This window comes from Halioxenophilus sp. WMMB6, from assembly GCF_033283405.1.
GTDB lineage: Bacteria > Pseudomonadota > Gammaproteobacteria > Pseudomonadales > Cellvibrionaceae > Halioxenophilus.
Genome location: NZ_JAWMQR010000010.1, coordinates 173,014 through 214,109 on the forward strand (window position 1 = coordinate 173,014; position 41,096 = coordinate 214,109).

Here is a 41,096-nt window from a genome sequence, read left to right on the forward strand (position 1 = left end):
CTGATCGATATCGACCACTTTAAATCGTTTAACGACAACTACGGCCACGCCGTGGGTGATAAGGTGTTGAAAATTTTAAGTGAAATATTGCGTAAAAATATTCGCAAACAGGATTTCGCTTTTCGCGCGGGAGGTGAGGAGTTTGCCCTGCTGTTAAATACCGATACCCTGGTCGATGCCGAAAAAATTGCCGAGCGCATTCGCGAGAATTTTTGCGCGGCGGTGGTGGAGCACAGTGGTGAGCGTTTGCGTTGTACCTTGAGTGCCGGTATTACCCAGCTGTTGCCGAGCGACAGCACAGAGAGTTTTATCGGCCGCGCCGACAGCGCCCTCTACAGTGCCAAAAACAGCGGCCGCAATCGCATCGCCGTTCACTGATGAGCGCAACATTCAGCGGGCTAAATCATTCTTCGCGGCGATTGGCCCGCTGCCGGCTACCCAACACCACGAAGGCCAGGGCCGACATCACCAGCACCACTCCCAGCCACTGCAGCGGTGAGACGCTCTCACCCAGAATCAAAATACCCCCCAACAGGCCCACCACCGGAACTCCCAGCGAAAAGGGGGCAATCTGGCTGGCGGGGTACTTGGTGAGCAGATGCGCCCACACCCAATAGCCAAGCGCATTGGCGGCCCAGGCCAGGTAGAGCATCGACAACCAGCCCCGGGAGGAGGCTTGCAACCATTGGCTGTGGCTGGTGGGGGCATCCAGCAACAGGGTCAGCAGTGCGTAGATACAGCCGGAGAGCAAGCTGCTCCACACCACCAGGGCAAACGGATTGACGGCACTACCCAGAGCGTGAATTTTCTTGGTGACAACATTGGAGCCCGACCACATGGCAGCGGCGCCCAGGGTCAGGCCAAAGCCGATGGCGCTGACCGCCGCCGGATTGTGTTCACTGAGGATACTGACAATAAAACAGCCGAGTCCGGCAGCGGCCACCGTTAACCCCACCTTCAACGCCTGGGAGATGGTCTCATGCAGCAGCAGCGCGCCCAACAGTGCGGTAAAGAAGATCTGCACCTGCATCAGCAGCGAGGCGAGGCCAGCCGACATGCCGACGTTTAACGCCCAAAAGAGCATCACAAACTGGCCCACCCCCTGGGTAAGTGAGTAGAGCAGCAGCCAGCGCCAGGGCAACTGGGGACGGGCGGCAAAAGCGAGAAACGGCAGGCTGGCCAGCAGAAAACGGCCGGCGCCCAACTGCAGGGGGGTGAAGTCGGCCAGTGCAAATTTCATGGGCACAAAATTCAAACCCCAGATAACAATCACAGCCAGCAGTGCCAGCAGATCTTTTACAGCGAGTGAGAGGGATGCGGGCATGGTAGGACTCTGAGTTGTCCGGTGGCGGTTCTACCGGCTTGGGGGGCGGGCAGGAATTTAACCCCACTCTCCTAACAAAGACAACCAGGAACACAAACTCCACCAGGATAACAGGGGCAACCCGCGTCGGTGGTTGCTCCTGGCCTTTAGCCGGCGCGCGGCGGTAAGCGCGGTGGTGAGTAGTGCTAGTGAAAAAACTGGCTGGTATTGCAGGCTTCACCCTGCTCCAGGCACCAGCTGTCGGGCTCAAACACCGGCGCACGGTTCTGGCTGTGGCGGTACTGGGAAACGGCGTGGTAGACCAGCCGTCGGGCGCGGTTGAGGCTGCCCAGCGGCTGCCACTCACCGACCCCGTGCCAGGGGTTCATGGAGAGGTTTTCGCAAAAAGTCTGCTGCGCGTCGCCGGTGAAGGTTTGCGCAGGAATCTCGATGGTGGCAATGGCAATAAAGGGCGAGACCGACTCCTCCCAGATCACCGTGGCGTCGTCCAGGGGCATATCTTTATCGGCCACCCGCTGCTGCACCATAAATTGAAAACAGGCCGACTGCTTTTGCAGGTGCGCCTGCATCACCGTGGTCAGGTAGTCCGGCTGGCTGTGGTCGGCGGTTTCGGTAAATTGCGCACCCGGGCAGGGTTTGCTGGAGAACTTCAGTTCGGTCTCGCCCAGGGCGTAGGGCAGCATGGAGTAGTACTGGGGCGCCAGCGGTGTATCAATTTTGCTGGAGACCGCCTCAATCGCCCGGTAAAACTGTTTTGCGTGCAGGCGCGGTGGCCACAGGCTGATAAACCAGTGGGTGCGCTTTAGCTGGGCCAGATCTTTCATATCGGCGACGTAATCAAATACGTTGCGATGAAAAAAGGCCGGGGTATTGGCCATAACAAAATCCTGAGTCGCCGGGCCGGCCAGTTCGGGGGCAATTTTGTCGCCACTGACCTGCATCACCTTCACCGCCATGCCGCGGGCATCGGGTTTGTTATCGGCCTGTACCGTCATGTCGCCGTTGGAGAAACGGATCCAGGCCGGGTATTGGTGGCCGGGTTCGGCAAAAACCGTGTGCTGAAATTGCTTGGGGATATCGTCGTTAATGGTGAAGGTGGCGCGCACACACCCGGTCGCCTTGGCGTGGGCATCGCGCCGGTAGGGTTTGCCGTTGATCTTCTCCGCGGCGGCCGAGATCTGCTGGCCGTACTGCATGGCCTGCACGATGGCTGCCTTCTCGGCGTCGGAAATCGTCATGCCCAGGGTGTCGACCTCGGTCATGGTGTCGGTAAAGGGTTGGGCGCACAGTGGTTCGGCGGCGCCGAACAGCAACGCCAGGCCGGCATAAAACAGATGCCTGTGATAAAGCATGGATCATCCCTAATAGATGCTTAAGAAACGGTCGGTGGCGGCGCGTTATTTAATTATAAAATTGCCGGCACTGATCAAAGGGTACCTGCAGAGCGGTACCCAGCTTATTTTTTATATTAAAAATGTAGTTTTTCACAAAATGGGCGGAGACACTTTCGCTTGGCAGATTGCGCCAGAAGGAGCCCACCGATTTGCGTTCGGCGTCGTGCTCTTCCAGGTAGGCGTAAAAATTTTCGCGCAGCAGAATAATCTCCGGGCTCATATGCTCGTAACCGCCGTGCAGTTCGTCGATCAGATCGATGGGCGGTACCAGGGGCACCAGATCGTTTTCATCCACTACCCGGGTCAGCGGCAGCGAGCGATACTTTTGCACACCCTCTTTATTGGTAAATTTGGGCTGGCCAAAATTGTAGGAGTGGCCGATCTGAAAGCCGGCCGCCTGCAGGTAGATCATCAACAGCGCCGAGACCGCCGCCCCCAGGCTGTGGCCGGTGAGCAGCACCGGGTAATGGGGCGGCAACAGATCAATAATTTGGTCGTAAATTTGCGCGGCGTCTTCATCAAAGCCGCGATGCACCCAGATACCCAGCTGCCTGTTTTTGGAGAAGTGAAAGTTGGCGTCTTCCAGCGAGTTGGCAAAGTTGTCGGTGCCGCGCACCACGACAATGGTGCGCCGGTTGTGATGATCCAATTCAAAAAAGTACTGCACGCCGCGGCTGGTGGTGGTGACCTTTTGGGTGTTGGGAAACAGCTCGCGGATATTGGCTTCACTCTGGTAAGCCGCTGCAGCGCGGGTGACAAACCAGGCGACTAAATTAAAATCAGGGGAGTGCACACATTCATCCTCTCTGCCGGGAAGCGCTACCCTGGGGGGGATAAGGGCACTCAAAACACGGCAGGTAGCTAGAGCAGACGGCCAAACAAATTCGGTTAACGGTGGGGTTGCTAACGGCAAACAGGGTGTTGGTAATTGCCCAGGCGGCTGAAAATTATCGCCTGTTATGCCAAGCCTTTGCTTTAGAAAGCCCTAATGATTTATAGACGCTTATGGTGATAATCGCAAATGGTGGCCAGGCTGACGGCTCAATTCCTAGATGGTTGACTAAAGGCCCATAAATTGGCCATTAATCGACCAGCGTCTGGTACAGCAGGTAGCCGAGCGCGGCGAGAAAAATCAGCATCAGCAGCAGATTATTGCCTCGGCTGGGCTGCAGATTGGGCGAGCTGTCAATATGGCGGGCGTTGTAGTCGTCGATCAGCTCCCTGGCCTCTTCCAGGCTGATATGGCGCAGTTCACGCAACTTTTTGATGGCATCGATTTTATGGCCACTGTGTAACAGGGCTACCACTTGGTGTTCCAGCTCCCGGTCCATACCGCCCTCCCCGCTTTGCTTTAAGGCTCACGCCCGTGGCCGTAATTATAGCCTCTGCCCCAACACTTGGGACGCTTGGCTTGGTGGCCGGTGGGTTACTGTTTGCCGGTGGTTTGGCCGGGGATATTTGGCTGCTGCTGGTGGAAGAAGCCGGCGCAGAGTTGCGCCGGCTGGATGGTTACTCGGCTTTAACGTACTGGTCGAGCCGTTGGTGCATATTGAGAATAATCTTCTCTTGGTGGCTGGCCAGCCACACCTGCTTGATGGAGTGTGAGTGCAGCCCCTTCTGAATCCGCTCCAGGTTACCCAGATCCTGGCGGGGAATCAGGTAGACCTGGTCCGGGTCATTGGGGTTGCTTACCAGCTCCACTTCGGCGCGTTGCGGCTTTTCCGCTTTCGGCAGCGAGCGGGTGGAGAAGATCTCGAAGGTGCTGCGGTCGGGGTCTTTGGGGTCGGGCATGGAGCGGTAGATCATGGCGTTGCCCGCCTGCGGGAAGACCATCACATTGGGGAAAATGTAGATCATGCCGCCCCACATATTGAGAATTTCCGGGGTCATTTTCGGCATGGGACGCTCTTTGGCGGCGGCATCTTCGTAGAGAATGCGCACATATTCGGCACCCAGGTTGGAGCCCTCCGGCATCGGCTTGCCTTTCAGGGAGCGCAGCAGGTCAACATCGCCCTGCAGCACCTGGGCATCCATACCATCCACCAGCAGTTGCAGGCGGTCGGCCATGGCATCAACCGGATCTTTATTAACGGCAAAGCGCTTAACATTGCCCTGGTAGTTACTGGCGCGGCCGGCAAAGAAGCGGCCGTGGCCATTGGCGAAGGCCTCGTAGTCGACGTTGTGGTGGTTGTAGTCGGTAAATTCGCTCTCGATCTTTTCACCGTAGATAAAATCGGCAGCGGGCACCTCAAGCTGGGGGTGGGTGGCCGGCACGTGGTAACCCTCAAAGAAGGCCTCCTGGGCCACCTTCCAGTTGGCGGGTACCGGAATCTTTTTCCACCAATAGTGACGCATCTCTTTCACATTGATGTCGTCCAGCAGGTGGCGAACGGGGGCGATGTACTCCTCAAACGGAATGCAGTCGCGATCAAAGTTAATAAAGACAAACCCGGCGTAGACCACACAGTTGAGGCTCTTCAGGGCGACGTCGCTGTCGCACAGCTTGCCGCCGTGAAACTCCTCGCGGGAGAGCACATACTGAATGTCGCCCTCGGTGTTCCAGCGCCAGCCGTGGAATGGGCAGATAATATTGCCGTGGTTAAAGCTGCCGCTGCCTTCGGCCAGGGCGGTACCCCGGTGTGGGCAGACATTGTGGTAGGCCTTAATGGTGTCGGCATCGGTGCGCACCAAAAATACCGACTGGTCGCCGATGTCATAGGTGATGAAATCGTTAACTTCGGGAATGGCATCCACCCGCGCGGCCACCTGCCACACTTTGGACCAGAGCTTAGCAAACTCCAGCTCTAAAAATTCTTTATCGATATAGCGGCCCACGCGTACGCCGTGATCCAAAGTAGTCCAACGGGCTGGCCATTCAGCTTCGGTTTGCGACAAAGGTTTATTCATGATGACTCCTGACAGCACAAGCTACGTGATGGGTGTTATTGATTTTTTATATTGCGGGCAAATGAGCAATTGATGTGCTCCCAAAATATCGCGCAGCAGGGCCACACTGGGGGAGCAGATTATTATTTAGCAACGATGGTACGATTAATCAACAGTGCTGTCTAGCAACGAGATGGCGGCCGAATGGCTATTCAACAACCGGCCAGGATTTGTACGGAAGTGGTTGGCGGTGGCTGCTTTATTGCCGCAAACAACCGCCAGTAAAGCAGCATGAAGCCCTTATAAATTAAAAGCTTATTAGGCTGTCGGACTTGGGCTCGGGCACTACCGAAAGCCAGGAGCCGTAGCTGGGGTTGGCCAACATAAACCACTGCCTGCCCCAGCGTTGGCTCTGCTCGGCGACCCGCTGCCCACGCTCGGCAACGCTGGTCCCCTTTTTCACATCGGCCAGAAAATCCCCCAGATCATCGCCCAGCAGCATCACAATGCGGTACTGCCCGGCGACCACCAGGCGCCGTGAGCGCTTCTCGGAGCCCCACCCCGGCTGCTCGTTTTTCAGCAGAATCTGCTCGGCGCTGATGTGCGTGATGCCCACCTGCTGCAGGTTGGCCAGGGTGTCGGCTTTTTGTGGGCAGGGGTCGCTGTTGCCGGGCCGCGGGGAGCACTCGCGGTTGGAGATTAAAATCACGGTAACGTTGTGCGCCGGCAGATCATTTAAAAAGTCGACCGCACCGGGCACCGCTCTGGCGGCGCGCTGGGCAACCCACGCATCCCAAAGCTCGGGATTCCAGTGGCCACCTTCAAGCACCAATCTTGCCTGAAAGGGGGAGTTATCGAGTACGGTCTCGTCGATATCGAGCACCACCGCCGGCGGCAGTTGGCGGTAGTCACCACTCTGCTCCAGTGCTGCCGTCCACTCTCGGTCGTCGATGGCCGGTTGAATATTTTGCCGGGCGCTGTTGTAGGTTTGGCGGGCATTGGCCCGGTACTCGGCGGCGGTCTGCAGCCACAGGGTGCTGTTGAAATTGGCATCGCTGGTAATTTTGGCGTTGCTGGTGGAAGCATCGCTGGTGGTGGGTGGCAACTGACTGGTGGCGCAGCTGGTCAACAGCGCCAGCGATAACAGCGCGGCAATGAACGGTTTGGTCATGGTAAATGGTCCAACTAAAAATTCTCTGTGCAATTAAAAATGGGCTGAGTAATTTGGCTGCGGTAGCTGTGCGCTCAAAATCTGTGGCAATAATAGGGTGCGCGGCCGGTAGCCATTAACAGGCCAACAACTATTTAATGGCGACGAATTAAAACGCGGCCAAGGAATAGCTGCTCAGCAGCCACTGTTTTACAGCGGGCAAGCTGAAGTGACGCCACCAAAAAACCGTTAGCCACTACACTTTTTTGCCCGCGCTTGGGTAGGCAATGGTACTGATATCCACCAGGTTCATCGGCTGGGGCGAATTGCGAAACAGCCGCTTGCCCTGCAGCGGGTAGTCGACCTCATCGTGGGCCCGGCGCTCGCCCACCACAATACAGCGCAGGGTCGTCGTGCCGCAGTTGCGCATGGTGTGCGGCAGACCATTGGCCGGGTAAGCGATAAAATCGCCAGCACCCACCGCGAAGCTCTGCTCGCCAATGGTTACCTCGGCCTCGCCCTGCAGAATGTAGGTGCACTCATCTTCAAAGCGGTGCACATGGTACTCGGTGGACTCCCGCCCCGGCGCCACCTCAATCAGGTGAAAGCCGAAACCGGTGAGCCCGGTTAAATCCCCTAGGGATTTATTGTTGCGCTGGGCGTTGTCATTCAGGAAGTGGGTTTTGTCGAGCCCGGGCAGTGCCGCTATTTCGGCCCGGGTAATAATGTAATTCACCATAGTCCCTCCGCCATGCAGTTGCGTTAGGCCGTCGCCTTTACGACGGCTTGTTTAATAACGACCTGGTTTATAGCGGCTTGTTGCGGGGCTGGCTTAACCTCGGCCGGCCACTACACCGCCATCCATTAAAATATCGGTGCCGGTTAAATAGGTGGCGTTACCACAGGCGCAAAAGGCGAGTAGCTCGGCCATCTCTTCGCTGGTGCCGGCCCGTTGCAGGGCGGCGGTTTTGAGCATCTCCATGGAGCCGCTCTTGGCCTCCAGCCGGCCCATTTCGGTATCAAAGGTGCCCGGCGATACCGACAAAATGCGCGCGCCCTTTGCGCCAAATTTTGCCGCCTGATTTTGGCTGTACCAGATGACAAAATTTTTACTGACGGAATAAGCCATGCCCAGGCGATAGAACTCTTTCGGCATCAGGTTACAGCGAAACAACAATTTTTTACGGAAGGCGTTCAGGTCGCTGTTGGCCAGGCGATAGGCTTTTTTTGGCAGTAACAGGTTGGGCACCATATGGCCCGCCATGGAGGCGACATTAACCATCACCAAGCCCGGTTTGGCCAGCGCCAAAAAGGCCTCGTTCAGGTAGACGGTGCCGACGGCATTTACTTCAATAATGGTTTTGGCATCGGCCATCTGCGGGCTGATGCCGGCGGTGTGCACCACCGCAAGCACATTGCCTTTAGCGGCAGCGTGCTCGGCCAGCTGCGCTACCGATTGCCGGTCGGCGATATCGGTCACCACCGCGTCGCAATCAATGCCTAAGGCCAGCAGCTCCTCTGCGGCCTGCTGCAGCCGGGTGGGGTTGATATCGCTGATGATAATCGAGTGGTCGCGGCCAAGCCGCTTTGCCGTGGCAAAGCCCATACCGCCGGCACCACCGGTAATAACAACAAGATCCTTCATAGTTGGCTCTACTGATAATTCGTGGGGTGTTGAATCTTAACGGCTTGTGGTGGGCAGAACAAAAAGGGATTTTGACAGTCCCGCCTGGTGTGTGGCTTGACGGAGTATTGATCGAAAGCTGAGTGACGGTGCGGGTGGATGATGGCGGGGGTGTTTTTCAGAGATGGGTTATGGCCGGCAGGCGCCGAGGGCGCCTGCCGCGGTGACCCGATTACTTTTTGTGGCTACCGTCGCACAAGGGGGCATTTTGCGTGGCTTTACAACCACAGAAATAGACCTCTTTACTGTCGGTGGCCTCATATTTTACCGGGGTAAATTCGCTGCCTTTATGGGAGCCATCGCAAAAGGGCTGTTTGGCGCTTAAACCGCAGGCGCACCAGAAGTAGGACTTGCCCTGTTCAACGGTTACCGCATAAGGGGTATCGGACGCGCGTTTGGGGGTACTCATAGCAATCTCCTGTACAGGATTAATCGGAACGGTGGTTGGCAGACGCTGGCTAAATTCTGCTGTTGCTTTGGTGTGGTAATAAAGAGAGTGCCGGCAGATTACGGTGCTCTTCTTGTTAGTTATAGTGACCAATCTCGATCAATCTGTTCAGTAATTTTGTTGCCTGGGTTACAGGTTTAAAACCCCACTGCGTGCCGCTATTTAGGCAACGGGTGGTTGAGAATGCGCACCTCCCGCTGTGGGAAGGGAATCTCAAAGCCGTGTTCCTGAATCGCCTCTAGGATCATCAACAGCAGGTCGCCGCCAACCCGATTTTTACCGTCATCGATACCGATCATCCAGAACTCGACAAACATATTGATGCCGGAGTCGCCAAAGCTGTCGATCTCGCAGTCGGGGCGCTCCTCAAAGGGGACATCCTCGCCGCTGATCACCTGCGGATGGGTGGCCACCACGGTTTTAATAATCTCCACCAGCTTGCGCACGTCGGTGTGGTAGGCCACGGAAAAATCGACCCGGTAGCGCTGCTTCTTATTTTTATGGGTCCAGTTGGTGAAGCTTTCGGTAATAAATTTTTCATTGGGCACCATGATGTCTTTGCCATCGTAGGTCTCCAGGGTGGTCGAGCGCAGGTTCATCTCCCGTACAAAACCGGTGCGGCCATCTTCCAGCTCGATGTAGTCGTCGAGGGAGATGGAGCGGTCCAACAAAATAATAATGCCGGAGATAAAATTGGAGGCGATCGCCTGCAGGCCAAAACCAAGGCCCACACCCAGGGCCCCGCCAAACACCGCCAGAGCCGTTAAGTTGATACCCATCACCTGCAACAGCAGCAGGAAGATCAACAGGAAGATGGCCACCTCCAACAGTTTGGCGGCCACCTCCCGGGTGCGAAAATCGAGCTTCTCCTGGCGCCGGATAATCTCCTGGCCAGTCACGTTGGAGATGCGCCCCAACCAAAACAGCAGCGAGCCGAACAGAATCACCCGCACCACGCCGTAGACCGAAATGCGGATATTGCCCACGTGGGCCGACATAGCATCGAGAATTTGAATCAGCGGCCCAAGTACCCCCACCAGGTGCAAAAAGAGCAGCGGCAGCCCCACCCAGCGAAAGACAAAGGCGATAAAGTCGTTGCGTACATAGTCGCGGATAATGGCGTTAAACATCAGCAGCATGGCGACGGTTAACGCGGTGCGCACCAGCCACGAGGGGCCGATAAACATGTGGCTCAGCTCAACACTGATACTCAACAATAAAATCGCAAACAGCGGAAAAAAGAGGTTGCCGAGCTTGCCAAATATTTTGCGCAGCGGGTTGGCGCCGGTGTCGCTCGTCTCCACCTCGGCAAACAGCGGCAGGTAGCGACGAATGCGGCCGGCAACAAAAAAGGCGAGGCCATAAATAAACAGCACCAGCCCCAATTGGGCATAGGTTTCGGGTTGCACCAGCGTCTGTGTGACGGTGTCGCCGACCTCGGTCAGCAGCTTTTGGTAGTCGTGCAGTTCCACCCCTGGAGTTCTCCGGCAGAGCGCGGCAGTGGCGATAGCCGCTTAGCGTAAAAAGATGTCGGCCAGCAGATCGACTGCTTCCGGTTGGCGTAGTACGCACATCAAGGTGCCCACCTCGTTGGCGGCGGCCGCCTCGCGCCAGCGCTCGGCCCGCTCGCGAATCACCGCCTCCGGCCCGAGCAGGCTGGTCTCGTCCACCAGGGCGTCGGGTACGGCGGCGATGGCCGCCTCCACTTCTCCGGCTAGATAATAATTCTGAATGGTCTCGGCGGCCTCACCGTAACCCATGGCGCGGGTGTAGTTGGCGTAAAAGTTTTTATCCTTGGCGCCCATGCCGCCGATATACAACGCCATCATCTGTTTGATGGGCTGGCGCAGCAGATCGACATCGTCACCAATGGCGACAAACAGGTTGGGGGCAATATCAAAATTGGCCAGGGATTTGTTGCCGCCGGCACGGGCGAAGCCTTTGGCCAGGTGCGGGCCGATGGCGTCAAAGCGATAGGGCGAGAGCCACACCGGCAACACGCCGTCGGCATACTCGGCGGCACTGGCCAGCCCCAAGGGGGTAATTGAGGCGGTGTAGATGGGAATGGTGGTGTCGGCCGCCATAATCGACTTCAGTGGCTTGCCGAGGCCGGTGGCCCCTTCTCCGCGCCAGGGCAGCTGATAGATCTCGCCATCAAAGGCCACCGCCTCTTCGCGCGCCATAATTTTGCGCACTATGGTGATGTACTCCTGCATGCGCGTCAGCGGCTTCTGGTAGGCGACGCCGTGCCAGCCCTCCACCACCTGTGGGCCGGAGGCGCCCAGGCCCAAAATAAACCGGCCCTGGGAGAGTTGGCTGAGGGTCATGGCGGTCATGGCGGTCATCGCCGGGGTACGTGCCGGTACCTGCATAATGCTGGTGCCGACCTTAATGCGTTGGGTCTGCGCCAGTATCCAGGCCGCCGGCGAAACGGCGTCGGAGCCGTAGGCCTCAGAGACCCAAACGGAGTCGAAGCCGGCGGCTTCGGCGTGTTTGATCAGTGGCATGGGCAGCTCGAGATGCTTGCCGGAATAGCCCAGGGCCAAACCCAGTTTTATCATTATTCGATACTCGTAAGGGTTGGAAACACTGCGGCCGATTATGGCACGCCGCCGGCGGTGAAGGAACCGATCACGCCGGCTGGTAAACCAGTACTAACGCCGGCTGCGGGGGCGCGGGCGCTCAGCGTAAAGTGGTGAGGTAATAGACGGTAGCCAGGGTGCTGGCGGGCAGTTGCTGGCGGGCCAGGCTCTGCACGCTGGCCAGCGACTGGCGCAAGCTCTGCTGGCCCGGCGCGCTGTGCAGCCAGGCCAGGGCGGCCAGGTTAAGCACCAGGGTGAGGTAAAAAACCGCGCGGAAGCTGCGCTTTTTGGTTTTGTGGCGCAGCCGCTGCTGGCCAAATATGGCGCCGGGCCAGCCACCCAAGAGTGCCAGCAGGTGCAGAGTGTTTTCCGGTACCCGCCAGTCACCGGCCACGGCGGCGGCCTTATCCTTGGCGTAAAAGCCGTAGGTGATGGCACTCAACAGCAGCAGCGCCAGCGGCAACAACAGCGGCGTAAAGCCGAGCCAGTAAGAGGCACCGAGGCCGGCACTAAAGAGCGCAATAAAAACCAGATAGATCGGCATGGGGTCGGTTCCGGCGGCGTAACGCGTTGGTCGATCAGTGCAGGGTGGCCGTCAGCCAGTTCACCGTGTGGCTGATCACCCGCTCGTCGAAATCGCTGTCGGGCTCCAGGCTGTGAAAAATATGGTCGGCACCACCAATCTGGTAGAAATCCTCAGGCGCGGCATTGGCGTTGGCAAAGAGCTCGGTTTCAATGGGTTCCACATAATCGTCCGAGCCGCGAATGGAGAGCAGCGCCCCTTCGTAGGCCTGCATGGGCGGGAAGATATCGTAGCCCACCATACCCAGCAGATGCTCGCGGGTGATGGTCAGGTCGACCCAGGCGTGCACCACCGCCTGGCCGGTATCGATGGCCCTCTTCACCGCGACCGGGTCGCGCACACCGGTAAGCATATAGGCCGGGTTGCCGGCGCTGGACCAGAGCACCAGGCTGGTGACCGCCTTGGGGTTGTTGCCGGTCAGGCCGATGGCGGTGGCGCCGCCCAAACTGAAACCGACCACGCCAATGGGCAGTTTGGGGTGGGTTTTACGCAGGTAGTCGAGCCCGGTCTGGCCATCCTCCACACGGCTGGCAAAGGTGCTGGTGAGGGTGAAATTGCTCTTCTCCCGTTCACTCTCCCCGCGAATATTAATACGCAGCGAGGCGATGCCCTGGTCGGCCAGCTGCTCGGCCAGGCGGGCGAACATATCACCCACTTCGTTCATCTGGCTCGCCCAACCGTGAATCATCAGCACCGCCCCGGTCACCGGTTTGGAGTCGTCGCCGCTGTTGTAGGTGGCGACCATGCCGTTGGCTAGGGTCAGCTGTTGCTCGCTGGCGGTGGCCGGTGCCGAACTCAGGCAGAGCAGCATCAGGCTCAACAGCGCGGCCGTGAGCAGTTGCCCCAGGGGGTGGGTGGGAAGAACCATCGCACAACTCCTAATCAGAAAATTAGCCCGAACAGCAAACAAGAACCGGGCCAGTGGTGCTGTTAGCAGCAGTCACCGGTTAACAGCACCGCTATGAACGATTGCCCGGCTCGGCAAATTCAATCGCCAAACGCGTGGTGCGGGTGGCCAGTTGCGTCTCTTTTAAAAAGAGCAGTAGCGCCATGATCAACGCCAGCATGGCCAATACAAAAAAGAGCACGATGCCGCCATCGACGCGCACCTGCCAGTAGTTACCGACAAACAGGGTTACCACCAAAATACAGACTTGTAGGCCCGAGATAGTACACAGCCCCACGGCCAGGTTAATCAGACGAATGCGCCGCTTGAGCACCATCAGCTCCTTGTTGGTCTGCTCCAGTATCGCCTCGTCGGAGAGCGCAAAAATGCGCCGTTGCAAAACCCGATGGCGGTCGACAATACGACCCAGGCGGCCAGTCATCACGTTGAGAAAACCGGCAATACCGGTGAGCAGAAATACCGGCGCAACCGCCAGCTGAATCAGCCGCGCCAAGTCGGAGAGGTGGTTGAGGGAATCCATACGAGCAAAAGCCTGTGTGCCGTTGTAATTATCGGCGCAGCATAACAGAGGGGCTGTGCCATCAACAGTGGCGCTCGGCGCAAATTGCGCGCCGGTTACAGGCCGTAATAGGTATCCAGGTAGCGCGCGGCGTATTTGCGAATGTAGGCATCACCGGCGTTCCGGCGTACCTCTGTGAGTGTGGCGGTAAACTCCGGCCAGCGGCTGGCGGCCACGTATTTGCAGATATAGGCCAGTGGTTGTGCCTCCTGCTTGGAGCCATAAATACGGTGGTACTGAGCCAACAGCTCGCGCTCGAACTCCACCAGCAGGCTCTCATCGTAATAACCCAGGTTGATCAAATAGCGGGCGACCTCCATTTTTTTATTGTCGCTGCCGCGGGTGAAATCGTTGAGCAGAGTTTCATGGTTAAGGCTTAACCCGTAGCGCTCGTTGAGTGTCTCCGCCGGCAGCCGGCCGCGCTGGTGCGTGCTCAGCCACTGGCGGTCGAAGCGGGTGATTTTGTGGCTGTCGGTAAGTTTAACCTGCTCCGTGATCTGTAGTTCGCTAGTGATGGTCGGCCCGCTGCTGCTGTTGGGAGTGACTGCGGCGTTATTGAGTAGGACATAGGTGGTGGTGTTAGCCTGCACTGTAACGCTCAGGCTGCTGTTGCCCACCTGCCCCCGCCCCTGCCAATCGGCGGTCAGCTGGTACTCCCCGGGCGCGACTCTGACCAGGGCGTGGTAGCCGTGGGGTAGCGCAAAGGCGTTCACCGCATTGATCGTGAGCATTGGTTTATAGGCCAGTGGTGGCGAGGCCAGCGGCCGTACCACCACTAACAGCCCCTGCTCGCTGGTCGCTTCGGCGGCCTCGGCCAGGCGGGTGGCCAGCGCCGTGCTCAACAATAAAACCAGAGCAATGCCGACAAACAAAAAAAGCGCAGGCCAGCTCTTGCGAACACTTACCATACCCAGCTCCTCTTCTATTTTGGGCGGTTATCACTAATCGCGCGAGGCTTGATCAGTCGCGCACTGAGCGAGTGTCGGTCAGGGGTTGGCCAGCTCGCTCTGCTGCAGTTGGTCGGTGAGGTTCTGCTGCAAATCGGCCACCCCCTGGTTCACCAGCTTGGTCCAGGCGGAACCGCCGGCGTAGGCGGTGCTGAAAAATTCGTTGCCGGTGGCGCTCACCGACAGCGGCCGGCTGTTGTCGGTTGAGGTCAGGCGCAGCTCACCATCAAAATGGAGGTCGATATTAAACTGCGGCTGCATCCAGGCCCAAAACTGCACAACATCCACCGCAATCGGCACCGCTTCGGCATAACCCTCCTCGCCAGCACTGACCACATTCAAGCCCGCCAGGTTGAGGCTGTTGATGACAATTTTGCTGCACACGCTATAAATGGTTTCGTCGCCGGTGAGGGTGTAGTTCCACAGCGCCTTATGCAACAGACCGTGGCGCATGCGGCCGATGGCTTTATCGGTGATGCTTTTATTGTCGATCAGATCGTTTTCAATGGAGGGCGTTGAGGCTGTGGTGGGGGAGCGGGCAAATTGCCGAACATCGTTCACCGCCACAATTTTAACGTAGGCCAGCGGGTGTGGTGCGGGCGGCACTTCCGGTACCGTCACCTGCAAGGTTTTGGTGGCACAGGCGCAGTTGAGCAGTACAACACAAGCGAGCAATAAAGTTCTTATTTTCATTATTTTTATCCTCTAAGGTGTGCAGCAAACGAAGCTTACTCATTTAATGCCCGGCCATTAAACGCCCCATTTTTGCTTGCCGTCAATCACCGGCGGCTGGCGAGCGGATAAGTGTGGGCCGCGCTTGACGTTAATCAGCTGGCCCTAAAAACGGCTAGCGTTGCAAACTGGCAAGCTTTGCACCAAAGCCGATAAAAACCGCCCCGGTAATGGATTTTAACCAGCGGGCAAGGGCCGGCTGCTGGGCCAGCCGTTGGAGGCGGGCGATAAAAAAGATCAGCAGAGTAAACCAGAGAAAATTAATCAGGGCGTGCAACAGCACCAGCAAAAAAGCCTGGCTGGGGTGGGCGCCGGCGGGCAAAAACTGCGGGAAGGCCGCCAGGTAAAAGAGCGAAACCTTGGGGTTAAGCACGTTGGTTAAAAAGCCCTCGCTGACCGCCGCCACCAGTAACCATCGAGAACGATGCCCTCGGCCGGCGGTGGTCTGTTCTACAGCCAGTAGCGGCTGCGCCTCGTCCGGCTTTTCGGCATGTGCCAGTGACCGGCTCTGCCTGGCCGACCAGAGCGACTTGGCACCCAGCCAGCAGAGATAAGCCGCGCCCAACAACTTAAAAATAAAAAACGCCTCGGCCGACTGCACCAGCAGAATGGAGATTCCCAAAATGGATAAACCGCCGTGCACTGCAAACGCCACCATAAAACCGGCGATATTGGCGAAACCGGCGGCCTTGCCGGCGCTGGGCACGGTTTTGGCGATCAACAGCCCGTTGGGGCCGGGCGATACCACCAGTAGAGTGGCGATGGCCATAAAGCTCAGAATATAAACAGCATCCATAGAGTCTCCCCTCCTTCATCGGTTGTTCATTGCACCCCGCTATTATTCCAGCCACTGGCTTCGGGGCCTAGCGATAGCTCTGCTGGCCAGCCCACAGTTGCCGGCGAATCGGCAGTGGTGCTTGGGCCGGGGCGATGGTTTGACGCCTGTAAAATCCCCTCATTTGCGGCACTTCTGCCCGTCCGGTGGGTCAATAAGCGGCGCTGGGACGCGCGGGTTGGGGCCACACGGCAGGCCCCGCTCGGGGTAAAAAGTAGAGAAAAATCTTCAGGGTTTGATCGAAATTTAATTCCCTATTGCCGTCACTCCACTATCATGTGGCCCCCAGCCGGCTAACCAACACCGGCCATAAAAAGTTACGAGCTTTATGACAGACAACTGGATTGAAATAGACGATCTGCACTTCAGCCACGGGCCGCGAGTGATTTTAGAGGGGGTGAGCATCGCCATTCCCAAGGGTAAAACCACCGCCATTATGGGCCCCAGTGGTTGCGGCAAAACCACCCTGCTGCGCCTTATCAGCAGCCAGTTAAAGCCGAGCAAAGGCTCCATTCGGGTCGATAACATCGACATCACCCGCCTCGACCGCAAGCAGTTGATGGCCCAGCGCCGGCGCATGGGCATGATGTTCCAGACCGGCGCCCTCTTTACCGATCTCTCGGTGTTTGAAAATGTCGCCTTCCCCCTGCGTGTGCACACGCAGCTGCCGGAGGAGATGATCCGCGACCTGGTGCTGATGAAACTGCACGCGGTGGGGCTGCGCGGCGCCCGCGACCTGATGCCTTCGGAGCTCTCCGGCGGTATGACCCGGCGGGCGGCCCTGGCCCGGGCCATCGTGCTCGACCCGGAGCTGATCATGTACGACGAGCCCTTCACCGGCCAGGATCCCATCTTCGTCGGCCTCATCCGCCACCTGATCCGGCGCATCAATGAAACCATGGCCAACACCAGCATTATTGTTTCGCACGATATCAGCGAAACCCTCTCCATCTCCGACTATATGGTGGTGCTGGCCGATGGCCGCGTAATTGGCGAGGGCAAGCCCGACGACGTGGTCAACAGCGATAACCCCCACGTGCGCCAATTTCTGCACGGCCTGCCGGATGGCCCGGTACCCTTCCACTACCCGGCGCCCGACTATCGCCAGGATCTGCACCTGGGGAGCGCCGAATAATGACTTTCCTTCAACGCCTGGGCCGCAATGGGCTCAATGTCGCCGCCGGTTTCGGCCGCGCCGGTATTCTCTTTTGGCAAGCGCTGTGGGGCTGGCCCGATCTGCGCGCCGGCCCCGGCCTGCTCATTCGCCAACTCTATTTTGTCGGCGTCTACTCGCTGATCATCATCATCGTCTCCGGCATCTTGATCGGCATGGTGCTGTCGCTGCAGGGCTACACGGTGCTGGTGCGCTTTGGCGCCGAGGCGGCCCTGGGCCAACTGGTGTCACTCACCCTGCTGCGCGAACTGGGGCCGGTGGTGGCGGCGCTGCTCTTTGTCGGCCGGGCCGGTTCGGCCATTACCGCTGAAATCGGCCTGATGAAAGCCACCGATCAGCTGGCCGCCATGGAGATGATTGGTATCGATCCGCTCAAACGGGTGGTGCGGCCGCGGCTGCTGGCCGGGATTATCTCCATGCCGATTCTGGCCCAGGTGTTTAACTCTGTCGCCATCTGGGGGGCGGTGGCCATTGGCGTCAGCTGGCTGGGGGTGGATGCCGGCTCCTTCTGGTCGAATATGCAAAACTCCGTGCAATTTGGCGATGACATTTTAAATGGCATCGTGAAGGCCTTCGCTTTTGGCGTGGTCGTTACCTGGATTGCGGTGTTTCAGGGTTACGATGCGGTGCCCACCTCCGAGGGCATCAGCACCGCCACCACCCGCACCGTGGTCTATTCGTCGCTGGCTGTGCTGGCAATGGATTTTCTGTTAACCGCTGTCATGTTTGGCGTTTAGGAGCCAGTAGCCATGTACTCTCGCAAAGTTGAAATTATCGTCGGCGCATTTATTTTACTGGGCGTCATCGCCCTCGCCTTTTTAGCCATTCAGGTGAGCGGCCTGTCGGTGAGCAGCAGCGCCCGCGAAACCTACCACATCAGTGCCCGCTTCAATAATGTCTCCGGCCTGGCGCCGCGCGCCAAGGTGAGCATCGCTGGCGTTACCGTCGGCCAGGTCACCGCCATTCATCTCGACCCGGTCAGCGTGCGCGCGGTGGTCGATATGTCGATTCGCAAAGAGGTCGACTACATCTCCAGCGACAGTATCGCCGCCATTAAAACCGCCGGTGTTTTGGGTGAGCAGTACGTCAGTATCTCGGTCGGTGGCGCCGACGAAATATTGTCCGATGGCGGTGTCATAACCGATACCCAATCGGCCCTGGTGCTGGAAGATCTGATCGGCAAAATTGTCACCAGTATGAGCGCCAGTGAATAAGTGTCGCGCCCATTTTTGAGTTAAGAGTAGCTAGTCATGCCATTAAATATTTCTGTTGTTGTCCGCGGCTGTGTCGCCGCCGCCCTCTCCCTGCTGCTGGCCCTGCCGGCGGCCGCGGTTACCATCGATCGCTCCTCCCCCCAAGTACTCATCCAACAGACCACCGATGAACTGCTGGCCATTATCCAGCGGGCGGCGGGTACCCCAGCCGAAGAGCGTGAGCCCTACTACACTGAAATCGAAGCCGTGCTCAACCAGGTGATCGACCGCGACTACTTTGCCCGCGGCGTGATGGCCACCTACGGCAGCGCCCGCCTCTACCGCAGCCTGGCCACCGACGCCGAGCGCGACGCCTTTAAAGCGCGCGTACAAAAATTTAGTGGCGAGTTGGAAGCGGTGTTGCTGGCCAAATACGCCGACGCCCTGTTTGCCTTTAATGCCGAAAAGATCGAGATCGACAGCCTGCCCGGCTCTGCAGCCACCGAGGGTAAGGCCAACATGCAGCAGACCATCTACGATAAAAAAGGCACCGCCTACAAATTGCAGTACAACTTAAGCCGCGAAAAAGATGGCAGTTGGATGATTACCAATGTGGTGGTCGAGGGGGTTAACCTGGGGGTGAGCTATCGCAACCAGTTTGCCGAAGCGGTGGAGAAAAATCGCGGCGATGTCGACTACGTGGTCGACAACTGGCAAACCCTGATGAGCCCCAAGCGCGAGGTCAAAGAGTAATGGCCAACCATAAGGCCCATATCACTATCGCCGATGGCCGCCTGAGCGTGCACGGCGTGGTCGACTTCGCCAGCGTGGTGGCACTCCGTAATGCGGGCGAGGCGTGGTTGAAAAACGAGGCCCCCAACCAATGCTGTATCGATCTGAGTCAGGTAAGCCAGTGCAACAGCGCCGCCACCACCCTCCTGCTTTGCTGGCTGCGCAGCGCCGAACAGCTCAGCAAAACCGTCACCATCGAATCCATGCCCACCGCCCTGCGCTCGCTGTTGGATCTGGCCGGGCTCGATACCCTGCTTACCGCCTAAACATTCACCACTTGTTTTCAGGGTTGGCTTGTTAAAAAGCCAACCCGCCATGCCTGCCAGCCAAATGTCGTCCCCGTTGAACTGCGCATTGATGTATTGATCAAAAGCTTCGGCGCCCGGATCAAATCGACCTCTGCCTCTGCTCCCTACCAAGGCGCCGTTGACGCTGCGGCCTGCCCTTCAATACCCGCAGTCTCCGACCAGCTAACCCGCTCAAGGAGCACAATAAAATGACGACGGATTTGCAAGGTAACTCACTCACCGGCGCCAGTGCCGACTCGGCCAGTGCCTATCAAAATGCCCTCCACAAACTCAACCTCTACAGTGCCGACCCATTGCCCGATATCGATAGCGCCCTCGCGCAACAACCGGAGTGCGCCAGCCTGCACATCATTCGCGGCTTGATACTGGCCATCGCCACCGAACCGGCCGCCATGCATGACGCGCAAGCCACCCTGGCCGGCCTGCAGCGGTTGCCGGTCAATGACCGCGAACAGTCGCTGGTAGAGGCGCTCGCGTTTATGGTGACCGGCCACTGGCGTGCCGCCGGCCACCACTTGGACCGCCACTCCATGCGCTACCCGCTGGATCTGTTGGCACTGCAGACGGGCCACTTGATCGACTTTTACTGTGCCAACTCCCGCAACCTGCGCGAGCGTATCGCCCGCGCCCTGCCCCACTGGCAGGCGAGTGTTGCCGGTTACCCGGTGGTGCTCGGCATGTACGCTTTTGGTCTGGAAGAGACAGGGGACTATGCCCGCGCGGAGGATTACGGCCGCCAGGCGGTCTACCTGCAGCCGCTGGACTGCTGGGCCCACCACGCCGTGGCGCACGTTATGGAGATGCAGGGCCGACCGGAGGATGGTATCGGCTGGATGATTGCGCGCGAACCCCACTGGAGTGCTGAGAGCAACTTCTTCAAGGTCCACAACTGGTGGCACCGGGCGCTATTTCATCTGGACCTCGGCCAGAACGACGACGCCCTGGCACTCTACGACCGGCAAATCCGCGCCCAACCAAGCCCGGCCGTGCTCGATTTAATCGACGCTTCGGCCCTGTTGTGGCGGCTGCAGCTGGCGGAGGTGGAGGTCGGTGGGCGCTGGCGCGAACTGGCCGAGTGCTGGTTGAATCACGCCGACGGCAGCACCTACCCATTTAACGATTGGCATGCGGCCATGGCACTGCTGGGCGCGGAACAAGAGGAGGCGCTACAGGAGTTGATCACACGGCTGCAACAGGGCGCGGAGCGGGCGGCCACCGGCTCCTGGATAAAGGCGATCGCTCTGCCCCTGGTGCAAGGTTTCGCTGACTTCCAGCATGGCAACTACTCAGAAGCCATCGCCACCCTGTTGCCGGTGCGGCACTTTGCCGATCAGTTCGGCGGCAGCCACGCCCAGCGCGATATCATCGATCTGACCCTGCTGGCGGCGGCCAAGCGCGGTGGTGACCGGGTTACCCTGCGGGCGCTGGCCAATGAGCGCCTGGCGCTGCGGCCCTACAGTGTGATGAGCCGCGGTTTTCTGGCGGCGGTCAGCGCCCTGGAGCAATAAAGAAGCAGTCACGCTTGGGGAAGCTGATTAGCACACTCTGTTGATCCACCGTGTTAACCCACCCCACCGCCGCAGTTCGGCGGCGGGTGGGTAAATTCACTCTGCAACGGTACCCCTGCGGTCAAAAATGAGTTACGGAATCAAAAAGAAAATAGATGCAAACGGTTGTTGCGTGTAACACCATGCCCGGCCATTGGAGTGGGCACCCAAACGCCTGGATCGCCAGTGGGGTGTCAGCGTCCACACCAAGGTCGGGGGAGTGCTTTGAATTTAATCGTGATAGGCGTAGTATCCGCCACTTCTGTTCCGCTAATAAAAGGAGAAGCCCAGTATGATTGCTCTGCCAACCCACCCGGTAAAGACTGCTCACTGCACTCCGTTATTAGCCCAGGTATTTGCCTAAGGTCTACTCGCCAGCGGCGGCCTATTTTTCACGCCACGCCTGCTCGGTCAGCTGGCGCTAACAAAAACAGAGCCCGTCTTTACCCGGTGTCATCGCACCGGGAATCACTACCATGCACCTGCCCTGCGGTTGCCGTGGTTCGTATTCCCTATCAAAAAAATTAATTCAGCAGCTTGCCGGCTGAATGATTGAGATGGGAAAAATGCACAATCCTCTATTGCTCCAACCCTTAGGTTGGCAACCGTTTTTTCAACAACAAATAAATCTGGAAGAGCTGGACCAGGCGGAAATCGCCCGGGTGGTGGCTCACAACCGCAGCGACTACCTGCTGAGCAATGGCGACGAAACCTTCAGTTTGCCGATTACCCCCGCCGTGGCCGAGATGACTGTTGGCGATTGGCTGCTGCTTGAACCCGGCCGGCAATTTGGCCGGCTGCTGGAGCGCAAATCGCTGTTCAAACGCAAAGCCGCTGGCAGCAAAATTGATGAGCAGTTGATAGCCGCCAATGTCGATACCCTGTTAATCGTTTGCTCGTTGAATGACGACTTCAATTTGAATCGTATTGAGCGTTATCTAGCGCTGGCACACGAGGCACAGGTAACACCGGTGGTGGTGTTAACCAAAGCCGACCTCTGCCCCGACAGCGACGCCAAACAGCAGGCGGTACAGAGCCTCGACCCGCTGTTGATGGTGGTCGCCGTCAACGCCACCGATGCCGACAGTTGTGCACCACTGCTGGCCTGGTGTGGTGTCGGGCAAACGTTGTCGCTGTTGGGCTCCTCGGGGGTGGGCAAATCGACACTGGCCAACACCCTGCTTGGCCAGGCCCTGCAGCAGACCGCCGCCATTCGCGAGGACGACAGCAAAGGCCGGCACACCACCACCGCCCGCTCACTCCTTTGTCTGCCGAGCGGCGCGGTGTTGATCGATACTCCGGGCATGCGTGAGTTGCAGCTGGCCGCCTGTGAAGAGGGCGTGAGGCAGGTCTTCGCGGATATCGAAACCTGGGCCGAGGGTTGTAAATTCAGCGATTGCCATCACACTGGTGAACCGGGTTGTGCTGTGGCAAATGCGGTGGCCGCCGGAGAGTTGTCACCACGACGCCTGCACAATTATCAGAAGCTATTGGCTGAGCAGGCGCGCAACAGTGCTTCGTTGCAGGAGTTGCGTGCTAAGGAGAAACGCTTCGGCCGCCTGGTGAAGTCGGTGGGCAGCGAGTCCCGCAAAAATAAAAAAGGTTATTGAATCCAATTGTTCTAGTGCGTGTCTACGGTGGGCCGGGTGATCACCAGCCCACCGTATTAAATTGGCGAGGCTGACTACTCAAAAGCCGAAACAGACAATAATTTTATTCATTGCCCACAGCCCACGTTCCCCATGAAATAAAAATCGGAATCCATGTTGTCATTACAGTGATTTTTAATGGGCACGGTCTCTTCGATTAAAAATCAGTTTAACGCAGTAACACAAACCGTTTTTGTCCCAACCAAGTCCGGCATGCTGCGCGCTACATGGAAGATAAACTGCTCAGTAGCAGTAGGTAATAGAATTTTGTGGAATATTGGCAGTACAAGATTAAGCACAACAAAGTGCGAGAACTGGCAATGTGAGTAGCGTGGGTCTAGCATAGGGCGCACTGCTTGTTGTACAGCGCACACATTAAAACCACAAACCAAAACCCCAATAACCAACAGAAAAATAAAATCCGCAAAACGCTAATCAGCTTAAGTGATAGCCAATAACCTTCGGCTCTAAAAATTCGCTTTCATTGCGCTCGGCAGCCTGGCGGCCCTCTGCTTGCCAGGCTGTTGACCTGCCAGGGAGTAGACTATGAACACACCTGATCCAGCGCCGCAAATCGACGCGGCCCGCGCTTACCAATCCCTCTTTGTTCCGGCACTGTTTGGCCAGTGGGCCGGCGCCGTGGCCGATGCCGCGCAACTGCAGGCGGGGCAGACGGTGTTGGATGTGGCCTGCGGCACTGGCGTGCTCAGCGCCGAAGTCCTGGCACGGGTGGGGGCCCAAGGCCATGTCACGGGGCTGGACCCAAATCCGGGCATGCTTGCCGTTGCCGCCGAACGGTTGCCGTCGGTGCAGTGGCTCGAAGCCGGTGCCGAGCAGATTCCCCTGCCCGATGCCACTTTCGATGCCGTGGTCAGCCAATTCGGATTGATGTTTTTTCAAAACCGCGCGCAGGCGGTGGCGGAAATGGTGCGGGTGGTTAAACCCTCGGGGCGATTGGTGGTTGCCGTGTGGGATGCCATCGAGCAGATACCGGGCTATCTGGCCGAGCTCAACCTGATTGAACGCCTGGCTGGTCAAGCCGCGGGTGATGCCGTACGGGCCCCCTTTAACCTGGGCGACAGGAGCGAGGTCTGTCGACTGGTACAGGCCGCCGGTGGTCGCTCCACCAGAGCCGAAACTCTTCGCGGGCAGGCCAGGTTTGCAACGATTCGCACCATGGTCGAGGCCGAATTGTGCGGCTGGCTGCCGGTGCTGGGGGTGCACCTGAACCCGGAGTTAATTGCCGAGATTCTGCAGCAGGCAGAGACCGACATGGCCCCCTTTACTCAGGCGGATGGTCAGGTGGTTTTCGACATCACGGCGCATATTATTAGCGCGCAGCGGCCGCTGTAAATTTAAATTAATAGTCGCTAAAGGTGGCCCGCATAATTTTCTCCTCGCGCACAATGCGCAGCGCCAGGGAAATTAAATAGAGCGGAAAAATTGTCAGCAACACCCAGTAGGCCTTCAGCACCAGCGCCAGGCCAATCAGCTCAGGAATAATATTGAGAAAATAGTTGGGGTGGCGCACGTGGCTAAACAGCCAGCTTTTATTGAGCGTGTGGCCCTTGGCGATATAGAGCTTTACCGTCCAGATGGGCGACAACACCCGAATAATATAAAACAGCACCGCCATGGCCAGCAGATAAATAATGGCGCCGGTCAGGGCCACGCCGTCAAACTGCACCCCCTTCAGCCACCCCTCCGCCAGGGCCGCAAGATAAAACAGCGCGTGTAGTGCCGCCAATATCTTGGTGTTGAGTGGGTCGTACTCCTCGGCGCCGCTCTGTCGCAATTGCCGTTCATTTTTAACGGAGATGGCCAGAGTAATCAGCCTTAGGGTGGCAAAAACAATAAACAGTGCAAGGCTCAGTTTGCTCATGGGTTCTCGTCCGGTTGAGAAAATTAGCGCGGGGATAAATGGGCTGCAGAATAGGTAATCGTTGAGCGGGAGGCAACGGTTAACGGCCGCACCCAGCGACCGCAAGGGCAGTAGCGTGATGAGGCCTGCAGATTTTTTGCTGGCAAGCTGCCACCGCTGTTAGCAACGGTGGCTGGGCCAGTGGTTGTAGGTGCCGCTTGCGGTTGGCAGAAAGTGGTAGGTGTTACCGGGCGGCTCACGCCTGGCTTTTTTGCGCCTGCATCATGGCCAGGGCTGCGACAAAGCCGCCGTCCACCAACAGGTCGCAACCGGTAATGTACGAGGCCTGTTTGGAGACCAAAAACAGCGCGGCGTTGGCGATCTCAACCGGCAGGCCATCGCGCTGCAGGGCAATCAGTTTACGCATGCCGGCGTAGTTCTCTTTATCGGCCTCTGCCTCCAACTGGCCCATGGGGGTATCGATCAAACCGGGCGAAAGCGACACCAGCCGTTTACCCCGGCGGCCCCAGGTAAAGGCGTGGTTTTTTACATAGTTGGTCAGCGCCCGCTTGGCGTAGGCGTAGGCAATGCCGGAGTTAGTCAGCGGCTGTTCCGGCAGCGCCGCCAGGCGCGACAACAGGTCGGGCAGCAGTGGCTCCGCCAGTAGTGCATCAATCTCCGGGTTGGGCGGAATCATATGGCCGCTCATGGAGGAGATAGCCACCGCGGCACCACCCGGGGCAATGCGGGCCGATAATTTTTCCAGCAGATCGATGGTGCTCACCAAATCCACCTGTACCATTTGTTGCCAGTCGGCCATGTGCGGCGAGAGCCCCACCGCGTGAATCACACCGGCCAGCTCGGGGGCGCTCTCCAGCTCCTTAAAAAATTGGTTAACCGCCGCCGCATCGCTGATATCCAGCACACTGTAACGGCAGCTGCCGCCCAGGGCGGTGCAGGCCTCGGCCAGGGTTTTTAATTTCGCTTCGTTAAGGTCGGTTAACCACAAGTCGTAACCCTGCTCGGCGGCCAGCAGCGCCGAAGCGCTGCCCATGCCACCAGTGGCGCCGGTGATTAACAGAGTGCCGGCACTGTTTTTATTATTCATGCGCAATCCCTTTCACTCTTAAAAAATGAGCGCCAGGCTCGGTACGGTAATCACATCCCAGTCGGTGATCACCTCGCGCTTAAAGATGCGGAATTCGCCGTCCACCTCTTTTAACAGATCGCGCCGGCCACCGGTGTAGGTGTGGTTGTCGGTACCGCTGTGACTGTAGAACATCTGGAAGTTGGAGTAGACCCGATAGCTGTTATCCTCCAGCGGTTCCACCTCAATGTTGGAGATAAACCGGCGGGTGCGCGGCGCCGGGCTCTCGGCCCAGGCGGTGGTTTTAAAGGGGCGATAGGTGCGCACAAAGGTGGCCAGGTGGCCATCGAAACGCAGGGGTGAACCCTGGCCGCCTTTGGCCCGCTCCAGCTCCTGGTCTGTGCCGAGGAAGGCTTCGGTGTCTTGCAGCTCCGGGTTGGCTTGCGGTACAAACCGGGCCGGCATGCTGTACTCAATTTCGTTATCCACCAGCCCCAGCCACTGTTGAAAACAGCGCTCGTCTAACAGGCGCGCCTCTTTGTAGTAGAACTGGCTAACACGGTTGATCAGTTCCAGGTCGAAACTCTTATTGGCCATTGCACTCATCTTATTGCTCCTCACCAAACATGTCGCCGCGCCAGCGTTGATAAAAACTGCGCGCGTAGTGTTCGTTGTAACAACGGCCTACCACGCCGGGAATTTCCGGGTGCGGTTTCTCCTCACCCATGCCGAGGCCGTAGTAGTAGGGTTGATCGTTCAGGTATTGAATATTGGAGCCGAGGAACTGCTGGCTCCAGGCGTAGGAGTCCTCCTGCTCAAGCATACCGGCCGGGCCAAAGCTCATGGTGTAGGAGGCCCGCAGCTGTTCGCGAATATGGTCCGGCGCCTCTACCGGTGTCAGCCACCACGACCAGTACTCAATCAATCCCGGTGCCCGCGGGTGGCTCACGCGCAGGGTCGACTGCCCCCACAGCAGTGACAGATTGGGGTAGACCCCCAAGGCCATCCCTTTAATACGCGCCTGTTCCGGTGAGAGCCGTTCGGCCACGGTGCGCTCCACTTCGGCGAGATACTCTTTTAATTCCGGCGAGGCCATTGGGTCGTGACAGCCGCGATCCTCCATCGAGGTCTCTTCCGGTAGCAGACGAATGGCGCTGGCGTGGCCGGGGGTGGGCACCACGGTAACGCCGTACTGTTCAATCTCCTGGGCCGGGGCAGAGTCTTGGGCCACCAGCGAGCCGTGCAAAAAGGCGGCGTGGCCGATATCGCCCAGCATATTTTCTACCGGCAGTTTCCAGTTACATTTCAACTGCCACTTATGGGCCGGGCCCACCACCTCCAGGCCGCCGGGGAAGCGATCGAAAAAAGCCTCCATGTAAAATTTCATATCGCCCAGGTAGCTGTCGAGGGACTCAATCTCCGGGTTTAAACTGGCGAAGATTAAGCCGAAGGCGGTCTCCACCCGCGGCACCGCTTTTAAGCTCAACGCCGCGCGATCGATTTTGTGGCCCAGTGGCTGCGCCTGGGGAATACCCACCAGTTCGCCGGTGGGACGGAAAGACCAAGTGTGGTAGGGGCAGACAAAACGTGCGGTGTTACCCTGGTCGGCGCGGCAGACGCGCAGGCCACGGTGGGGGCAACTGTTGATGCTTACCGCAATTTTGCCATCGGCACCGCGGGCGACAATTACCGGAATTTCGCCCATATAAGCAGAGACAAAATCCCCCGGCTTTTTCAGCTGGCTTTCGTGGGCCAGGTAGAGCCAGTTCTTTTCAAAAATGCGTTTCTGTTCGCGTTGATAGACCGCCTCGCTGCTAAACACCTGGCGGCTAACGTGACTGTAGTCGGCCGCCAACAGCTGCTCGGCCGTTAGCCGCGGGTCATCTAATTGGACGATGGTATTCATGTCTCTCCTCCTCCGTTTGGGGGCGAAATTTAATTAATTATTCTTGTTGCTGTTTTTCAAAGTCTTCGATGATGCGGCGCAGTTTTTTAATGTCTTTCAGCATCCGCTGGCACATCTTCAGGTCGCTTTCGGTTAATAGGGAATCGACAATATTCACCAGCTTGCCGCCCAGTTGATTTTCAAACTCCTTGCCCTTGTTGGTGGCAGAGAGCAGCGGTGAGGTTTTGTGGTCGGGGTTGGGTTGCTTATCAATCAGCTGTAACTCCAGCAGGCGGTTCACCGCCCGCTGCACCACCTGCCGTGGGTGGCCGACGTGACGGCTCACCTGCGAGGCGGTCATGGGCGCGTCGGATTCGCTGATCATAATCAGCACCAGCCGCTCCAGCCGGGTAAGGGAGGTGCTGCCCACGGCATCGGTGAGAATAAACTGGGCACTGTCTTTGAGCCGTATCGACTCCTCAATCAGTGCCACCAGGGGGTTATCTTTAATGCTCATACTGCGTGGTTTACCTGTTGCAACAGCTTAAAGAACAACTGCAAAGAGTAGTGCCGCCAATGGCTTGGAAAAAAATGGCGGGCAGGCCAATCGAGCACCTACCCGCCGTTGCCAACTGCTTTTTTTATAATTTTTAGTGCGACAAATTGCTTAATTGTGACCCTTTGGAAATATGTCACCTATGTTTCAAGTTGTCACATAGGTGACAGATTGGGGGATTCTGCCAGCCAATGGAGCGTGCGTCAACTAATGCTATCTGGCCGCAGCTGCCGGTGGACAGACGGAAGGATTGCGAGCCTGTGCGGGCGCGGCACCATACAGAGCGTTAATAAAGTGCTGGGCGATGAGCGGAAAGGTATTCAGAGGGAGCAAAAAAAAGCGCCATTAGGGGGATTAAAAATGGCGCCAAAGGAGATCAACGTGGCAACCTAAGCCGGCTGCCACGCCTCGGTTAGCAGAGCTGCAGCTGATGACGGCCGTTCATTGCCGGGCCGGTTGGCTGAACGGCAGCGTGGAAAATAGCGGATGCCGATGGCCAGCCAATCGGCGGTTGCATCTGAGCCGCCAGCAGGAAGTTGTGTGCCGTCATGGGTTTACCAAAAAACCATCCCTGGCCAAATTGCACTCCAATATCCAACAGCAGCTGGTACTGAGCCTCGGTCTCTATCCCTTCGGCCACCATCTGCAGGTTGAGTTTGTTGGCGATATCAACAATGTGTGGAATCAGCGAAGTCTTCAGTCCCTTGGTTTCAATATCGCTGACAAAACTGCGGTCGATTTTTAGGTAGTTGCAGTTAAGGTTATCGACGTGGGCCAGGCTCGAGTAACCGGTGCCGAAATCGTCGATCGAGAGCGAGAAGCCGGCCTCGGCCAACTCCCGCAAAATCTCCTTGGCAAAACTGTGCTCCAGAAATTCATCTTCGGTAATTTCCAAGGTGATGTTAAAACGGCTGGTCACCAGCGGTGTCATGGTCAGCAGCTCGCGTACGGCGCCGCTCTCAATATCGGCCGGGCAGATATTCAGGCTCACCTTAAAACCATCGGGCAGGTTAGTGTCGCTGTTGAGGTCGGTTAATACGGTATTGATCATCTGCCGGGTAAAGGCCCAGGTGAGCTTCTGCCGTTTCAGTTCCGGGAAAAAATCCGCCGGTGAGAGAAAGCCGGCCCGGTCGGCAAAGCGGGCCAACACTTCACAGCCAATAATCTGTTGCGACTGCATATCGACAATCGGTTGGTAGAGCCAAAAAAATGGGTAGCTCCCCACGGCGCGGCGTACGCGGGCGGCCACCGTGTTGCGCGCGCTGATCTGGTGGTTAAACAGGTAGGCACTGAGCAGCCCGCCGCCAAACACAGAGAGCAAAGCCAACACCAGCAGCGCCCGGTTTTGGGTGATGATCTCGCCATAGCTCAATTCGGTAGCCACGCACAGGCCGGTGTGGCTGTCACACTGGTCGCGATAGAGTCCCTCACGGGTCAGCTTGGAGCCGCCGTGGCGGTTGGCGTGAAAGATGGCTGGGTTGCCATAGAGGGTATAGGGTGACCGAGTATCACCGTTGACATAATAAAACTGGAAGCGCCGGTTATCCTCAAACAGCTCATCAAGCCGGCCGGGGTGCAGGCTCAGGCCAATATTACCGCGCGACACGGCCAGGGTTGTGTCATAGATATCGGCAAACAGGGGTTCGCGAATTTTGCGTTCGATATAGACATCGGTGCCGTCGGCCATGCGAAAGTCGGGTTTGTTGATGGAGGTGCGCGGTGCGTTGAACACGCCCGGCAGTGCGCCACAGTGAACCTTGCCATCGGCAATAAAACCGATATCCATGATAAATTTGGCGGTCAGCAGTGCGCGGCGCATCTGGAAAACTTCCGCCTCGCCGCACTGGTTAAAATGGTGCGCACCCAGGGCTGCGAAAATAGACTGGGCCTCATCAATAACCCGCGCCACCGAGTCACTGCGTTTATCGAGCAGTGATGCCTGCTCATCGGCCACCGTTGCCCAAAGCGTAATAAAAAATAGAGCGCCCACCAAAAGCGCATGGCTGGTGGCGACAAGGGCGGTGAGCAGATGTTGTTTAACCATACAGCTAATCCTGGTCTTGCACTGTTTGGCTTTGGTTAGAGTGTCCCTTAGCCAAACATCCGTGTAACTCTGTTAACAGTCAGCGCGCAGCCGGTCGCTCCCAGGCATGCTTCACTTATTTTCCTAAGAATCCTTACCAAAAGCTGGGGCGCAAGCCGTCAGCAACCGCCCGGGCAAAAAAAGGCCGGAGAGTTTTAAATTTGCGAATCATAATGGTTAAAACAGAGAGGGTCTCAGGCGGTAAAACTGCCGACGGACGCACTGCTGAATGAAGCCCAATCAATTTGGACTTGCCCGGGCCAGCACAGGCTGGCTGGGTAATTGTAGGTATCGTTGGTGTAAACAGCGGAGTGCATGCTAATGGCTTATCGCCAAAAAAATTTGAGCTAGGTCAGACGATGACGCAAGCGGTGTACGACCTTAGTCGAGGGTCGGTGTGGAAAATAGACAATCCCAGTTCCGGATTGCCAAACAGCCGGCGTAAGCGCAGCGCCCGCCCCGAAATTGCACCACCATCTTTTGCCGCAACCACCGCTTGGCCGGGCTTTAGTGCTCCCCTCTTCCGCCCTATTTTGTTGTTTCATGCCCGGCGCTGGTTGGCGCTCCATCACCGCTGGCTAATAGATGATTTTTGCGACAGGGCCCACATTAATATAGCGGTCGGCAATGGCACGAATTGTTAAAAGCTATAGAGCATCTATACTCAGGTCATTTGTTAGTGAGTGGTTACCCCAAGTGAAAAAGTCGCGAAAGCTCTTCGCGTATCTGCTACTGACCGTTTGGTTGAGCAGCTGCGCCTTCGCGTTTTGGTGGTTTCAATTCCAATACCTGGGCCGGTTCGACAGCCGGTTGGCGGCCTTTAATGGCGAGGCGCTCAGCCAGATACATCTGCAGCCCTCTACAACAACAAAAACCGCATTGGTGATGCACTTTGTCGACCCGAGCTGCCCCTGCAGCCGGTTCAGCAAACCCCATATTCGGGATCTGGAAGCGCGCTTCCAAGGGAGTGTGGAGTTCATCAATAGCGATAGCCAGGCGCTCGATCTGTTAGCACTGGAGGTGCCGGCCACGCCCGCCGTCGCCATCTGGAGCAGCAGCGGCGAGCTGGCCTATTTTGGCCCCTACAGTGGTGGGGCCGTGTGTGGGTCGGGTGAAGACTTTGTAGTCTCTGTGCTTAATCTTTTACAACAGGGATCCAACCCCAGCTGGGTCAACTTGGACGCAGTGGGTTGTTTTTGCCCGCTCAACAAACACACTAAGAGGTAGGTGGCTGTGGTTAACGACTCCCCTTTAACCAACCATTTTGCAAAATCCGATGGCCTGATGCTGGCCATCTGTTACGGCTTAACGGTCTATTCACTGGGCTTGGCCTTCTGGTACAACACCTGGCTGGAGGCCATTGTGATCGGCGTTGGCAGTGCCGTTGCGCTAACGGCACTTTATGCCATCGCCAAGGGTACGGCGGTCTGCCGTATCGCCATGGGCGCCGGTTTTATGATCTACACGGCGCTGCACATTCACCAGGCCCACGGCATGATCGAGTTTCACTTCGGTGTTTTTGCCCTGCTGGCCATGCTGCTCTTCTATCGCGACTGGCTGCCCATTGTTGCGGCGGCGGCCACCATCGCCGTGCACCACTTCCTCTTCTTCTATCTGCAGATAAGCGGAGCCGATGTCTGGGTTCTGCGCACTACCGACTCCGGCTTTCTAATTATTCTGCTGCACGCCGGTTACGTGGTGGTAGAGACGGCGCTGCTGATTTTAATGGCCGTTAAATTAAACAGCGAAGCCCGCCAAACCCTGGAGCTGATTCGGGTGACCGATGCCATCCTTGCCTCCGGCGCCATCGATTTAAGCCAGCGCACCTCCGGCGCCACCGAGGTATTAAAGCGTTTCGACCGCTATACCGGTGATGTCGGCTCGCTGGTTAATTTGGTGCGCGACAGTGCCGGGCAGATCAACAGCGATGGCAATAACCTGGCCACCATCACCGACGAAATCAGCGAGCACACCCAGGTGCAACAGCGCGAGACTGAGCTTGTGGCCGGCGCGGTGGAAGAGCTGAGCGCGGCCATTGCCGATGTCACCAGCAACGCCGAGCAGACCGCCCAATCCTCCAGCCAGGTAGACGAAAACGCCCAGCAGGCCACCGCCGTTTGTCACGCAACCCAAGCCGCCGTCGAGCGCCTGGCCGAAGAGATCCGCCAGGCGGCCGGCTCCATTGGCACACTCAACCACCAGGCCACGCAGATTGGTTCGGTATTGGATGTGATTCGCGGCATCGCCGAGCAGACCAACCTGCTCGCTCTAAACGCCGCGATTGAAGCGGCCCGCGCCGGTGAACAGGGGCGCGGCTTTGCCGTGGTGGCCGATGAGGTGCGCGCCCTGGCCCAACGTACGCAGCAGTCCACCGAAGAGATCAACCAGATGATCAAACAGCTGCAGTCGGGCAGCCAGAGCGCCGTACAGGTGATTGAACAGAGCCAGAGCCAGGCGGAAAACTGTGTGCTGAATACCCAAAATACCCTGCATCTGATCGAGCAGGTCAGCGGCGCCATGCAGAACATCAACCAGATGAACACTCTGATTGCCACGGCGGCCAGCCAGCAGCGCAGCGTGATTGGCGAGGTGAGCCGCAACCTGAGCAATATGCTGGACGCCAGCAACCGCACCTCGGAAGATTCGCAAAACGCCGCCAGTTGCGCCGCCTCCCTCAAGCAGGTGGCCGAGCAGCTCAGCGCTATTTTGCAGCGCTTTACAGTGGCGGCTTAGGGTGGGCTGCCAGCAGGCCGGGTGTGGTCTGCTGGCCTGTAACGGCTAGCCTTTGCTAAGCCCTTGCTTTGCCAGCCCGCTTTATTGCTAACCCCTTTCTGTTGTTAACCCCTCTCTATTGTTAACCCCTCTCTATTTCTGACCCCTCTCTATTTCTAACCCCTCTCTTTACCGACGCCTGCCCGGTGTTAAGCCCGCAGGCCACCTCAATCGTGAAACTGCGCCACTATCTGCTGCCGCAACCACTGGTTGGCCGGGTCCTGGTGGTCGCGCCGGTGCCAGCAGAGGTACATGGTGAGAGTGGGGCTGGCGAAGGGTAAGGGGGCGGAGGCGAAGCCCTGCAGATTAACCTGCCCCATGCGGCTGGGCAGTGCGCAGATCATGGCGCTGCCGCGCAAAAAGGCGGGCAGTGCCGAGAAGTTGGGCACCGACACCCGCGCCAGCCCCGCCTCCCGTTGTGCCAGCAGGCGCTGGTTCGATTGTTGGTCGTCAAACAGCACCTCAATATACTCGGCGGCGTTAAAGGCTTCGCTAGTGGTGGGGGCCGACCGCACTGAGCCGTCGTAAAAGCAGGCCATCTCATCATCAAACAGCCGCTGCTGGAAGATATCGGCGCCCTCCGGTGGGAAGGGGGTAATCAACAGCTGGCAGCGGGCCTCACGCAATAGCTCGCTGGAGGGGTTGCCCGAGGGCATAAAGCGAAAGCTGATGTCGATTGCGTCGTTGCGCAGCCGCTGAATCAGGCGCGGGAAGATCAAATCCCGCTGAAAATCATTGGCCGCCACGGTGAACTGCATGCGGCCAATGAGTGGGTCGAACGGGCGTTTGTCGGTGAGCGCCTTTAAGCCATCCAGCACCGCCTGAATCGGCTCGCGCAGGGCCAGCGCCCGCTCGGTGGGGGCAATACCGCGCCCGGCGCGGACAAACAACGGGTCGCCCAGCACCAGGCGCAGCTTATCCAGCAGGTGGCTCACCGCCGACTGAGTAACCCCCAAGCGCGCCGCTGCCTTGGAGACCGAGCCCTCCTCCAGCACCGCCAAAAAGGTCTTCAGGCTGCGGCCATCCAAGGTAGTGAAATCGAAATCGCTCATAATAGTTATGATCAAACATCGGTTTTTTTTAATACCATAACAGATGGATACTGCAATGGCACTCCGGGCATGGGGCCCGGCAGCAAAAACCCATAAAGGACATTGCACTATGCAAACCCAAGCGAATGTAAAAACCGCATCCGGCGAGCTCTACATGAAAAAACTCTGCCGCCACTTCGCCCACAAGGTACCCGCCACCGTTAACGGTGCCCAGGGGCTGATCGAATTCCCCTTTGGCCGCTGCCGGCTCGATGCCACCGGTGAGCAACTGCACCTCGCCATCGACCTGACCGACAGCGAGCTGGTGGAGCGAGCCGAACAGGTTGTTGGCAGCCACCTGCTGCGCATGGCCCCGAAAGAGGCGTTGGAAGTCAATTGGCAGCGAACAGAGCACTAATGGCAACGCGCGCGTCTAAGGCAGACGCAAACCCACAGAGAGCCAGCGGAGACCCCATGAGCGACCAACACACGGCCAAAGCCTACCTGAAATGCGGCTGCCCCTTCAGCTTTAAACTGGTGATGTTTCTGGCCGAGGCGCAACTGCTCGATAAGGTCGAGCTGATCCGCGTGGATGCCAACAGCCCAGAGGAGCTGGATGAGTACCGCGACTTCCTGCAAGCGCAAACCGGCCGCCCGGCCAGCTTCCCCACGGTGGAGATAGCGCCCGGCGATTACATGGGCGACTCCGACGCGCTGATCGAGTGGTTCGCCAGCCAGTACCAGGTCGATGAAACCGCCCTGCCCGGCCTCGCCTACTACAAGGCCAACCTCTTCCCCGCCTATCTGGCCCATTACCGCGAACTGAAAGCGTTAAAAGCGGCTGCCCCCAAGGTGGATAAAGGGCAGGCTGAATAGAGCGCAAGGTCAAATAGAGTGCCGCCAAGGGTTGGCGGCCACAGAGCCGTGGGTTAGGCTCTGCTTCCGGCGAGCCCTCAGGGCTGCATTCACCGTTTCAGTAAAAGGTAATCCGTTAAATGAGCGTTAAAACTGCCAGCACGTTTCGCAAATACCACCGCATGATCGGTTTCTTTATGGCGGGGGTAATGATGATCTACGCCAGCAGCGGCGTGCTGCTGATTTTCCGCACCACCGATTTTCTAAAATTCGAGAACACCGCCCAGCAACAACTGGAGCCAGGCCTGGCCGCCGGTGACCTGGGCAAACAGCTGCGCATTCGGGATTTCAAAGTCCTGGAAGAGAGCCTGGAAGTGATCGTCTTTGAGCAGGGCCACTACAACAAGGCCGATGGCACGGCCAGTGTCACCAGCAAAGAGTACCCAACCCTGGTGAAAAAGCTGGTAAACCTGCACAAGGCCACACCCAACAGCCCACTCTTTTTTATGAACGTCTTGTTTGGCTTAGGGCTGCTGTTTTTGGCCATCTCCTCTTTTATTATGTTTGTGCGCCAGGCGCCGGCCTTTAAAAGCGGGTTGAAGTTTGCCGCTGTGGGTGTGGTGGTTGCCCTGGTGATGGTGATTTTTGCTTAACCAAATCATTGCCGTTACCGAGTAAGAAAAGCAGCCCGTGAGCCGTTGGCAACGGGCTGATCGTTAATTAAACCCCTCTTTATTTATATCTCTCTTTATTTAAACCCCGCTCTATTTCAACCCCGCGCCTGCCGCACGGCGACCCCCTCCCTCGATAAAAAATCGAGTGGAGTCAGCACAGCCTGGTGCCGCTTTGGCTCTGTTCCTGCCAGCGTCACTGCCTCTGGACCAGGGAATCACCGCTGTGCCCCTCTCGCCGGTGGCTGTCTTATGAGTCGTATACATATATTTAGCCAATATGATGCATTGTACTTATCAGTGGTGAAGCCATAGCATTAAACGTTCGTCTATTCAGGGGGATGAGTTGTGCAACCAGGCAAACAAAAAAAACTAAAAGTCTTGGCGCCAATGTTGGCCGTAGCGGTATTGGCGGCTTCGGCGTTGGTGCAGGCGCAGACGTCAGAACAGGCCTCGGTGGCCGCGCAGGCAGAAACCGTCCCTGCCGGTGGCCTGTGTGCCAGAGTGCCGGCGCCCTTCGCCGGCACCGCCGGCAGCTATCTGCCCGGCTCACAGGAGAGCTGGCCGGAGGATGTTCGGCCGGGCAAGGAGGCACCCAATATCCTCATCTGGTTGATTGACGATGCCGGCTTTGGCCTGACCAGCACCTTTGGTGGGCTGGTCGAAACCCAAACACTGGATAGCCTGGCGGAGCATGGCCTCGCCTACACCAATTTCCACTCAACACCGCTCTGCTCGCCGTCGCGCGCCGCGCTGCTCACCGGCCGCAATCCGCACTCGGTGCATATGGGTTCGCACAGCGGCACCGCCATGGGTTTCCCCGGTTACGACGGCTATGTACCCCCCTCGGCGGCGACCACCGCCAAGGTGCTCAGCAACAGCGGCTACGGCACCATCGCCCTGGGCAAATGGGATCACACCCCCTTTAAACAGCTGACGCCGGCCGGCCCGTTTAATTTGTGGCCGCTGGGCCAGGGCTTCGACCACTTCTACGGTTTTATGTGGCACGACACCGACCACTTCGAGCCCACGCTCATCCGCGACAACTCCATCATCACCGAGCCCAACCCGGGCGAGGAGTACTACTTCACCACCGATATGGCCGACCAGGCCATCGCCTATATCAACAGCCTGCACTCGGTCGACCCGCAACGGCCCTTCTACATGTACTGGGCAACCGGCGCGGTGCATTCACCGCACCAGGCCAGCGAAAAGTGGCGAAACTATTATCGCGGCCGCTTTGATATGGGCTGGGATGCCTACCGCCAGGCGGTGCTGCAACGCCAGAAAACCCTGGGCATAGTGCCGGAGCAGACCGAGTTGGCCGCCATGCAGGTTGACCTGCCCGCCTGGGAGACGCTGGATGAGAACGCCAAGCAGCTCTACGCCCGGCAGATGGAGATCATTGCCGCACAGATGAGTGAAGCCGATAACGAGTTTGGCCGAATTATTGAGGCGCTGCGCCAAAACGGCGAGTTGGATAACACCCTTATTATTGTCACCTCCGACAATGGCGCCAGTGCCGAAGGCGGTATCGAAGGTGCCTTTATGGAGTCGGCGCGCAGTTACGGCCAGTCGCCGACCATGGCGGAAAATCAGGCCTACTACGAGCAGTGGGGCGGGCCGGAAACCATGCCCCACTACTCCGCGGCCTGGGCCGTGGCCGCCAATACCCCCTATCGCTACTTTAAGCAGACCGCCCACGACGGTGGCCACCACGTACCGCTGGTGATCTCCTGGCCGAAAGGCATTCAAGCGCCCGGCATTCGCAACCAATACAGCTACATTGCCGACCTCTCGCCCACCATTTTGCAGGCCGCCGGAGTGGCCGCGCCGGTCTGTGTCGACGGCGTGCCGCAGCAGCCCATCGATGGCATTGCCCTGAACTACAGCTTCAACGAGCCCAATGCCGCCGAGCGGCGCACCACCCAATACTATGAGTTATGGGGTAATCGCGGCATCTACCACGACGGCTGGAAAGCGGTGGTGCTGCACAAAGCGCGCGCCTGGGATATTCAGGCCGGCGTGCCGTTTGAGCAGGATAGCTGGCAGCTGTTTAATGTGCGCAACGACCCCGGCGAAACAACCGACCTGGCCGCCCAGCAGCCAGAAAAACTGGCCGAACTGCAGGCACTGTATGACGAAGAGGCCAAGCGCTACAACGTCTACCCGCTGGCTGATTTAGGTGCGCGCAACAAAGCCCGCAGCGGGCAGTTCTACCGCATGGGTGACAGTCGCGATGTCTACCACTATCGCCAACCCGGCATCAGTGCCATGTCGGAACTGGCCGGCCCGGCGTTGATTATGCGCAGCTACACCCTCAGTGCCGAGTTCACCGCCAGCAAAGGTGACCAAGGTGTGCTGGTGGCCGCCGGCGGGGTAGAGAGCGGTTATTCGCTCTATTTGAAAAACGGCAAAATTCACTACGACTACAGTGAATTTGGCAAGCAGCTGCTAACGCTCAGCGACTCGAAAAAACTGCCGGCCGGCCCAGCCAAAGTGGAACTGCAATGGACACAAAAAAGCCGCACCGGTGGCGAGATGAAACTGGTTGTTAACGGCCGCGAAGTCGCCCTTGGCGAGACCGATATTCACGTCTTTGGCACCCACGGCAGTAACGAGCTGTTTAACATCGGCCTGGATAGTGGTGCGCCAGCGAGCCTTGCTTATAAAGCGCCATTTAAATTCACGGGCACTATAGACGATGTGGTGATCAGCCTGGGGCCTAGGCTGCAAAGGCATTAATGTTTAAATAGGTGGGTAAGTAAATGCTGACCGCATTAGGAAAAAATAGCTATAAATTAAACACAGGCGCTATTTATAAAATAAAAACCTTCCGTCCAATCCGCCATCCGCCATCCGCCATCCGCCATCCGCCATCCGCCATCCGCCATCCGCCATCCGCCATTCGCCATCCGCCATCCGCTCTAGCCGCTAACCCACTCGGCCCTAAGCTAATTGACGCTGCTCTCTCCAATATTGATGATCCACACTCCAACGTTGCTTAGCGGTAGGCCATTATGGGTAATCAAAAGGCGACCCTTGGTGTGCTACAGCCTCTTAACGACACTCCAATTCAGGCAAGGGTGGCTTAAAGTGAGCGCGCCTGTGCATAGCTTCTTGGCCATGGCCATCGGATTGCGCGTTAAATAGCAAACGGGGAAGGCCGGCCAGCGACTGTTGCGGCCGAGCTACTAATTTTTGAGAGAGCTGTGGATAATCAGGCGCGCTAAAGGACTAAATTACCCGGTGGTGAGGAGTTGATTGGTCAACGCCCGGGAAATTATCCACCGCGCCCTCGAAAAATAGGTCGTCCTTCTCGAACCAGACTTCGCCATTCTCAATAGAAGCTTCCTGCGCCTCGAAAAATTCTCCACACCTCACAAAAAATAGGCCGCCGTCCACCCAAAAATTCCCGGCAGGCTGCAAAAGTGCACGGATAAGTTGGGAACGCTACTCAAGAGTCGCAACTGAAATCGAGCGCTAAAGGTAGTCAACTGAGTTGGAGGTGGATCAGGCGAGTAAGTACAACTGAACAGGTCACGGTGAGCGTGGGATCGGATTATGTTTACAAACATTAACTGGAAAAACCTGCTATTTATTACAGGCAGGTGACTGCAGGTTCGAGGGGCGCCAAATTTTTATACCCCTCGTTTATAAAAAGTCGCGAACAACTACGACCATCGCCCCCTATGCTCCAAATTGAACGCTCCTGTCGAAAATAATCTGGCACCAAATAAAAGGTTTAGGCTAAGATCGACTGTTTTTGGGACCGTGAGCTGGGTTGGGTTTGGCTATCTAGAATCGCGTTGGCCGCTCTCTACATCGCAATATTTAGAGAGCCTTGCAGATGGAGAGATAGAAGCGCGCGGCTACTGTTAAACCAATGGTTTCTAAACCATGGTCCATTGTTCGTCCTGAACGGGAAAGGGTGCTTAAGTCGTTAGTACTAAATTTTAGCGTACTGCCCTATTTAAAAGTCTCACCTGCTTTAGAAAGTCAGCAGCTGTAGAGTCTGGTCTCTGTTTTTGCCCAGCTTATTATCATAACCGGGGATTTGCCCCTGTTATTAATTGAACGAAAACTGAATGGCAGATTTTGTTTTGATATTTCAATGGGTTAGGCTTGGCGTTTTAATCCTCCAGTCAATAAGCTGGGGACCCGATATTATAGTAAAGAGGGCGAAGCCCTCGTTTACGGACTGTTATGTGAAATCGTGACATGAAAAACAGATTTACTCATACGAGCAAAACGGATCGAGGCCGCATAAAAAAGAAAATTCGCTCTATGGTATTTGAGCGTGATAATTATCAATGCCAATTTTGTATGGAGAGATTTGATAAGTCTGAGCTTACGATAGATCACTTGGTTCCTTTAGCCAAAGGCGGTATTGATGAAGTTACCAATTATGTTACATGCTGTTTTCCCTGCAATCAGGATAAGGCCAACAAGCCGCTACATGAGTTTGCAGGTTCTATTGGCATTGATATAGAGGCTCTTCCCGTTCATGGGGACCCCGTTATAGACAATCACGATCTTCCGATCCAAATAAGATTGATCAGAAAGAGAGTCTTTGATAAGTCTAGAGGTGGTGGTAAAGCGATAAGTGGAAAATCGGCGCAAAAAAAGCTCGAGAAAAACTATAGGCGTGCATTTTGGGAAACTATAGAGGGGAAAAAGCTAGAATCTGAGTTTCCAAGCTTACCTGGTCAGGTTCGAGTAATAATCCCAGAAATTCGTACTATAGCAAAAGATGAGGTGTCTGCGTTATTGCTTTTAGAATTGGCAAAATCCGCAATAACAAGAAATCTGATAGGAAGTACACTTTCGAAGGATGTGGATGTCATAAAGATAGTGGAAAATATGAAAGAAAATTCCAATGATGAAAAGCTAAAAAAGAGGTTACAGCAAGCGTGGTCGCGATATGAAAAAGAGCTTGTAAGGAGAAAGTTATCAAACTCTGCAAACACATAACAATCACAACCACGTTAGCCCCTGCGGGGCCGGACCTCCATTACAGCGCTTCGCGCTTACATTTCGACCCGTGTTGTGGGCGTTATGCATAAGTTGATCATCGATGATTTGTGAAGAATGTCAAAAAACATTTACAAACCCAGAAAAGTCAATTGATCTGGTATTGTTTGGGTACTGTGAAGAATGTGGAATGAAGTTGAAGTATCAAGGATTATTGAGTGGTTACGTTTATGGTATTGCATTCTCAGGAGTTGGCTTTTACATACTGCTGCTAGGCATTACAGGTGGTTGGCAGTTCATAGTACCAGCGGTCGGTGGACCGTTGATTATCTTGTTTATTATTTGGGTGCTAGTACTAAAACAAGGAAAGAAGAGATTCTTAAACAAAAAAGAATATCGAAGATTTCAACTACCACAAAAAATAATTGGTGTATTTGTTGGTTTTTCGTCTATTTTGGGTTGGTTTTTCTTAAGTGTTGAGATACTGGTTAAGTAATGCATAACAAGCGACTGTGGTGTCAACCCAGTTAAATTTACCTTTAGTAAGCCCAAGCAACATCGTCGCGAACCATAGCATTAAGCATAGTGATTAACTTGCGCATGCAGGCAACGATAGCGACCTTTTTA

Annotated in this window: 42 protein-coding genes (1 of these 42 running past the window's edge); 18 read left to right on the forward strand and 24 right to left on the reverse strand. The window is 56.9% G+C overall.

The features are described from left to right. Window positions 1–378 carry the 3' portion of a diguanylate cyclase gene (locus SBL51_RS20100; RefSeq protein ID WP_317932980.1) on the forward strand. 1,284 nt of this gene lie to the left of the window's left edge, so the window shows 378 of its 1,662 coding nt (coding positions 1,285–1,662); its start codon lies off the left edge, out of view; its stop codon occupies window positions 376–378. A gap of 25 nt (window positions 379–403) precedes the next feature. Here the strand turns inward: SBL51_RS20100 and SBL51_RS20105 are convergent, their stop codons facing one another. The 17 genes from SBL51_RS20105 to SBL51_RS20185 form a co-directional block, all read right to left on the reverse strand. Then, complete coding sequence (locus tag SBL51_RS20105) at window positions 404–1,324, reverse strand: EamA family transporter (RefSeq protein ID WP_317932936.1); 921 nt, start codon at window positions 1,322–1,324, stop codon at window positions 404–406. A 185-nt stretch (window positions 1,325–1,509) separates the two neighbouring features. Then, window positions 1,510–2,676 carry a catalase family protein gene (locus SBL51_RS20110; protein ID WP_317932937.1) on the reverse strand — a complete coding sequence of 389 codons (1,167 nt, stop codon included), beginning with the start codon at window positions 2,674–2,676 and terminating at the stop codon, window positions 1,510–1,512. Between the two features lie 49 nt (window positions 2,677–2,725). Then, window positions 2,726–3,511 carry a lipase family protein gene (locus SBL51_RS20115; protein ID WP_317932938.1) on the reverse strand — a complete coding sequence of 262 codons (786 nt, stop codon included), beginning with the start codon at window positions 3,509–3,511 and terminating at the stop codon, window positions 2,726–2,728. A gap of 289 nt (window positions 3,512–3,800) precedes the next feature. Beyond that, on the reverse strand, window positions 3,801–4,049 hold the full coding sequence (locus SBL51_RS20120) for a hypothetical protein (RefSeq protein ID WP_317932939.1): 249 nt from the start codon (window positions 4,047–4,049) through the stop codon (window positions 3,801–3,803). A 178-nt stretch (window positions 4,050–4,227) separates the two neighbouring features. Next, a complete protein-coding gene (locus SBL51_RS20125; protein WP_317932940.1) occupies window positions 4,228–5,625 on the reverse strand; it encodes an aromatic ring-hydroxylating dioxygenase subunit alpha in 1,398 nt (465 codons plus the stop codon). A 286-nt stretch (window positions 5,626–5,911) separates the two neighbouring features. After that, a complete protein-coding gene (locus tag SBL51_RS20130; RefSeq protein ID WP_317932941.1) occupies window positions 5,912–6,775 on the reverse strand; it encodes a 5'-nucleotidase, lipoprotein e(P4) family in 864 nt (287 codons plus the stop codon). Between the two features lie 235 nt (window positions 6,776–7,010). Next, on the reverse strand, window positions 7,011–7,493 hold the full coding sequence (locus SBL51_RS20135) for a cupin domain-containing protein (RefSeq protein WP_317932942.1): 483 nt from the start codon (window positions 7,491–7,493) through the stop codon (window positions 7,011–7,013). A gap of 93 nt (window positions 7,494–7,586) precedes the next feature. Continuing rightward, on the reverse strand, window positions 7,587–8,399 hold the full coding sequence (locus SBL51_RS20140; RefSeq protein WP_317932943.1) for an SDR family oxidoreductase: 813 nt from the start codon (window positions 8,397–8,399) through the stop codon (window positions 7,587–7,589). A gap of 211 nt (window positions 8,400–8,610) precedes the next feature. Beyond that, complete coding sequence (locus SBL51_RS20145) at window positions 8,611–8,847, reverse strand: CDGSH iron-sulfur domain-containing protein (protein WP_317932944.1); 237 nt, start codon at window positions 8,845–8,847, stop codon at window positions 8,611–8,613. A gap of 197 nt (window positions 8,848–9,044) precedes the next feature. Further along, window positions 9,045–10,358: a mechanosensitive ion channel family protein gene (locus SBL51_RS20150; protein WP_411860505.1), complete on the reverse strand. Its 1,314-nt coding sequence runs from the start codon at window positions 10,356–10,358 to the stop codon at window positions 9,045–9,047. A gap of 42 nt (window positions 10,359–10,400) precedes the next feature. Next, on the reverse strand, window positions 10,401–11,447 hold the full coding sequence (locus SBL51_RS20155; protein ID WP_317932945.1) for an LLM class F420-dependent oxidoreductase: 1,047 nt from the start codon (window positions 11,445–11,447) through the stop codon (window positions 10,401–10,403). A gap of 121 nt (window positions 11,448–11,568) precedes the next feature. Further along, entirely contained in the window at window positions 11,569–12,012 is a 444-nt protein-coding gene (locus SBL51_RS20160; protein WP_317932946.1) for a DUF1294 domain-containing protein, read from the reverse strand. Window positions 12,013–12,046: 34 nt separating this feature from the next. Then, window positions 12,047–12,919, reverse strand: a complete 873-nt coding sequence (locus tag SBL51_RS20165) for an alpha/beta hydrolase (protein WP_317932947.1) — start codon at window positions 12,917–12,919, stop codon at window positions 12,047–12,049. Window positions 12,920–13,010: 91 nt separating this feature from the next. After that, window positions 13,011–13,478 carry a DUF2721 domain-containing protein gene (locus tag SBL51_RS20170; protein ID WP_317932948.1) on the reverse strand — a complete coding sequence of 156 codons (468 nt, stop codon included), beginning with the start codon at window positions 13,476–13,478 and terminating at the stop codon, window positions 13,011–13,013. A 95-nt stretch (window positions 13,479–13,573) separates the two neighbouring features. Continuing rightward, window positions 13,574–14,425: a hypothetical protein gene (locus SBL51_RS20175; protein ID WP_317932949.1), complete on the reverse strand. Its 852-nt coding sequence runs from the start codon at window positions 14,423–14,425 to the stop codon at window positions 13,574–13,576. Window positions 14,426–14,503: 78 nt separating this feature from the next. Then, window positions 14,504–15,157 (reverse strand): hypothetical protein, encoded by a 654-nt coding sequence (locus SBL51_RS20180; RefSeq protein WP_317932951.1) that lies wholly within the window; start codon window positions 15,155–15,157, stop codon window positions 14,504–14,506. Between the two features lie 154 nt (window positions 15,158–15,311). After that, window positions 15,312–15,992, reverse strand: a complete 681-nt coding sequence (locus SBL51_RS20185) for a LysE family translocator (RefSeq protein ID WP_317932952.1) — start codon at window positions 15,990–15,992, stop codon at window positions 15,312–15,314. A gap of 367 nt (window positions 15,993–16,359) precedes the next feature. On the opposite strand from SBL51_RS20185, the gene SBL51_RS20190 reads away from it, so the two are divergent. The 8 genes from SBL51_RS20190 to SBL51_RS20225 all read left to right on the forward strand — a co-directional run bounded on the left by SBL51_RS20190 (window position 16,360) and on the right by SBL51_RS20225 (window position 24,047). Then, the gene (locus tag SBL51_RS20190) at window positions 16,360–17,166 is read left to right on the forward strand and encodes an ABC transporter ATP-binding protein (protein WP_317932953.1); all 807 of its coding nucleotides are present in this window, start codon (window positions 16,360–16,362) and stop codon (window positions 17,164–17,166) included. Next, window positions 17,163–17,942 carry a lipid asymmetry maintenance ABC transporter permease subunit MlaE gene (mlaE, locus tag SBL51_RS20195; protein ID WP_411860506.1) on the forward strand — a complete coding sequence of 260 codons (780 nt, stop codon included), beginning with the start codon at window positions 17,163–17,165 and terminating at the stop codon, window positions 17,940–17,942. Before SBL51_RS20190 ends, mlaE begins: the two co-directional genes overlap by 4 nt. A 12-nt stretch (window positions 17,943–17,954) precedes the next feature. Further along, window positions 17,955–18,419: an outer membrane lipid asymmetry maintenance protein MlaD gene (gene mlaD / locus SBL51_RS20200; RefSeq protein WP_317932955.1), complete on the forward strand. Its 465-nt coding sequence runs from the start codon at window positions 17,955–17,957 to the stop codon at window positions 18,417–18,419. Window positions 18,420–18,455: 36 nt separating this feature from the next. Beyond that, entirely contained in the window at window positions 18,456–19,151 is a 696-nt protein-coding gene (locus SBL51_RS20205) for an ABC transporter substrate-binding protein (RefSeq protein WP_317932956.1), read from the forward strand. Beyond that, window positions 19,151–19,456, forward strand: coding sequence for an STAS domain-containing protein (locus SBL51_RS20210; protein WP_317932957.1), 306 nt, complete (start codon window positions 19,151–19,153; stop codon window positions 19,454–19,456). The genes SBL51_RS20205 and SBL51_RS20210 overlap by 1 nt, the downstream gene beginning before the upstream one ends. Window positions 19,457–19,686: 230 nt before the next feature. Next, the gene (locus SBL51_RS20215; RefSeq protein WP_317932958.1) at window positions 19,687–21,006 is read left to right on the forward strand and encodes a tetratricopeptide repeat protein; all 1,320 of its coding nucleotides are present in this window, start codon (window positions 19,687–19,689) and stop codon (window positions 21,004–21,006) included. Between the two features lie 605 nt (window positions 21,007–21,611). Continuing rightward, complete coding sequence (gene rsgA, locus SBL51_RS20220; protein WP_317932959.1) at window positions 21,612–22,655, forward strand: ribosome small subunit-dependent GTPase A; 1,044 nt, start codon at window positions 21,612–21,614, stop codon at window positions 22,653–22,655. Between the two features lie 585 nt (window positions 22,656–23,240). Then, entirely contained in the window at window positions 23,241–24,047 is an 807-nt protein-coding gene (locus SBL51_RS20225; protein ID WP_317932960.1) for a methyltransferase domain-containing protein, read from the forward strand. Window positions 24,048–24,054: 7 nt separating this feature from the next. Here the strand turns inward: SBL51_RS20225 and SBL51_RS20230 are convergent, their stop codons facing one another. The 6 genes from SBL51_RS20230 to SBL51_RS20255 form a co-directional block, all read right to left on the reverse strand. Then, window positions 24,055–24,576 (reverse strand): isoprenylcysteine carboxylmethyltransferase family protein, encoded by a 522-nt coding sequence (locus SBL51_RS20230; protein ID WP_317932961.1) that lies wholly within the window; start codon window positions 24,574–24,576, stop codon window positions 24,055–24,057. A 235-nt stretch (window positions 24,577–24,811) separates the two neighbouring features. Continuing rightward, a complete protein-coding gene (locus tag SBL51_RS20235; protein ID WP_317932962.1) occupies window positions 24,812–25,663 on the reverse strand; it encodes an SDR family oxidoreductase in 852 nt (283 codons plus the stop codon). 18 nt (window positions 25,664–25,681) lie between these two features. Next, entirely contained in the window at window positions 25,682–26,248 is a 567-nt protein-coding gene (locus SBL51_RS20240; RefSeq protein ID WP_317932963.1) for an aromatic-ring-hydroxylating dioxygenase subunit beta, read from the reverse strand. A 1-nt stretch (window position 26,249) separates the two neighbouring features. After that, window positions 26,250–27,548, reverse strand: coding sequence for an aromatic ring-hydroxylating oxygenase subunit alpha (locus SBL51_RS20245; RefSeq protein WP_317932964.1), 1,299 nt, complete (start codon window positions 27,546–27,548; stop codon window positions 26,250–26,252). A 37-nt stretch (window positions 27,549–27,585) separates the two neighbouring features. Further along, window positions 27,586–28,044, reverse strand: coding sequence for a helix-turn-helix domain-containing protein (locus SBL51_RS20250; RefSeq protein ID WP_317932965.1), 459 nt, complete (start codon window positions 28,042–28,044; stop codon window positions 27,586–27,588). A gap of 451 nt (window positions 28,045–28,495) precedes the next feature. After that, window positions 28,496–30,127 (reverse strand): EAL domain-containing protein, encoded by a 1,632-nt coding sequence (locus SBL51_RS20255; RefSeq protein WP_317932966.1) that lies wholly within the window; start codon window positions 30,125–30,127, stop codon window positions 28,496–28,498. 735 nt (window positions 30,128–30,862) lie between these two features. On the opposite strand from SBL51_RS20255, the gene SBL51_RS20260 reads away from it, so the two are divergent. After that, on the forward strand, window positions 30,863–31,393 hold the full coding sequence (locus tag SBL51_RS20260; RefSeq protein ID WP_317932967.1) for a DUF6436 domain-containing protein: 531 nt from the start codon (window positions 30,863–30,865) through the stop codon (window positions 31,391–31,393). Window positions 31,394–31,399: 6 nt separating this feature from the next. Next, window positions 31,400–32,899: a methyl-accepting chemotaxis protein gene (locus SBL51_RS20265; protein ID WP_317932969.1), complete on the forward strand. Its 1,500-nt coding sequence runs from the start codon at window positions 31,400–31,402 to the stop codon at window positions 32,897–32,899. A gap of 206 nt (window positions 32,900–33,105) precedes the next feature. Here the strand turns inward: SBL51_RS20265 and SBL51_RS20270 are convergent, their stop codons facing one another. Beyond that, window positions 33,106–33,990 (reverse strand): LysR family transcriptional regulator, encoded by an 885-nt coding sequence (locus SBL51_RS20270; RefSeq protein ID WP_317932970.1) that lies wholly within the window; start codon window positions 33,988–33,990, stop codon window positions 33,106–33,108. Between the two features lie 109 nt (window positions 33,991–34,099). Here SBL51_RS20270 and SBL51_RS20275 point away from each other — a divergent pair, with 109 nt between their 5' ends. From SBL51_RS20275 to SBL51_RS20305, 7 genes are all read left to right on the forward strand, one after another. Then, window positions 34,100–34,387 carry a DUF2218 domain-containing protein gene (locus tag SBL51_RS20275; protein ID WP_317932971.1) on the forward strand — a complete coding sequence of 96 codons (288 nt, stop codon included), beginning with the start codon at window positions 34,100–34,102 and terminating at the stop codon, window positions 34,385–34,387. A 56-nt stretch (window positions 34,388–34,443) separates the two neighbouring features. Then, complete coding sequence (locus tag SBL51_RS20280) at window positions 34,444–34,845, forward strand: glutathione S-transferase N-terminal domain-containing protein (protein ID WP_317932972.1); 402 nt, start codon at window positions 34,444–34,446, stop codon at window positions 34,843–34,845. A 119-nt stretch (window positions 34,846–34,964) separates the two neighbouring features. Next, on the forward strand, window positions 34,965–35,477 hold the full coding sequence (locus tag SBL51_RS20285) for a PepSY domain-containing protein (RefSeq protein ID WP_317932973.1): 513 nt from the start codon (window positions 34,965–34,967) through the stop codon (window positions 35,475–35,477). Between the two features lie 366 nt (window positions 35,478–35,843). Continuing rightward, window positions 35,844–38,240 (forward strand): arylsulfatase, encoded by a 2,397-nt coding sequence (locus SBL51_RS20290; protein ID WP_317932974.1) that lies wholly within the window; start codon window positions 35,844–35,846, stop codon window positions 38,238–38,240. 23 nt (window positions 38,241–38,263) lie between these two features. Beyond that, on the forward strand, window positions 38,264–38,503 hold the full coding sequence (locus SBL51_RS20295) for a hypothetical protein (RefSeq protein WP_317932975.1): 240 nt from the start codon (window positions 38,264–38,266) through the stop codon (window positions 38,501–38,503). A 1,213-nt stretch (window positions 38,504–39,716) separates the two neighbouring features. Next, on the forward strand, window positions 39,717–40,469 hold the full coding sequence (locus SBL51_RS20300; protein ID WP_317932976.1) for an HNH endonuclease: 753 nt from the start codon (window positions 39,717–39,719) through the stop codon (window positions 40,467–40,469). Window positions 40,470–40,572: 103 nt separating this feature from the next. Continuing rightward, window positions 40,573–40,965 (forward strand): hypothetical protein, encoded by a 393-nt coding sequence (locus SBL51_RS20305; protein ID WP_317932977.1) that lies wholly within the window; start codon window positions 40,573–40,575, stop codon window positions 40,963–40,965. Window positions 40,966–41,096 lie beyond the last annotated feature (131 nt).

What these genes read in the sequence shown, in the direction of transcription:
- SBL51_RS20230 (WP_317932961.1), bottom strand. Translation starts at nt 24,576, where the DNA reads ATGAGCAAACTGAGCCTTGCACTGTTTATTGTTTTTGCCACCCTAAGG.
- SBL51_RS20190 (WP_317932953.1), top strand. Translation starts at nt 16,360, where the DNA reads ATGACAGACAACTGGATTGAAATAGACGATCTGCACTTCAGCCACGGG.
- SBL51_RS20300 (WP_317932976.1), top strand. Translation starts at nt 39,717, where the DNA reads ATGAAAAACAGATTTACTCATACGAGCAAAACGGATCGAGGCCGCATA.
- SBL51_RS20205 (WP_317932956.1), top strand. Translation starts at nt 18,456, where the DNA reads ATGCCATTAAATATTTCTGTTGTTGTCCGCGGCTGTGTCGCCGCCGCC.
- SBL51_RS20185 (WP_317932952.1), bottom strand. Translation starts at nt 15,992, where the DNA reads ATGGATGCTGTTTATATTCTGAGCTTTATGGCCATCGCCACTCTACTG.
- SBL51_RS20255 (WP_317932966.1), bottom strand. Translation starts at nt 30,127, where the DNA reads ATGGTTAAACAACATCTGCTCACCGCCCTTGTCGCCACCAGCCATGCG.
- SBL51_RS20125 (WP_317932940.1), bottom strand. Translation starts at nt 5,625, where the DNA reads ATGAATAAACCTTTGTCGCAAACCGAAGCTGAATGGCCAGCCCGTTGG.
- SBL51_RS20250 (WP_317932965.1), bottom strand. Translation starts at nt 28,044, where the DNA reads ATGAGCATTAAAGATAACCCCCTGGTGGCACTGATTGAGGAGTCGATA.
- mlaD (WP_317932955.1), top strand. Translation starts at nt 17,955, where the DNA reads ATGTACTCTCGCAAAGTTGAAATTATCGTCGGCGCATTTATTTTACTG.
- SBL51_RS20110 (WP_317932937.1), bottom strand. Translation starts at nt 2,676, where the DNA reads ATGCTTTATCACAGGCATCTGTTTTATGCCGGCCTGGCGTTGCTGTTC.
- SBL51_RS20145 (WP_317932944.1), bottom strand. Translation starts at nt 8,847, where the DNA reads ATGAGTACCCCCAAACGCGCGTCCGATACCCCTTATGCGGTAACCGTT.
- SBL51_RS20225 (WP_317932960.1), top strand. Translation starts at nt 23,241, where the DNA reads ATGAACACACCTGATCCAGCGCCGCAAATCGACGCGGCCCGCGCTTAC.
- SBL51_RS20245 (WP_317932964.1), bottom strand. Translation starts at nt 27,548, where the DNA reads ATGAATACCATCGTCCAATTAGATGACCCGCGGCTAACGGCCGAGCAG.
- rsgA (WP_317932959.1), top strand. Translation starts at nt 21,612, where the DNA reads ATGCACAATCCTCTATTGCTCCAACCCTTAGGTTGGCAACCGTTTTTT.
- SBL51_RS20160 (WP_317932946.1), bottom strand. Translation starts at nt 12,012, where the DNA reads ATGCCGATCTATCTGGTTTTTATTGCGCTCTTTAGTGCCGGCCTCGGT.
- SBL51_RS20285 (WP_317932973.1), top strand. Translation starts at nt 34,965, where the DNA reads ATGAGCGTTAAAACTGCCAGCACGTTTCGCAAATACCACCGCATGATC.
- SBL51_RS20210 (WP_317932957.1), top strand. Translation starts at nt 19,151, where the DNA reads ATGGCCAACCATAAGGCCCATATCACTATCGCCGATGGCCGCCTGAGC.
- SBL51_RS20295 (WP_317932975.1), top strand. Translation starts at nt 38,264, where the DNA reads ATGCTGACCGCATTAGGAAAAAATAGCTATAAATTAAACACAGGCGCT.
- SBL51_RS20275 (WP_317932971.1), top strand. Translation starts at nt 34,100, where the DNA reads ATGCAAACCCAAGCGAATGTAAAAACCGCATCCGGCGAGCTCTACATG.
- SBL51_RS20165 (WP_317932947.1), bottom strand. Translation starts at nt 12,919, where the DNA reads ATGGTTCTTCCCACCCACCCCCTGGGGCAACTGCTCACGGCCGCGCTG.
- SBL51_RS20180 (WP_317932951.1), bottom strand. Translation starts at nt 15,157, where the DNA reads ATGAAAATAAGAACTTTATTGCTCGCTTGTGTTGTACTGCTCAACTGC.
- SBL51_RS20155 (WP_317932945.1), bottom strand. Translation starts at nt 11,447, where the DNA reads ATGATAAAACTGGGTTTGGCCCTGGGCTATTCCGGCAAGCATCTCGAG.
- SBL51_RS20215 (WP_317932958.1), top strand. Translation starts at nt 19,687, where the DNA reads ATGACGACGGATTTGCAAGGTAACTCACTCACCGGCGCCAGTGCCGAC.
- SBL51_RS20130 (WP_317932941.1), bottom strand. Translation starts at nt 6,775, where the DNA reads ATGACCAAACCGTTCATTGCCGCGCTGTTATCGCTGGCGCTGTTGACC.
- SBL51_RS20105 (WP_317932936.1), bottom strand. Translation starts at nt 1,324, where the DNA reads ATGCCCGCATCCCTCTCACTCGCTGTAAAAGATCTGCTGGCACTGCTG.
- SBL51_RS20240 (WP_317932963.1), bottom strand. Translation starts at nt 26,248, where the DNA reads ATGAGTGCAATGGCCAATAAGAGTTTCGACCTGGAACTGATCAACCGT.
- SBL51_RS20305 (WP_317932977.1), top strand. Translation starts at nt 40,573, where the DNA reads ATGATTTGTGAAGAATGTCAAAAAACATTTACAAACCCAGAAAAGTCA.
- SBL51_RS20270 (WP_317932970.1), bottom strand. Translation starts at nt 33,990, where the DNA reads ATGAGCGATTTCGATTTCACTACCTTGGATGGCCGCAGCCTGAAGACC.
- SBL51_RS20120 (WP_317932939.1), bottom strand. Translation starts at nt 4,049, where the DNA reads ATGGACCGGGAGCTGGAACACCAAGTGGTAGCCCTGTTACACAGTGGC.
- SBL51_RS20140 (WP_317932943.1), bottom strand. Translation starts at nt 8,399, where the DNA reads ATGAAGGATCTTGTTGTTATTACCGGTGGTGCCGGCGGTATGGGCTTT.
- SBL51_RS20170 (WP_317932948.1), bottom strand. Translation starts at nt 13,478, where the DNA reads ATGGATTCCCTCAACCACCTCTCCGACTTGGCGCGGCTGATTCAGCTG.
- SBL51_RS20280 (WP_317932972.1), top strand. Translation starts at nt 34,444, where the DNA reads ATGAGCGACCAACACACGGCCAAAGCCTACCTGAAATGCGGCTGCCCC.
- SBL51_RS20235 (WP_317932962.1), bottom strand. Translation starts at nt 25,663, where the DNA reads ATGAATAATAAAAACAGTGCCGGCACTCTGTTAATCACCGGCGCCACT.
- SBL51_RS20135 (WP_317932942.1), bottom strand. Translation starts at nt 7,493, where the DNA reads ATGGTGAATTACATTATTACCCGGGCCGAAATAGCGGCACTGCCCGGG.
- SBL51_RS20175 (WP_317932949.1), bottom strand. Translation starts at nt 14,425, where the DNA reads ATGGTAAGTGTTCGCAAGAGCTGGCCTGCGCTTTTTTTGTTTGTCGGC.